This is a genomic window from Paenibacillus sp. P4_A9, from assembly GCF_056402415.1.
The window spans coordinates 1-57,671 of record NZ_JBFUHL010000015.1; the positions used below are offsets into that span (position 1 = coordinate 1).

Sequence of the window (57,671 nt, forward strand, 5' to 3'; positions counted from 1 at the left end):
GTTTTGAGCACCGTATTATCCCCGTCATAGAAAAAAGGAATTGCCGCTTGAATGAGATCGTTCCCGCCAGCTGTAATCGTGATGAGAGTTGCTTCTCGAATATCCTTCTGAAGTTGCAGATCAGACTCGATAATCTCCAGCAATTGCGCTGTCGTGGCACCATTGGTGCCAGCATGACGCAAGGAAACAGGTACATTCAGCTGACACTCCAACCTTTGTCGATACACCGAAACGAAGCCTTGACCTTCCTCTGCACCAAAACCAACGGTTAAAGAATCACCAAACGCCAAATATTGAATTCTTTTTTCCATCGCTATCCTCTCCCCTAAAGCGTGACGTATATTACTATATGCGCCTCCGCCCAGTTTGGGAAGGGATACCTATAGGGGTTCATTCGTCGTTTTTTTTGGCGCTTTCAAGCTGAGAGATATAATCTTCGATTTGCGCTTTCTCTGCATACGTGAATTGGAATTCACTGTCACAGCCTTCATCGTGCAGGACAATTTGTACAATATCGCCATCTGTATTGCAAATAACAAGAATAGAAGGAGAAGAAAGGCCTTCTGGAAGCTCTTCCCCTTCAGCCAATCCCATGCCTAAGAAAATATCCCGCCATTGACCGCGGCTTTCCGCTTCAAGAAAGGATAAGCTAAACCGGTGTTCCTCATGTTCTGCCCCATATTTCATCATCGTCGATCTCTCCTCTTTCTCATATACACGAATGATCATGCTTGAAGCGTTACGTCTTTGCATTTGGTAGTTCTCGCTTCTATATACTACAATGGAGTTAAGAACCATTCAACAAAGGAGCCAACATCAGATGAAATCAACCATATCTCAAACCATAGAAAATAATGCCGCAAGATTCAAAGACATCTCCCGCTTTATCGGGGCAAACCCAGAGCTCGGACATGAAGAATTCCTTGCTTTCGCACGTTTAACGGAAGAATTAGCCTATCATGGCTTCCAGATCGAACGCGGTGTTTTAGAGATCCCTACTGCTTTCATCGCGACTTATGACTCTGGTAAACCAGGTCCCGTTGTCGCGTTCATGGCTGAGTATGATGCGCTCCCTGAGCTCGGTCATGCCTGCGGTCATCATCTCATCTGCATGATGAGTATTGGGGCTGCAATCGGTCTCAAAGCGGTCCTAGCAGACACCGGCGGCAGCATTCGTGTCTATGGCACTCCAGCAGAAGAAACCAAAGGCGCCAAAGTTCCCATGGCTGCGGCCGGGCTTTTCCAAGACGTCGATATCGCGCTCATGGCACACCCTTATTATGCCTATGAAAAATCAGGCGAATCGCTGGCGATGGATGCCATCGAATATGAGTTCTTCGGCCGCTCCGCGCATGCCGCAGCTCAACCGTACGAAGGCATCAATGCGCTTGACGCGGTATTGCAGCTATTCAACAGCATCAATGCGCTTCGCCAGCAGCTCAAGACAGATGCCCGCATTCACGGAATCATCAGCGAAGGCGGTAAAGCGCCCAACATCATTCCGGATTACGCCGTCGCCAGATTTTACGTCCGCTCGGCAACGCGCAGCTACACGAATGAGCTTGTACAAAAGGTCCTTCACTGTGCAGAAGGTGCTGCGCTTCAAACCGGCTGCACACTGAAAACCTCGTTCTACGAATACTCTTATGATGAGCTCCGCACGAACGAAGCTTTATCTAGCGTGTTCACAGATCAATTGTTCGAGCTTGGAATCAATCCGAAGGAAATCGAAATCGGCAAAGATCACGGTTCCCTGGATCTCGGCAATGTCTCAACCCAATGCCCAACCATTCACCCATTCGTGAAGGTGGTAAATGAGCGGCACTTGCTCCATACGAAGGAATTCCGTGATCTCGCCATGACGGAGCCTGCGCTAGACAGTATGCTCTTCACGGCAAAGGCGCTAGCCTACACCGCTTATGAAGTGCTATCCAAACCTGCCTTATTAGCTGCCATAAAAGAAGAATTTGCTGCTGCAAAGTGACCGTTTTTCCGTTCTTCCAGCTGTGCAAGGATAGTATAGAACATCGCCATACCTATCACACCGCTGAGTGCGATCAATGAAGCCATAAGCCATGAAGACAGCATGCCGCCAAGGATTACCCCTAGACCACCTAGAAACGTAGCTCCTCTATATACCATTCCATATACGGCCATATAGGAGCTGCGTGCATGGTCAGGTGCCAGGTTGCCAAGGTAGGCTTGCTTAATCGGGACGTACATCAGCTCCCCAACAGTTGCAATCAGCATCGATAGTAAGAGTAAACCAGGTTGATTACTGTAAGCCAGATAACTATACCCCGCAATATAGCAAGCATACCCAATAAATAGCACTCTGCGATCAGAGAACCTACGCATGAGAACTCCCATAAATACCGAGAGAACAACCACGAGCACGGTATTCTCTGTACGCATAAACCCAAGCATTTTGAAGCCATCAATCCGCCAAGCATCGGTTATCCACGGAAGAAAAGGTGTATCCACCATCTCTTTCCCCAAACGAACAGCCACATAGTTGCCAAGATGAAACTCCACCGATACAAGCAGTAAGGATGCGATTGTAAAAATCAGAAACGTCTTATCACGCAGAACCATGTGGTAATTTGCCCAAATCGAAGGGCTATTCTTCTTCTTTTTATCGCCTTTCCCTATTATTTGAGGCTTATAATCATCTTGAATATAGACATACGTTATGATACCAGTGATCAAACCTATCACAGACAAGGCAATAAACAATTCGAACAAATACGATTTAAATAAGAACGCTCCCGCCATACCCGCGATAGCAAAGGATAAATTGTTCATCCAGTACATGATGGCATACATGAATTTGCGTTCTCCTGGAGCCGTAACATCCAATAGCATCGCCTCGTTGGCGGGTCCATGAATCCCCCAGAATATGCTGACAACAATCATTAGGATGAAGGTTATACCCGCTGACTCAAACCAAGGCGAATTTGCTGCTGCCATGAGCATGAAACTGAGCATCCATCCGATTTCTGCGGCGAGCATGAGCTTCTTCCTCCCATATCTATCGGAGTAATACCCGCCAATGATTCCGGCAACGACACCAGCCAAAATGCCTAGAATAACGACCAGTCCAGCCAATGTGTCCCCTAATTTCCCMGAGAAATAAATCGACATAAAAGGAAGCACCATATTATTGGCTGTGCCCGATAAGAAGGATAAGCCAATTCTTAATTTGACATTGCGATGAAAATCTCGAAATCTCATGTAGCAGCCTGCCTCCATCTCAAATCATTTTAATAGCTATCTATCATTGCTTACCTTATTTACCTATGTTCAATTAAAGAGTGCAAGAAACGCTTATGGTTTCTCATTACTACGTAAGAACAACGCGACACCGACCAACAGCAAGCAACCAGCCAACAGCTGCATCGTCGTAATCGTTTCACCTAGCAAGAAATAGGCTAAAATTGATGCTCCTAGCGGCTCTCCAAGCACGGTCATCGATACCGATGACGCCTTCATATATTTCAGAAGCCAGTTAAACACATAGTGTCCGAAAATCGTGGAAACAAAGGCTAAAAGGAAGAAAATACCCCATTCCTTCAATGGATAGCCTGTGAACGATTCACCTGAGAAAACATTCGTAACCGCGAGCGTTAGCCCCGCGAATAAGAAAACAAGAAAGCTGTACACATAGGCTGAGATACGCTCGCGTAAGCTTTTGCCAAGTAACATATGTAAGGCAACAGCGATCGTTCCGACGAGGGACAGCACATCCCCTTTAAGCGCATCTCCGGAAAATTGAAAATCGCCCCACCCGATGCAGATGGCCCCCACAATCGCGATACACATCGCAATCAGTGCGGTACGACTTGTCCGAACGCCATAGAGAAGAAAAGCGCCAACAAGTACAAAAATCGGCTCCAGCGTCAGAATTGCAGTCGAGCTTGCTACCGTTGTAAATCGCAGCGAATCCATCCAAAATAAAAAATGCAAACCAAGCGCAATACCCGATATTGCTGTACGAAGCCAATCTCTCAGCTTGATTATCGTAAACTCTTTGCGATAGTTCCACAGAAAGGGCAGCATTAATACATTGGTCATAAGCAGCCTATACATGGCGATCACAGAAGCCGATGCGTCGGACCATTTTACAAAAATAGAGGAAAAAGATATCGCAATAATGCCGATTAAGAGGAAGATCGGGATGGGAATTTTCGTTTTATTCATCGCATTCATTGTAAGTAACTCCTTAGGTGTAAGAATCCTTTTTGTTGTCGTGAGAAAACCCTCCGATTCATCTACACCAGTAGACAAAACGAAGGGCTGGATGCGTTGCCGATCTAGTCCAATACCGCGGACATATGTTTGTTCGTCACAGACCAGTGTGAAGTATTCCAGATGGATTCTTTATTTTTGAAATAAAGAATTTGCGGGGAAGCATGCTTGATAGCAAGGTCCTCTGCGATTTGATTCGAAACCGGACGTGACTCAATGACTTTCACCAAGAAATAATCAACATCCTCATTGTGTGTACCAGATAAATATTGTTCGTATTCATCAAGTGCGCTCGCACTTACTGGACAAGTTGTACTGTGCTTCAGAATGACAGCAGGCTTTTCGGTGGAACGATCAAGTACCTCCTGCCATTCAGTTAACGTCGTTAACTCTTTCCATTTAGACATGTTTTACATCTCCTTTTTCTACTCTCTCCTCAAAATTATAAGGTAACTACTTCGCTTATGCAACTTACACTGGCCTCCGAACTCCTGTGTTTACAACAAAAAAACCCTAAGTGCCTTAATGGCAACCTCGGGTTCTGTTCACTTATGATCTTACATGCAGGAACTGACGGAATAAGAAGACAGCCTTCAGCTTCAATAGATCATTTACTTTTTTGAAATCAACTTGCAAAAGATCACTAATTTTCTCCAACCGGTACGTTACCGTATTTCGATGGATGAACAATTGCTTAGCCGCCTCGCTGACTTGGCCATCGTTTCGAATAAATACCTCGAGTGTCCGAATCATCTCTTGCGAGTACTCCGGATCTTTCTCTAAGAGAGGACGTAATATTTTGGCACAATAATCTTCCATCATCGGAGATGATAAATGCTGAAAGAGATGAGCGAACTCGATCGTCTCATAATGAAGCACTCGGTCTGGCAAACAAAGCTTCTCCGCCATCCGACCCGTCTCGCCACATTCCAAGTAAGCTTCGCGAAGAGCCGTAGGCTTCACTTTCAGCGAAGACGTGTAGAACACGATGCCATCTCCATCAGATGCCTTTCCTGGCTCCCTTTCAAACTTGCTTAATAGCTGCGATAGCTCTTCTTCTGGAAAGCCATCCGCTTGTGTCGTGGAGTAGATCGAAAACAAGTGATCCTTCAGAATGAAATGATATCCACGCAAGTTGCTGGATTTCGAATGGGACTCCATGTATTGCTTTAATTCTTTGAGCTTCTCATTTGTATCCTCCGCAACCAAAGGCGCCTTCTTGCTCTTCCCAATGACACATTGGTAAGCACCCGTAAAGATGAATAAGCTTCTGGCTTCCGCCTGCTCCATAAACTCCTCTAGGGACGTTCCTTTATCCAGATAGCGGATCAGGTTATTCTGCAAATCCCGCTCTGCTGAAGCCTCAACATGCGATCGAAACGTATAACTCATATGAAAGGTTAGAATATCAGCTGCTTGCTGGAATAAACCTTCTTCTACAGTTGCTAATAACATGACATCCGGAATGATTAACAAATGACCTAGCGGCTCATCATCCTGCTGCTGCAAACCAATGCGATACGCCCGATCCTTCCCTGCGTAGACCCAGCCTGATTTACGCTTTTTCGGCCAATTCTGAGCTAACTGATCCGAACTCCACGTACTTGAATTAAATAAAATTTGACCTCTCGCTCCGACGACCGCCATGGGATACCCAAGAATCTCACTCACGAGTTGAAACATCGAAAGCATATTATTTTGCTTCAGGCCAAATTGCATCAGTTTCTTCTGCTTTTCGAGTACCGTTTGCAATAACTCTGTATTCCGGCGATATTCCGCGTTAAAAAGCGCATTCATTTGATCTGAAAATGTAAATTGAAAAGGCATTTCGATGATAGGAAAATGTAAGCGATCAGCTTCATCCATGACAATTTGCGGCAGCTCCGTCCAAAATCTCCCGAGCTTTATCCCTAGACCCGCGGCTCCACGTTCATTTAATTTGCGCAGGAGGTTCACGGTTTCTTGCGGGCTGTCTTTCATCGCGTATGCGGTAGTGAACAGCATTTCACCCGACTTTGTCCAATCTGCAATATCAGGTGCGTCCATGACATTAACAGATTTCACAATACGGGATTCCCCTTGTTTACCGGCGACTAGCTTCGCTTCCGTTAAAGGATAAATCGCCAACGCTTCACGAATGGTAAGATGCATCGTGCTTCCCCCCTATGCCTTTTAATCGATTATAGGATGACCTTATGTAATCAGTCAATGAATATACGTCATAAAACATAACATCAAATACGAATTTATGAAATCTTTATGAAAATTATCTTTTTCATGTTATGTTATATGACATAAAACATAAGAAAGAACCTTCACAACCACTTTCCTCGTGGTAATGAAGGCCTCTAACTTCGAAGGGCATTCGTCTAAATCACACGAAACGATCCTGTTCCTATTGTCCCCAAATTGCCTTCACGATCCTCGACGCGACCTTGCGCAGTAATCATTTTACGCGATTGATGGACGAGCTCCGCCGTTACCAACAGCCGCCCTGCATAGAGAGGAGACACAAAATGCACATTCAGATTGGTCGTAACGACCTTCTCCTCCGGTCTAGCTATCATCGCAATAATCCCCATAGCGGTATCCAATAATGAGGAAGTCACGCCACCATGAACCATACCAATCGGATTTAAGTGATGCGACTTAGCCTCCAAGGCAATCGTTATGACCCCGTCCTTTAAACTAACGAATTCACAACCCAGATAGCCCCAGAAGGTGGATTCCGCTGCTGCTGCGAGCTGCTGCAATCTCCTTATGATATGTTCATTTCCATCATCCATTGGACTCCCTCCTTCTCTGTAAGGGCTGCCCCTACGTATGATCGTAAAGCTCTTTAGTGCTTCACTTCTTCCTCTAGTAATTGACGCCTTAGCACTTTTCCAATCATCGTCTTTGGAAGAGATTTCCTGAATTCAACCTTACGCGGCACTTTATAGGCTGCCAGTCGCTCTCTGCACCAGACATCTAACTCTTTCTCAGTTAATGTCATTCCTTCTTTCAACACAATAAAAGCTTTCACCGTTTCCCCACGGTATTCATCAGGAACGCCTGCTACAGCCGCTTCAAGAATTGAAGGATGCTCGAAAAGGACTTCCTCAATATCGCGAGGATAAATATTAAAGCCGCCTGCAATGATTAAATCCTTTTTCCGGTCCACGATCGAGAAAAAGCCGTCCTCATCCATACGTCCCATATCTCCGGTATACAGCCAGCCGTCTTTGATCGTCATCGCTGTTTCTTGCTCACGCTTCCAATAGCCCTTCATGACTTGCGGCCCTTTAATGATAATTTCACCGATTTCACCGATTGGCATTTCTTCGCCGGTGTCAGAATCCACGACTTTCGTGTCCGTATCCGGAAACGGTACGCCGATCGACCCTATTTTACGAAAACCCCAAATGGGATTTGCATGCGTAACGGGCGAAGCTTCCGTCAACCCATAGCCTTCAATTAATTTACCTCCGGTCAATGATTCGAAGCGCTCTTGAACCTCCAAAGGCAATGGCGCTGAACCGCTTACACATACATTGATGGAGGAAATATCAACCTCTTTCACACGTTTATGATTGATTAACGCTACATACATGGTAGGTGCACCTGGAAAAATACTAGGCTTCAATTTATGAATTGTGTCCAAAATCATATCAATATCAAACTTTGGAATTAAGATGAGCATCCCCGCTCGATACATAGCTTGATTCAACAGAACAGTCAATCCAAAGACATGGAAGCAAGGGATTGCACCTAAGAATCGATCGCCGCCTGGCATCACTTGATAACACCAATTACTCGTCTGATACGTATTTGCGATTAAATTCGAATGTGTCAGTATCACACCTTTGGATAGCCCCGTTGTTCCTCCAGTATATTGAAGCAGAGCAATATCAACATCGGCATTGACGTTCACACAAATCGGCGCAGCGGATGCTGCTCGCAGTAATTTCTTGAAAGCATACACGCCATCACCATAGGTGACATCTAGCTTGGCGCCATCCTTTTTCATTTTAATCGGATATAACAAATTCTTCGGAAACGGCAAATAGTCCTTAATCGAAGTCACGATAACATGGCGTACAAATGTCCTTGCTTTCGCCTTCTGTACACGATCAAATAGCAGGTCCAACGTCACAATCACGGTTGCTTCCGAATCAGAGAGCTGATGGATCAGCTCTCTCTCCACATACAGCGGATTCGTCATAACGACAATTCCGCCCATCAACAATGTGCCAAAATAAGCAATGATGGCCGAAGGGCAATTCGGCAGCATGATCGATACCCGTTCCCCTGGACGTACCCCCAGATCTGTCAGCACATGTGCAAATTGATACGATGCATGAAGCAATTCACGATACGAAAGCTTTTTACCCAAGAAATACAAGGCAGACCGTTCGGGATATTGACTAGCTGAATCAACCAACAACCGTGCTAGATTATGTTTCGGGTACTCGTACGTCGGCGCCACTTCCGATGGATAATGACGCAGCCAAGGCTTTGCCTCCCCCATACAAAATCATCCCCTTCAGGTTACTTACATCGAGACTCATCCGATGAATTTCTCACCCTGAATTACACGTGCGGCGATGTCGCGCTTCAACCCCACCGTATTGACACTGCTGCGTCTAGACAGCTTTTTGAGTATAGATAGTTGAGTCCGAAGCACATCTCCTTCTTCCATCGTACTGAGCGCCTCTTTCGCATATGCCTCAATTTTATCAAAAGCTTCATGAACAAATACGGTTGTGAGCTGAATCGCATTTGTTGCCTTTGCTTCACCTAGCTTGTGAATGAGCTTTTGAGTCCGTAACAGCCCGCTTTCCGCTGCAAAAATTTGAATCATAATATCCGCTAGACAGCTCAAAACCTCCTGATTTTTCTCGAGCGCCATGCCATATTTCTGAACCGCAAGCCCGCCGACCATGAGGAATACCTTCTTCGCCATCGTCACCAGATGAGCTTCTTCCGCCAGCGTGCCTTCAAATGTTTGGCCTGGCATGTAGGCAAGTAATTCGCCTTGCAGCTCTTGCGCTTTTTGCAGCAAAGGCAGTTCGCCTTTCATCGCTTTCTTCACTAGCGTTCCTGGGATAAGTAAACGATTAATTTCATTCGTGCCTTCGAAAATACGATTAATCCGGGAGTCGCGATAAATACGTTCAACTTTATACTCTTGAATAAAGCCATAACCGCCATGAATTTGCAGTCCTTCGTCGGCAACGAAATCTAGAACCTCTGAGGCGAACACCTTATTAATCGAGCATTCCAGCGCATATTCGGAAATGCCTTTGGCCGAAATCTTGCCCGCATCTGGACTCGTGTGATCAATATCCTTGAGGATCGTATCAAATAAGCCCGTCGTCCGGTACACCATACTTTCAAGGATATATGTTTGAATGTTCATTTCCGCTAGCTTTTTACCAATTAGTGGGAATCGTGAAATCGGCGTCTGGAATTGCTGACGTGTATTCGCATATTTCACAGCAAGCTCAATCGTCTCTTTGGATGCGCCTAGACAACCAACAGCTAATTTATAACGGCCGATGTTCAAAATGTTAAAAGCGATGAGATGACCTTTCCCGATTTCGCCGAGCAGGTTTTCTACAGGAACTTTCACATCCTCGAAAAAGAGCGGTCGTGTTGAAGAGCCTTTAATCCCCATCTTCTTTTCTTCGGGCCCCATTGTAAATCCAGGATCACCCTTTTCCACGATAAACGCTGTGAAGTCCGTTCCATTAATCTTGGCGTAAACGATGAAAATATCAGCGAAACCGGCGTTTGTGATATAGAGCTTGGAGCCGTTTAAGAGGTAGTGCTTCCCGTCTTCCGAGAGTCTGGCCGTTGTTTTCGCACCAAGGGCATCCGAACCTGATGTTGGCTCTGTTAAGCAATAGGCAGCGATTTTCGCTCCAGTCGCTAAGTCAGGTAAATATTTCTTCTTCTGTTCCTGTGTACCGAAGAAAACGATGGGCAGTGTTCCAATCCCGACATGCGCGCCTATCGATAAAGCAAACGAGGATGCACGCGCTAAATTTTCACTTATGATTGTGGAGCTGACTTTATCCAAGCCGAGGCCGCCATATATCTCCGGTACATCAGCCCCAAGCAACCCGAGGTCGCCGGCACTACGCATAAGTTTTACGGTCAAATCATAATCCAACTTCTCCAAATGTTCGTCATTCGGCAAGACTTCCCCATTCACATAGTCACGCGTTGTTTCGGCAATCATGCGATGCTCCTCGGTGAAATCCTCAGGTGTTACGATCGCGTGAAAATCAATATCCGTTATCACAAAGCTTCCGCCAACGACTTTGTTCGTCATGAGTTAACTCTCCTTTACATGTGGATGCTGATATTGAAAACTTATGCCACAACTATGTTCGTTCCGATCAAGATCAAATTATTCCACGGCATGAACTTTGAAAACACCAGCCGCTCCCATGCCGCCGCCGATACACATCGAGACAACACCATACCCGCCGCCTCGGCGTTGCAACTCGTATATTAAGCTCGTCGAAAGCTTAGCACCTGTGCAGCCAAGTGGATGACCCAAGGCAATCGCTCCGCCGTTTACATTGACTTTCTCTTCATCAATCCCAAGCTCGCGTACAATATGAACGCATTGTGAAGCGAAAGCCTCATTAATCTCAAATAGATCAACTTGATCTTGGGAGATACCAGCCATCTTCAGCGCCTTCGGGATCGCTTTGACGGGTCCAACGCCCATGATTTCCGGCTCCACACCGGAAAGCGCGAATGACAGGAACGTCGCCATCGGCTTCAGCCCGAGCGCTTCCGCGCGCTCGCGACTCATCAGCACGGCCGCCGCTGCGCCGTCCGACGTCTGTGACGCGTTGCCCGCCGTCACAGAGCCCCCCAAGCTGAACGCAGGCTTCAGCTTGCTTAATGTCTCCACGGATGTATCGGGGCGAACGCCCTCATCCGTGGCAAACACATATGAGCGAACGTAGGCTTTGCCTCGTTCGTCCACGCCTTTCACGCTCGTGCTCACCGGCACGATCTCGTCCGTGAAGCGGCCGGCGGCGATGGCCGCCGCCGCCTTCTGATGGCTGCGCGTCGCGAAGCCATCCTGCGCTTCGCGCGAGATGCCGAAGCGCTGCGCGACGGCTTCGGCTGTATGCCCCATGCCCATGTACACCTCGGGCATGGTCTCGACCAGCCGCGGATGCGGCGAGAGCTTGAAGCCCGTCATCGGGACGTGGCTCATACTCTCAACGCCTCCGGCGATGACCACCTCGGCGTGGCCGAGCATGATGCGCTCCGCCGCATAAGCGATGGCTTGCAAGCCGGAGGAACAGAAGCGGTTGACCGTGATCGCCGGCACGGTCACGGGAAAGCCCGCATACAGCGACATCGTGCGGGCGAAGTTCAGCCCTTGCTCGCCTTCGGGCATCGCGCACCCGATAATGATATCCTCGACATCACCCTTGTCGAGTCCGGGTACTCGCCGTACAGCTTCTTCGAGTACGGCTTTGCCTAGATCTTCCGCGCGCGTTTGCGCGAAGCTGCCTTTCTTCGCGCGCCCTACGGCGGTGCGTGTTATGGATACAATGACGGCTTCCTTCATCGAACTCACCTCACTAGGAGTAATTGGATAAAAATTCCACTTTTACAGTTCCCCGACTAATTCCGCAAAGCCTTCCCCTTCGAAAGCATATACTGCATCCGCTGCTGCGTTTTGAGCTCACCACATAGACTCAAGAAGGCCTCACGCTCCAAATCCAGCATATATTGCTCCGTAACTAGCGTCCCCGCTGGTACATTACCTCCAGCTAGCACATGTGCGAGCTTATTCGCAATCAACTGGTCATGCGCACTGATATAGCCGCCTTGGCGCATCGTATAGGCCCCAACCTGCATGACCGCTTTCCCGTTCTCGCCCACAACGCGGATTTTCTCTATCGCTGGCGGCGTATAGCCAGCCGCATCCATTCGAAGCACCGCTTGCTTGGCTTCATAAATGCGATGATCTGGATTCACAACTACAGAATCCTGCGCTCGCATAAAGCCGAGACGTTTCGTATCATGACCACTTGTAGACACTTTTGCCATTGCAACCGTTTCGAACACCGCATTGATCCACGGCTGCAGATCAACCTCCGGGTCTCTGATTTGCTGACTCGCCAGCAAAGCCAGCTCTTTACAGCCGCCTCCGGCAGGAATGAGACCTACACCTGTCTCAACGAGTCCGTAGTACGTTTCCGCTGAGAAAATCGTCTGATCCGATGGCATACACGCCTCAACACCACCACCGAGCGTCATTTTGTGAGGGGCAGCAACGACGGGTTTATCCAGTCTTTTCAGCTTCAGCATCGCGCTCTGGAACAATCGAATGATGCCATCCACTTCATCCCACTCGCCATCCTGCGCTTCCATAAGCAACAGCATGAGATTAGCGCCAACACAGAAGTTTTTACCTTCATTGGCAACAACCAACCCGCGATAATTACTACGCACCTCATCAACACTTTGCTGAATCATCGTGAGAATATCCGCGCCAATCGCATTGTTCGGTGAATTAAACTCTAAGCAAGCCACGCCATCGCCAATATCAATTAAACTCGCACCGCTGTTCGAGCGGATGACTTTGTTTTGCTGTTTAAGCGCCGCTAGCGAAATGATCTCTGGTCGGGACTCCACCTCGCCTAGCTCACGATTCAATATGGCGAACGTTCGCCCATCCTTTCGCTCATAGAAGCTGTCATGACCAGCCGCAATCCACGCCTTTACCCAATCAGGAACCGCGCTGCCTTCAGCTTCCATTCGCTCTACTGAACGCTTCAAGCCAATCGCATCCCATGTCTCAAAAGGTCCCAACTCCCAGTTAAAGCCCCACTTGAGCGCATTATCGATATCCACAATGTTGCTTGAGATTTCATTCCATGTCTCAGCCGCATAGAGCAGAACAGGCTTCAAAATGTTCCACGCCAGCTCCGAATATCGATCCTTCGCACCCAGCAATGCTTTTATTTTTGCGACGGTCCCTTTTGCCTGTTTCGAAGCTTCCAAGGAGGCGGAAGTAATCTTACGACCAACAGCATATTCCATCGTCGTTAAATTCAAAGCCTGAATTTCCTTGCCTTCAGCTGTTTTCACTTTCTTATAAAAGCCTTGGCCTTGCTTCTCGCCGATCCAGCCTTTGGCCACCATCTCTTTCAAGAGTGCAGGTGTATCGAAGACATCCTTTTCAACCGGATCCGTCACGAGTTCAAACACATTGTTCGCCACATGCACGAACGTATCGAGCCCAACGAGATCCAGTGTGCGAAAGGTCGCGCTTTTCGGCCGCCCCATGGCAGGCCCCGTGACGGCATCTACCTCTTCAACCGTATACCCTTTGGCCAGCATTTCTCTTAAAGTAATCAGTAGCCCGTAAGTGCCAATCCGATTACTTATAAAATTAGGGGTATCCTTGGCTTGAACGACGCCTTTCCCTAGCTTTTTCTCACAAAAATCACTCATAAAAGCAATGATGGCTGGATCCGTCTGCTCATTCGGAATAATTTCCAATAATTTCATATAACGCGGTGGATTAAAGAAATGAGTGCCAAGGAAATTCTTCTTAAATTCAGCTCCGGCATTTGCAACCATGGCATTAATCGAAATCCCCGACGTATTCGAGGAAACGATGATCCCGGGCTTCCACACCTTTTCAATGCGTGCGATGAGCTCTTGCTTTGCCTGCAAATTCTCGATAATGACTTCGACAATCCAATCCACTTGGCTCAGCTTCGCCCAATCGTCCTCGATATTCCCTGGTGTGATTCGTGAGGCAAAAGCTTCGCTATACAGAGGTGCAGGGTTTGTTTTTGTAAGCTTATCCATGGCACTAACTGCATAACGATTACGTACTTTAGGGTGATCAAGCGTAAGTCCTGCTGCTTCCTCTTGCGGCAGTAGCTGCTCCGGCACACGATCAAGCAATAAAACAGGAATACCTACATTGGCTAAATGCGCAGCAATACCGGAACCCATTACACCCGAGCCGATTACCGCTGCCGTACGAATAGTTGGCATGAGATCATCTCCTAAAAGTTTTTCGATAGAAAAACTAACTTCGTAAGCATTACTTAAGTTTTCAACCAAACACCGATTGCGCAAGAATTTCCGCGATATCCCTCGCTTTTACCTGTTCCTCTACTTCTTTCAGCTTCGTACCATCCTCCACCATCGTCAAACAATATGGACACGCCGAGGAGATCACCGTTGGCTTGACACTCAGAAGCTGCTCCGTACGCGCCACATTCACACGAGTACCCGCCGTTTCCTCCATCCACATCATGCCTCCGCCGGCTCCACAGCACATGCTGTTTTCGCGAGATCTTGCTTGTTCCACAAGTTCCACACCAGGAATCGCTCGCAACACATTGCGGGGCTCCTCATACACCTCGTTATAACGGCCTAAGTAACAGGAATCGTGGTACGTAATGCGCTCATTAACCGCATATTGCGGAGTCAAGCGTCCTTCTTTGACCCACAGGTCCAACAGTTCCGTATGATGAAAAACCTCGGCGGTTAAACCGAATTCGGGATACTCATTTTTGAATGTGTGGTACGTATGCGGGCATGTCGTGACGATCTTCTTAACCTTGTACTTTTGAAAAGTAGCAATATTATCCGCACACAGCTGCTGGAACAGGAATTCATTCCCCATCCGACGCGGGGTATCACCGGAATTTCTTTCCTCATTTCCTAATATGGCAAAAGAAATACCAGCCTCCTTCATTAATTTCACGAATGCATGTGTAATTTTACGGCTGCGATTATCGTATGCGCCCATCGAACCCAAGAAGAACAAGTACTCGAAGGTTGGATTTTCTTTGACGGTTCGCACTTGAAGCGCATCATCAGGATCCACTTCCTTGACCCATTTCACCCGATCGTTACGAGAGATGCCCCAAGGGTTGCCTTGCCTCTCAATATTCTGAAGTGCACGCTGTCCGTCGTGCGGCATACTGCCTTGCGTTAGCACTAAGTGCCTGCGCATATCAATGATTTTATCCACATGCTCGTTCGCGACTGGACATTGATCCTCACAGTTACGACAAGTCGTGCAAGCCCAAAGCTCTTCTTCGGTGATCACGCCTCCGATGAGTTCAACCTCCAGCGGGTTACCCTGCGATTCTGGCGCGAACACCATGGCAGGCACCCAAGGAGATCTCGAAGTTATGGCTGCGCCTTTCTCCGTCAAATGATCGCGCAGCTTCGTAATGAGATGCATCGGTGACAGCAACTTACCTGTCGTATTGGCTGGACATACGCTCGTACAACGACCACATTCTACACAAGAATAGAAATCCAGCATCTGCTTTTGCGTAAAATCCTCAATCTTGCCTACACCGAATGACTCCGCTTCTTCATCCTCCAAATTCAGCGAAGCCAGCTTACCTGTCGACTCTGTGCGCCGAAGTAAGATATTGATCGGTGCAGTAATAATATGAAAATGCTTGGACTGCGGCACATAAATGAGGAATGAGAGCAGAATCAGCAGATGCATCCACCAGCCTGCATAGAATCCCACTGTTGCCGCTGAAGTTGACATCCCTTCGAACAACGCAGCCCATGCCGATGTCAGCGGGGCGAAGCCGGAAGCTGGAAGACCCTCTCGCACACGTTCAAATCCTCCGCTTATGACAACGGATAACATAAGGAACATGATAAAAAACACAACAATACTTGGCTTCCAGCCTCGTTTAAGACGTTTAAGCTTTTCGATATACCGGCGATAGGTCGCGTAGCCCATGGCAAACACGATCAACCCAACCGTCACTTCCTGCATCAGAGTAAAGTAGTCATAACCAGGAATCGGTAACCCTCGGTCAATTAATCCTTTTAAAATAAGGTCCAAGGCGCCTAGCTGTAGAATAATGAAGCCATAAAAAATCACGATATGCATAATGCCGCTCTTTTTATCCTTCAATAATTTCGTCTGGCCAAACACTTGAACCGCAAATCCCTTGAGCCTTAAGCTAGCTTCCTTCTTCAGATCCATCGATTTCCCAAGCTGGATATATAAATAACGGTGATACACAACCCTACCGAACCCGTAGAGCGCCAAACCCGTAACCGCCAGAAAAAGGAGAAACTGAATCAGCGTACCGGTCATGGAGGACCCTCCTTTGTATTTAATTATTGTTAACGCTTACATTCGTGAATCGCAAAAAAGCAAATTTCATTGATCCCTTTTTAATAAGAGTAGAAACATGCTTCATTGTGAAGAGTAAGCCGACAAACCTCCCTACTTGCTTGGTTAAGCGGAATAAGTCGTTGACAAGGCGTACTGCGTATTTTATGATGAAATTACAAAAATGAATGAGTATTCATTCACCGATATTTGTATTCTAACACCGAGGTGATCTCCTTGACAAGTGGCAAAAAACCAGACAAATATTATGCGATTCTCGAAGGCGCGATGAAGGTATTTGCGGAAAACGGGTTTCATAAATCCCAAGTTTCGCGTATTGCCAAAGAAGCCGGTGTTGCGGATGGCACCATTTATCTCTACTTCAAGAAGAAGGAGGATATCTTAACTAGTCTTTTTCAAGAGAAATTAGGCGAGCTCGTTGAGAAGTTCAATCGTGCAGTTGATGAAAGCGTCAGCCCGAAGGATGCGCTGCGCAAGATCTGCGAAATCCATTTTGGCGAGTTGGAAAATAACATTCATATGGCCTATCTCACACAAATTGAGCTTCGCCAGAGTGATTTAGAGCTTCGCAAGGAGATTGGCCTTGCTCTCAAGAGATATATTATCCTCATTGAAAATATATTAGAAAAAGGAAAGAATGACGGCAGCTTCCGTTCGGATCTGGATGTGAAGCTGGTAAGGCTTCTTATTTTCGGAGGCATGGATGAAGTCGTCACGTCTTGGCTGATTTCCGGCCAGAAATATTCGTTAACGGCTCAGGTTGTTCCTACACTTGATTTTTTCTTGAGAGGCATTGAATCCTGAGGATGGCTTTGGCTTCAGAGACCACCAGTTAAAGTTCTTATTTCATGTATATTCAGGAGGGAGCTTGGCTATGGACATTTTTGTATTATTGAAGCAAACGTTTGATACAGAGGAGAAAATTGTCTTGCAGGATGGCGTCGTTCAAGAGGATGGCGTTAAGTTCGTCATTAATCCGTACGACGAATATGCCGTCGAGCAAGCCATTCAGCTTCGCGATGAACATGGCGGTAAAGTAACCCTTCTTTCTATCGGGCCAGATCGAACCGCGGAAGCACTTCGAACCGCACTAGCGATGGGAGCTGATGAAGCTGTCCTCATCACCGATGATCGGATTTTAGGCGATGAGTTTGAAATTGCTGAAATTTTGGCCCTGTATTTACATGACCAATCTGTGGATCTCGTATTAGGTGGAAACTTCTCTGTCGATAACGGGGCAGGCCAGGTGGCTATTCGACTAGCTTCACTTCTGGGCTTGCCACATGTTGCATCAATTACCAAATTGGACATTTCCGGAGATAATGCCGTCGTTCACCGCGATGCCGAAGGCGATATCGAAGTGATCGAGGTCCCGCTCCCTGCTCTTTTTACAGCTCAACAAGGCTTAAATGAACCTAGATATCCATCACTTCCTGGCATTATGAAGGCGAAGAAGAAACCTTTCAAACACTTAACCCTTGATGACATTCCAGGTGCAGATGTCATTATTGCCAAAACGACACGTTTGGCTTTATCCCTCCCGCCCGAGCGTCAAGCTGGTCGTATCCTCAAAGGCGAGCTTGCTAGCCAAGTGGCAGAACTCGTTCAAGCACTGCGTAACGAATCCAAAGTAATCTAAAAATACCCCGAAACCATATTATTTTAGGGAGGTTACGTCGATGGCTAAACAATTTCTCGTAGTTGCAGAGGCTCGCAGCGGCAAGCTTCGTCAAGTATCCTTTGAGGCCTTACGTTCCGCGCAGCTTTCTGCTGGCGATGGTGATACACTTACTGCTGTCTTGATCGGCGGCGCTGGCACGAAAGAGTTGGCTGGCGAGCTTGCCGCTTATGGCGCAGAAACCATCTATGTTGTTGAGGATGCGCAGTTGGCGAGTTATAGCTCGGAGGCGTTTTTGAGTGCGTTACTTGCTGTCACTGCTGTTGCGGGGCCAAATGCTCTGTATTTCGGCCACACATCAATGGGCCGAGATCTTGCACCCTTGGCCGCGGCTTCCCTCTCTGCTGGCCAAATTTCCGACGTTACCGCCATCGAGCGCAGCGGCGATAACGTATTGTTCACGCGACCGCTTTATGCAGGTAAAGCCGTCGAGAAGAAAGCGTTTACCGACCCAGTCGCACCCTGGGTCGTCACGGTAAGACCGAACAACATCGCGGCCGCAGAGCCTGACGCTTCGCGTCAAGCACAGCTTATCGATGTTGCCTATCCCGCTCCCTCCCTGCGCAGCATCATTCGGGAGGTCGTGAAAAAAACGTCCGGCGCCATCGACTTGGCTGAAGCCAAGATCGTGGTCTCCGGCGGACGGGGCGTGCGGAGCGCCGATGGCTTCCAGCCGCTCGAAGAGCTGGCTGCCGTCTTAGGCGGCGCGGTTGGGGCTTCCCGCGGAGCTTGCGACGCGGGGTACTGCGAATACGCGATGCAGATCGGCCAGACCGGCAAGGTCGTGACGCCGGAAATTTACATCGCGTGCGGCATTAGCGGCGCCATTCAGCATCTGGCGGGGATGAGCTCTTCGCGCGTCATCATCGCCATCAACAAGGATGCGGAGGCGCCGATCTTTAAAGTCGCCGACTACGGTATCGTCGGCGATCTATTCGAGGTCGTGCCGCTGCTGACCGAGGAGTTTAAAAAGCTGCTGGCGTAAAGCTGCAGCCGAAACCAGCCCCCTTCGCGCTGTGCGGAGGGGGCTCGTTTTAATAAATTATTACTTCCTCATCTTTCGCCGAACTAGTAAAATCGTCGTCCCTATTACAACAATTCCAATTATCGCAACCCAGATATAGGGATGTAACCGATTCAGATCACCTTCGAGATGAACCTGTTTCGTTGGCATTTTGCCCTCACCTAATACAGCCAGATCCTCCTTCGCTCGATCTAAACCAACCGTCCGATCGCAAATGATCGTGACAAGTAACTCTTTGTCTCCATACATGGTAGAGGGATGAGCATATACCAAATATTCCTTACCTTCCTCAAAATTAAATCCACAATCCCCGCCACCGCTTCCCGTGTGAATAATGATTTGAGATTCAGATCCACCTTTCCATATGCGGCTTACTTCGAATAGCGCAGCCTTCGTCAATCTTCCGTTTAAGGATCTTTGCTCCTTCACTTCAAGGACGCGTCCAGCAAAAGCTGCTTCCGATTGGCTCAATTGCGCTTCAACACTTTGAGGCCGAGCACACGAACACGCATAGGCAGTCGAAGGAAGGAATATCGTCAAGAAACTTGAACCTAGTAAAAGCATCACAATTAAACTTATTATTCTCCTCACCGTAACTCCCCCTTCTAACTCCGAAAGCATGAATACCTTACACAAATCATAAACGTGTCAGCGTTCCCAAATGTTTCAAGTCCTTCCCTGGTTCAATTCAACGGGGTCACCACACGAACATTTAACACCATAAGGCTTGCAACCAGCAAGCAACAATACCATAATTAATATAGATATTTTGATTACGTTCTTTTTTGTTTTATTCATTCTACTTACACCCTTCTCCATATTAATCTATTGCTTCCATTCATTCATCGTGATCGCTTTCATTTCTTTCTCCAGCTCTGGACCTAGATAGGCTCCTTGACTGAACACCTCACTGCCAGCCATATACATTGTCCTTACCGATGTTCCATCCTGTAAAATGAATTCCATAAAATATTGAAAAGTGGTTTTAGGTACCCCTCGTTTATAAATTTCTTCGAGGCCAATTCGTTCACGTTTCAGGAACAAATTCGTAATTGTTTCTATTTTTGCCGGATCGATCGTACGAATGTCCTGATCATGTGTATCGCGGGAAATTATGATTTTAGCCACTTTGCCATTGATATCATACAGGTCTGCGATGGTTTTAGCATTGTGGTTTCTGGTAACTTCATAGACTTTCTCCCCTGCCATCACACGAAAATCCTCCGAATATCCCTGGATCTCATAAATTTCCGTTCCTTCTTGTAAAAATGCAGCATCACCACTCTTCGTCTGATAGTCGGTACACGTTACATCATCAGCTACTCGGTGTTGAACCTCACCCAGCTTCTTCCCCTTAAGCACCGGCTGATTGCTGATCTCCTGTTTGGCTCCATATGATATGTCATTGATCATGACAAAATCAACCCAATCGATATCCCCCCCACAATTTGAACTAACGACTGGTCGTATAAGTTTCTTCACTTTTTCAATCGGAGTACAGCTAGTTAGCATCATTATTAAGACCACAATTAGCATCTTTCTCAAAACAAATTCCTACTTTCAACTCATTCTCACATCAAAAATAAGACGATGTGCGCAACATAAAAGTTTCACAATGTACTAACATGTAAATCTTGAACTTCATCCCACCTTCCCCTATACTGTTTCTACCTATAACTCATTCTTTTCAATTAAGGAGCAACCCCTGATGCCATTATCACCTAGAGAAGTCGTCCAACAGTTCTTCCAGTTAGTTCGGTCTGGTCAGCAGCCCGATGCAGCCCATGACTACATGGCCGACCAAGTGCTAGCTCATCAAATGACGGCTGAAAATGAAACGACTGTTCATCGTACTCCAACGAATTACGCCGATCATGTGCGAGAGATGCTAGCCTCGTACGGCTCATTTCAATTAGAAGTTCAGGAGCTCCTCGCCCAAGAGGATCGTGTCTATGTGCGATGGAAGCAGACCGGCACGCATATCAGCGACATCGATGGCTACCCGCCAACGGGCAAAACTATCATTGAAATCGCTAGCGCCGTTTATCGCGTAGAGAATGAAAGAATCGTAGAATACTGGATCCAAATTGACCGCGAAGGCATTCGTGTTCAACTTATTAGAAACGCTTAGTTTCGAGAAAAAAGCTGCTCCGAACCAGCCTTTTACGGCCTAACGGAACAGCTTTTCACCACTACCTTCTTCTATCTCCCAATCCAACTATCCAACCTAGCAACAATATCCCCCATAACCTCATCGCGGTTAATTTCATTCAACATCTCATGTCTGCCGCCTGGATACAGCTTATAGCTGATATCCTGAATCCCAAGCCTCTCGTATTCACGAATTAGATTGCGCACACCTTTACCTTGTCCGCCAACTGGATCTTCCTCACCCGAAAAAATATAAATAGGAACATCCTTCCGGATGCGATTTAAATGCTGGGGTTGATGAATTTCTTTCAGACCCTTAAAGAAATCTCTAAAGTACCCTGAAGTAAATACGCCGCCACAATAAGGATCCTCTAAATAGGCATCTACTTCATGTTCATCTCGACTCAACCAATCAAATGCAGTGCGATTCGGCTTAAATCGAGCGTTAAAGTTCCCGAAAGACAGCGCGGTCAACATCAAGCTTCTAAAATGATCCCCTCGAAACGCGGCTTCCATTGTCGCAATCGCAATCCCGGCATTAAGCGCAGCGCCTTCTTTTCCATTCGAGCCAGACAATATAATCCCTTGCACATGCTCAGGATACCGTTCCATATGAGAACCCATATAATACTGTGTTAAAAATGACCCCATACTATGACCCAGCATGAATAACGGCAGATTATCTCGCTCTTTATCTCGTATATTGAACTGGATGTTATCAACACATCGCGTGCGAATTTGTATCGTAATTTGACCCATTGCAGCAGCCATGGCATGAAAACTGTCCTTGCCAAACTTGCCCACGGCGTCAATTGAACCTGCCGTTTGGCCATGTCCCAAATGATCATTTGCATAGACCGCGTACCCATTCTTCGTTAATACTTCAGCTAATCGTTCATATCTGGCAGCCGTTTCTGCCATACCATGGGCAATTTGCACAATGCCCTTCAATTCCATGACTTCAGAAGGAAGCCACTCGTACACATAGTGATTGATTCCCTGCGTATCTTCCCAAATAAAATGACCTTTACGCATAAGATTCCCCTTCCAAATTCCGCTTCTATTCCTCTATAGTATACGACTTCTGACGCATGAAAACAGCCCCCATTCCTAATGCATGGGAGGCTGCTGTATAAGTGCATGGATTAAGCTAAACTTTACTTTTTTGTTTGGTTGATTTTACGGCTTGCAACGTCGCTTGAGCTTGCGGGATGGCTGTCGTTTCAAATCTTTTTCTTTCTGTCTTATCAATCTGTGTAATCTTGCCGTCGTGGACAACAATTTGCACTGAACCGTACTCTAACCCATCTAAAATTTGCTTAATTCGCTCTACCCAAACTTCATCTAGTTCTAGTGGTTTCGCCATCGTCATGCCTCCAAGTCATTTTAAATTGTCCAATCATTCCACTCTTTGTTTCGTTTATACGAATAATTGAGCCAATCTCCTGTTTTCACCAGTAATTCTGTTGTTGAGGGCGTAGTCGAGTACGTATGATTGGCTTGATATAAGAGCTCTAGGTCACATTGACCTTCTTTACGCAGCCAGAACATCTTCTGATATAAAGGTGCATAATCCACAGGTATTATTTCATCAGCAGTGCCATGAACGACAAAAACATCACCAGTAAATTTACGTAATTGCTCAAACGGTTGATGCTGTGATAAAGATTCGAAGAATCGACTTGTTAGTTTATATCCATGATGATCGATCGTGCCACCTTGTGGCAGTTTCTCATATTCGTTTTTGCCGACGATTCGCATAATATCGTTGTGTGGATGCGCAACAGATGACCAAAGTACAAGTGTTTTCACGCGATGATCCTTAGCTGCAGTCAGGACTGCCGCGGCTCCACCTAAACTATGTCCAAGCAGAATCACTCGACTCAGATCCACACAATCAATGGAAACTCCATAATCAATAACGCGTCTGGTCTGCTCGATAAGTACATCTAACCCACCTGCGCCATAATCACMCGTACTTTCACCACAACCACCATAATCAAAACGAAGAACAAAATAACCTTGCGCGCTAAAAGAACGAGCTGCCTTCACAAAAAGCCGGTCAACACCGATTCGACTCCCAATAAATCCGTGACAAATGATGATTAAGGGCCAACGCTGACAATCGGCTTGAACCGCTGTGGGTTGCTGTGTAGGGTAATGTAATGTTGCGGCTAACTCGATATCGTCGCTTTGAATCGTGATGGCATGCTCCATGCTGGTAACTCCCTTTCATTACTCTTATTATTCTTATGCATTTACTCGGAATTAGAATGTAGACTCATTTTAGCATGGCAAAATAATGGTGTCAATGAACAATTCACATAATTATCCAAGTATTTTTCTCTATCACTATAAGCAAAATTAAGAACCTTGACATCACCCATTTTTCACCAAATTACTTATTGACAGAATAATCCTGCCGCTGTTATAGTCATTTTAATAAAACCAAGTAAGCTGGTATGTTTTATGAGAATAGGTGGTGTTCCATGCGTAACAAGGTTTTTAAAGCGACGGTTCGATCCGTGCTTATAGGCTACTTAATTGTGTTTCTTCTTATCCCCATCGCCTCCATCTATGTCAAAGGATTTTCGTTAGGCTGGGAGCCTTTCTGGAAAGAAGTCACAGGACCTTTAGCATGGAAGTCAATTGTATTAACAGTAAAGCTAAGCATTATCGCTACGGTAATTCAAGCAGTGTTAGGAACGATCATCGCTTACGTGCTTGTCCGATATCGATTCCGAGGACAGAGCATTCTGGGTAGCATGGTTGATCTCCCCTTCTCATTACCTACTTCCGTCGCAGGCTTAATGTTTCTCACCTTACTCGGACCACAAAGTCCATTAGGATCCTGGCTTGACTCCGTGGGGATTAAGCTCCTATATAATCAAACTGCCATTGTGATCGGCCTTGTCTTCGTCACCTTTCCATTCGTTGTTCGAACGGTTCAACCACTATTGGAGCAGATCGATCCAGCGGAAGAACAAGCGAGCTTCACACTTGGCGCCAATAGGTTCTATACTTTTTATCGCATCGTATTACCAGCACTTTTACCTGGTACGATTGCCGGCAGTATGCTCGCTTTCTCCCGATCACTTGCAGAATTCGGTGCCATCTCCCTTATCTCCGGTAATTTACCTGGAAAAACGATGGTCGCCTCCGTCTATATATATGGTGAAACACAGAACTACAATCCAGAAGGCGCAGCTGCCATCTCACTTGTCCTCTTGACACTCTCCGTCCTGATTTTATGGGGAATACATGTATGGACTCACGGGAAGGGGCGGCTAGCATGAGAAGATTACTGATCGGCATTTCTTTTTCGATTATATTCCTACTAATCGCATTGCCTTTCTTAGGGATTACCTTCGGCGCATTTGAAGATGGTCCTCGAGCCTTCCTTGATGCACTTGTTCGTCCCGAAGCTCTACACGCAATGAAAATATCTTTGATCATCGTCACCATCGTTACTGTTCTTAATGCCATTATCGGTATTTATATTTCCTTAGAAATTGTAAGAGGCTCTTGGATTGCTCGATGGCTGAAACCTATCATTAATGCCTTAATCGATCTGCCATTTGCAGTATCACCTGTCATTGTTGGTTTAATGGTTATCTTGATTTTCGGACCCAACACTGCCCTGGGCGCATTCTTAGAAGACCATAACATGAAAATTGTTTATGCGATTCCGGGGATGGTAATTGCAACCATGTTTATCACATTCCCTCTCATGGTACGTGAAGTAGTCCCCTTACTTGAAGAGATCGGAACACAGTCTGAAGAAGCTTCCGCAACCTTAGGCGCAGGACCATGGCGCACTTTCTTCCAGGTGACATGGCCGAGTATTCGTTGGGGCGTCGTGTACGGGTTGATTTTGACCATCGCTCGGTCGCTCGGTGAATTCGGATCCATCCTGGTTGTATCTGGCAATATCATCAATCAAACACAAACAGCTACGACACTCGTCTATCAAGACGCTGAACAGTTTCAGCTCGTAGCAGCTAATAGCGTGGCTTTCGTATTAGGTCTCATATCCATCACGATTTTGTTAGCGTTAGAATGGTTAAAACGAAGAACTGAAGCAACGAGAAACCATGGAGGAGGATCCCCGCATGCACATTGAAGTGAGTAATTTAAATAAACATTACGGAGAATTTCATGCGATTAGAGATGTCAATTTTAAAATCAAAGAAGGGCATCTTGTCGGATTGATTGGACCGAGCGGTGGTGGCAAAACCTCCATCCTGCGGATGTTATCTGGACTTGAAGCCCCGACTGGCGGCGATATTTATTTCGATGGCAAGCTTGCCACTCATCTCCCTGTTCAAGAAAGAGGCATAGGATTCGTATTCCAAAGCTATGCCCTCTTCAAGCATATGACGGTGTTTGACAACGTCGCTTATGGGTTGAAGGTACTCAACAAGTCGAAGGCCGAGATTAAGGATCGCGTTGCATATCTATTGAACTTAATGGGGCTCGCAGGCCATGAGCGGAAATATCCGCATCAATTATCAGGCGGACAACGCCAACGGGTTGCATTTGCCAGAGCATTAGCGCCTGAACCTCGACTGCTTCTACTCGATGAGCCTTTCGCGGCGATCGATGCCAAAATCCGTAAAGAGCTCCGCGTCTGGCTGCGCAACCTTATCAGTGAATTTAAAGTAACGACTCTTTTCGTTACGCATGATCAGGATGAGGCGATTGAGGTCGCGGATGAGATCATTTTGGTCCAAGGCGGGAAAATCGAACAGCAAGGAAGCCCTTGGGAGATTTATACGAAGCCTGCGTCCTCATTCGCAGCCTCTTTCATAGGTGAATCCAACGTGCTTCCCACTTATTCGCCGCTTGTCGGATTCCCTACGCTTGCAGATCTTCAACAAGATGGCAAATGGCTTCCCGATGTGAATGTGCTCATACGCCCAGAGAATATCGAAGTTCGACCGTCCAATGTGAGCCATTTGGCTACCGCTGGTGAAAAAGGCAAGGTTACGCATGTTCATTTCCGTGGGGATTCCTGGTATTTGGAAATGGATACCGGTCAATTCAAGCTTTTCGCCTATCAGCCTGTAAAAGATCGGATTTTTCAAGTTGGCGATGACGTTAACATCCTCATCCATCAGCTTTCGGTATTTACCCAATCAGGTACAACCTGGATTGATAATCAGGCCAAACAAGATCCACAGCCTGTTTTCATATAACCATTAAAAATAAGCTTTAGAAAAGAAGGGGAGTTGTCAACCATGAAAAATTTTAAAACGCTTGGCCTTGTAACTGCAGCATTATTCACAGCAAGTATTGCACTGACCGCTTGCGGATCCGGTACGACGAAAACGGCTAGCACAAGTGCACCTACTGCCGCAACGACAACTGCTGCTGCAAGTGCGACACCTAAAGCTGAAGGCGGTAAAGTAACGATCACCGTCGGTGCTTACTCCATTTTGAAAGATTCCTTTGAAGTGATTCTGCCTAAATTTAAAGAAGAATATAAAAAGAAAACCGGTACAACGGTTGAATTCCAAGAATCCTACGTAGCATCCGGTTCACAAGCTACAGCCATCATACAAGGGTTCGAAGCGGACATCGCTCCACTCTCTCTCGAAGGAGATATTCAAAAAATCGCAGAAAAAGGCTTAATCACACATGACTGGAAAAACAACAAATACAAAGGCTTCGTAACAACTTCAATTGCAGCTATTGGTGTACGTGAAGGGAATCCAAAAGGAATTAAAGACTGGTCTGATCTGACTAAGCCAGGTGTTGAAGTCCTGATCCCGAATCCGAGCACATCCGGCGGCGCTAAATGGGACATCAACGCTGTCTATGGTGCTGGTCTCAAAATTTCCGAAGCTGCTGGTAAACAAGATCCTGCGGTAGCCAAAGAACTCGTTGCCAAAATCTATAAAAATATCAAAGTCCTAGATAAAAGCGGCGCGGATTCCCTAGCCACTTTCGATAAAGGTGTAGGTGATGCGATCATAACCTACGAGAATGAGCTTGTTGCTCGAATTCAATCCGGCAAGAAATATGTAGAAGTGATTCCACAATACACAACTTCCATTGAGAATCCTGTTGCTATTATTGATAAATACGTAGATAAGCATGGTAATCGTGCAGCAGTTCAAGCGTTCTACGACTACCTCTTCGCTGCTGATGCTCAGAAAGTATTTGCTGACAAGGGCTTCCGCTCCGTGCTTCCAGAAGTTGCTAAGCAATATGAGAAAAACTACACGACACCAGCAGGACTCTTCAATATCGAATACCTGGGCGGCTGGGATAAAGTGAACAAAGAGCTTTACGGTAAAGGTGCAATTTGGGAAACGATCCTTGCCGAAGGCGGAGCTAAGTAAAAAGCACGAACGGAAAACCCTCAGAGCTTGAATACACTGGGGGTTTTTGTTACCTGCTCCGGATACTTTATCCGCTTCAATTCAGCCACGATGATGATGGTGATAATCACCAACATAAACCAGGAACTAATTTTACCCCAATGAACAATTCGCCAAGAAATTTCTTGATCTGGATAGCGCCATGCGCCAAGAAAGGTGGATATATTTTCAGCAAGCCAAATAAAAAAAGCAATTAACATAAAGCAAAGTATCGTGGGTAGATGATAGGTCTTGGTGGTGACCGTGAAATGAATCTTCGATTTGTAAAACAGAATCACTATGCCTGCAATGAGAATCCACCTGATGTCATACGCAAAATGATGTGTAAAGAAATTCGCATAGATGCTTATCGACATCAGGACCGCAATGGATGTTCTAGGCCAATGGAGGAGATGTAAATCTAATCTTTTCCATGACTGGCACACATAACTGGACACACTGGCATACATGAAACCGCTATATAAGGGGACGCCCGCTATTTTCGTCAAACCTTCCTCCGGATAGGACCACGAGCCCATGTGCACTTTAAACAACTCAAGTCCAAGTCCGATGATGTGAAACACCGTGATAACCTTGAGTTCATCTACGCTCTCTAGCTTTGACCACACCAATACCAATTGCGCAAGGATGCATACGAGTAAAATGAAATCATAACGATGCATGAATGGTATGGGTATTGCTTTGGACACTGCCAATGTCAAAAATATAACAACCGGGAATATACAGCAAAGCGCCTGCTTCCACCCGAAAATGAAAAAATCCTTCACATACTCTCTCTTCATTAGTTCTCCTGAGATCCGTTTGACGTCATATATTTCACTTCTGAATGATTTACGTTAACCAGCTCTTCATTCACGAGAGAATCGTCTTGTTTGTTGATCTTTTGCCGCCAAATTTCATTCCCTCTATACCATTTGTTCGCTTTTTGATAAAATGCATGATTCTTCTCTTTCACTCTATAGTCGAAAGGCAATTCCGTATCGCAATGAATCGAGCCTTCTAAGTACTCTTCCGTGACCTCCAGATGAAATTGGAACCGATGTGCGGTTGGATTGTAAAATTGCAAATCGACATAATTGTAAAACACACTCGTCCCCGTCCCGAATGGAATTACTCTTCGATCGTCTGGAAAAAGATCAAAGCTGTGATGGTGCCTTTCTCTAATTTCTAGCGGCGTATGTAAAGCCAACCAATACAGCATATTCGCTAGCTGACACAACCCGCCTCCCGTACCTACCCGAACTTCCCCATGGGATAGCATGAGGCCCTCGATATAACCCTTTTCTTTGCTTGTCACACCGATAAGCTTCCAAAAGGAAAAAGTTTCACCAGGATGAATCAGGATCCCATCTATATACTGTAGTGCGATTTTCAAATTCACAATCTTATTTTCTTGTAAAATAGGGTCTGTGTTTCCGAGCACACGCCGTAAAATCGATTTATGCTTCTTCGTCGTATATGTAAGCTTACGAGGGCTTCTTCCATACGCATATTTGATTCTTGGATTTAGATTGATGAGTCGCCTCTTTAACATAAGCTGCTTGACGCGGAGCCTATATAAGAAAGGAAACTGCTTGCCTATTCGTTGTTTTAAGTCTATGAGTTCCACTGATTTTTCATCCTTATCTTCGAAAATGAAATGGAGGCATTGAATTCCTCTCTCATTTGACTCCAAATGTAAGCAAAAAGTTGTGATATGGAAAAAACTAACTATAGTTATTCCTTTGTTTCCCAACTAAAAAAGCAGCTCCCCTAAGGGAACTGCTAGCCGTAAATGGCTTATTATATGCTTAGAGACGCGCTTGTTTGCGAAGCTTTCGCGCTGTAAAACGCGCTTCCGCGGACTCGAACAACCGCTTCTCTTCATCCGTCTCTGCGATAATGCCAGGAACGGGATAAGGCTGTCCATGCTCATCCAAAGCAACAAAAGTAAGGAACGAGGTCGCAGTGTGTTTCTTTTCGCCGGTAAGAAGGTTCTCCGACTCAATTTTCACATAAACCTCCATCGAACTGCGATGCGTCCACGTGACAAATGCTTCCAACTGAATCGCCTCGCCAAGCTTTACCGGAGCGAAGAAATCCAAGCTATCACTCGACGCTGTGACCACGTTCATACGACAATGTCGCATCGATGCGATGGTTGCAACCTTATCTATATACTGCATAACACGACCGCCAAACACAGTGTTATGGTAGTTCGTGTCCGCCGGTAAAATAATTTCTGTCAACACGGTTCGAGACAGTCTTGCTGCTTTGGGTTCCATAGTGATTGCCTCCGGTTAATGACCTCAGACATGGTACATCGTACTGCAGTCATACAGTTAGTTGTAATTCAAAGTGAGCTTACTAGCTGCTTCTTTTGCTAGGCTGCGTGCCTCTTCCACAGTATCTCCAGAACTAAGGGCTACCGCCATACGGCGACCAACTTTTGTTTCCGGCTTGCCAAAGACTCGAACCTGCGTATTAGGTACGGATAACGCCTCTTCAATGCCGCTAATCGTATACTCAACTTGTTCGCGATCGGCTTTTAGCGTGTAGCTTGCGCCAGGTGTTAACAAGCGAACTCCTGTAATCGGGAATCCAAGAATTGCTCTCGCGTGCAGTGCGAACTCACTAAGATCCTGAGTAGCCATCGTAACCATACCCGTATCATGCGGGCGCGGCGAGACTTCACTGAAGTAAACGCCATCTGCCGTCAGGAATAATTCAACGCCATACAGCCCATGGCCTCCGAGTGCGTCAGTAATGGTCTTAGCCATTTGCTGGGCATCGATAATTTGCTGTTCTGACATGGTATGAGGCTGCCAGGATTCGATGTAATCGCCGTCTTTTTGAATGTGACCGATCGGCTCACAGTAGGTTGTCCCTGAGACAGAACGAACCGTCAACAAGGTAATTTCGGATTCAAAATGGATAAATTCTTCGACGATGACACGCGCATTCTTCGCACGTCCGCCTTCCATTGCAATGTTCCACGAAGCTTCTACTCCCTCAGGTGTGCGGCAAACGCTTTGCCCTTTGCCTGAAGAGCTCATGATCGGTTTGATCACACAAGGTGTCCCGATCACCGCCACAGCTGCGTGCAATTCTTCGAGACTATTCGCAAATTCATACTTGGCTGTGCGCAATCCTAATGTTTCGGATGCAAGTCGACGAATACCTTCTCTGTCCATCGTTAAACGGGATGCTGTCGCCGTTGGGATGACTCGGTAACCTTCTTTTTCAAGGTCGACAAGAACAGAAGTCGCGATCGCTTCAATTTCGGGCACGATGAGATCAGGACGTTCTTTTTCGATAATCGCACGAAGCTGCTCGCCATCCAGCATAGAAATAACGTGACTGCGATGCGCAACCTGCATTGCTGGAGCATTCTCATAACGATCTACGGCAATAGTCTCAATGCCAAGACGTTGTGCTTCAATGATGACTTCTTTGCCAAGCTCACCTGAGCCTAGCAGCATGATTTTTTTGGATTTGTTTGATAACGGTGCTCCGTACATGAGATTATATGCCTCCTAAATGAATGATGAGTTCTAGCTATGTATGTTCGATACGTATGTAAGACAACCGATTTTTGTCGGAGTTTGGCGAAATTTACCGAGAATGACCCTGATCTATTGTACTGGATTTTGATGTTAAAAGATAGATGAGATCTTCAATTCAAGCTATTGGAGATCTCCAGTTATTTTCTGGATATAGGGGTAAAAACCGAAAAACCCTATAAAATAACTGGAGTTTATGTAGTAATCGATTTCAGTAAAAGCTTTCGTAAAATCGGCACGAGTTGTTCATGCAGCTCCTCGACGTTTGGTACAACGATACTGCTTCGGCCATACATATTACGCATCGCGTTCCGCTGTGTTTCGTGAACGGTTCCGTTAGCGAGAAACACGCTGATGACCTCGACGCCCATGCGTCTAGCTTGCAGAACGGCTTCGTGTGTATCAAGGATGCCGACATCATTGTAGTTGGCTGCCGAAGGCTCCCCATCGGAGAACACGAGGAGGATGCGCTGCCGTTCTGTGCGCCGCAGCAGCCGCTTCGTCATCTCGCGAATTGCGAAGCCATCGCGATTGTCCTGCTGCGGCTCCAGCTGCATCAGAGCCGCACCGCTAGAGGCCGCGAGGCAGGAGCCGAAGTCCACCGCAACCTGGAACAGGTTCGGTGCCTCCTGCTCCGTGACGCGGTCCGCGTCCTCCCAGAATCCCACGATTTCATGGGGGATTCGCAGATCTCTTAGGGTCTCGTGGAATAGCACGAGACCGAGCTTGGTTTCGTCCATTTTGTCATACATGGACGCCGAGCAGTCGACGAGCAGCGCGAACGCTGCGTCGAGCTGGGGTACCGGCGCGCGCTTCTTGTAGAAGAGGCGCGGCAGCTCTTGCGTGAAGGCTCGCGTAAGCCGCTTATCGAGCCGCCCAAACAAGCGATCGCCGCGCGGGGCGATCCGCTTCTGCTCCAGCGTGCGCCGTATCGCACGCTGCAAGGGCTTCGCGAGCGGCGCTGCGCGCTCGCTCAGGCGCCTGAACCCGTCCTCCTGCGCAGCAGTAGGACGTTCAGGCAAGAGCCAGGTCGCCGTCGCATACGCGGCGACCTCGCCCTCCCCGTGCCCCGCAGCCGCGGGCACGGAAGCCCCTTGGCGCCGCTCAGCGGCGGCGCCGGTGCGCTGGGCGCGCTGCGAGCGCCCCTGGGTGATGGCGAGCGCCTGGTCGGCGGCATCGCCCTCACGGGGCGCAGAGCCCTGCGCGGCGGTGCGTGCGCCGCGCTCCAGCTCGAACCGAAGCAGCCCTGGGCTGCGGTCGCTGCTCTCACGATGCCAAGTCGGCATCCGCTCTTGGCCTGGCAATTGACGCTCCCCCTCTTGCTCGGGGAGCACATCATCATTGGCGAGCCGCTTCGCGCGCTTCAGCTCGCCTTTATAATCCGCAGGCAAAGGAACCGCGATGCCGCTTCCCTGCTGCGTCCAGAAATAAGCAGCCACAGCATCACGTTCCAGCCAACCTGCTAACGCCTCGTTCATCCGTTCACACAAAGCCGCAACCTTAGCTGTGTGCGCCGCTTCTTCCACCTGCTCAAGCACCTCATAGAGCCCCACCAGACAACTTGATAAGTCACTCCCTAGAGCAGAAGAAAATGGCTCATTCTGCCACGACTTTCCAGTAAACCATCCATACACCAGCAAAAGCACAGCATCCGCCAACTCGCCCTTACTGAGATGATTTCGGAGCTTATGCTGGAAATATCCACCTAAGATGCGATGGCGATGTGCAAAAACAGCTCCCGTTCCTGGACGTTGCATTCGGCAAACCCGTTCTAAGCGCATATCTTCACATAGCGCAAATAAGCTATTGGCCAGTTTCGGGAATCTCGCATTCGAACAATAATGAAGGTAGGAGCCGATTGCCTCCCTCCCTGTAAACCAAGCACTGCCAAGACAACGAAGATACACATCGCTTTTCATTCCAGCTGTTTTGTCACGCAGCGGATAATCCCACCAGAATTGACTCACAGTCATGTGCGAGGCTGACTCATCATAATGCGCGTGAAATGCAGCTTCGACTTCAAGCTTTCCACGTTTCGTAAATAAACGAGCCAAATCAACCAGCTGCATATGCAGCATGGCATCGATTTTATCATCCAAACGGCTAAGGCTTCCTACGAACATTGCGTTACAATAACGTTTCAGCCGTATTCATTACAGCTGCACGTTCCCTTTCATCTTCTAACTTATCCGCAATCGCGCGCGTAACCGCCCGCATGGGTGGCATATACACCGATAAATCACAAGCGTCTAACAGCGCTCTGATGGAGCCCGCTTCATCAGGCAGTTGTCCCATTTCGATCAGAGAAAGCAAGTCAGCCGAGAGCTGCACGAAGGTGCGCAAGAGCTTCTCATCACGTAATACAGAGTGGCTTTTTAATAACTGAAACAATAATTCACCTTGCAAATAAGGTACATCAATCGTGACAAAACGATTTTTCAATGCTTCATTTAACGGTACCGTGCCAATATAGCCCTCGTTAATCGCTGCAACCACTCTAAAACTCGGATGCGCCGTAACGACTTCACCCGTAAAAGGATTAGTAATTGATCTTCGGTGATCCAGAACGCCATTTATTAAAGGCAGCGTTTCGGGCTTGGCCATATTAATCTCATCAATATAGAGCAAATGCCCTTTGGTCATGGCTTTCATAATCGGGCCAGGGATAAAAACAATCTGACTTCTTCCCTGCTCATCATGCGTTAATGTTTTAAAGCCTAGCAACGCCTCTGCATCCAAATCCGTGGAACAATTGACGCTGTGCAACGGTTGATTGAAGACGGCTGAAACATGCTCAGCAAGTTTCGTTTTGCCAGAGCCTGTTGGCCCCTTCAGGAGCACATTTTTGCCTAAAAAGAGTGAAAGAATCGCATCCGTAAGAAGCTCCTCTGTTGGTGCTTCATACGCAGCGACGCCAATTAACTTACGGTCTTCAGCTGTATGTACGATTCGATTATACGCATCCAAACTTGCGCGGACTTCTGGTGGTAAGGCATCTATTTTCAATAAATCTGTCATCATCGCGTAATTAATCCTTCCTGATTGCATTATCCTCTAACTATTATCAGGAAAGCACGAATTGTCAAGCCTCTCAAGTCAGCCAAGGCTCCTCGATGACAGAATGTGCGTAGAAAGCTATGGCTCCTCCGCAGGAAGGGCAGCTTGGTTTTGACGGGAATTCGTTGTATAGCTGCGCTAGGCTGTAGGCCGTTTCGTAATTAATGGCGACCATCACATCTTCTTTATAGACATACTCACATATTCTCGAGCAGCAGTAGGCACGAACCTTATATTTATTGCTCATTTGCTGCTATTAAACGTATATTGCACCATGGTATTGAACTCGTGGAGGTACGTATCCATGCGTTTATTTTTGCGTTGCTGCATGTCATAATACATCATCCGGTTTACAAAAAGCGCGTTTGACGAGATGAAAATGTGTGAATCCGGATAAATACGAGTAAGCACATGCCGAATTACGTTGATGCTGTCCGTAGACAAAGGCTTAGCGGATACCCAATCCATTTGAGCACCCATGCCTGAGCCGAACAAACCCGCTTCTGTCGCTGGATCGTTATATTTGCTTAATTGTCTATCGCGCTCATTCGTCCTCTTATCATGGAGTTCACCCATATCAACAGCTACGTAGATATTCGTATCTGTCATTGCGACTGCAGTCCCACCCAGATGGGCTTCTTGCATCACCTGATCTGCCACTTCACGGTTCATCGATAAATACGTATTCCTATGTAGCAGGTCGTCCTCTAATTGCGATTGCCCTCGCGTTGTTTGTTCGATCTGGTTACCGCTTGCGGCGCCTTGCGTACTATTACTCAGCTTAGCACCACTCGAATCTGATAAACCAACACTTTGAATGGAAACCGATGCCTTCTCTAGTTTGTTTGAATGTGTTGCTGAACACCCTGTCAAGCCGACGAATGCAGCCGTCATGATGACTGACATTTTCACAGCTTTCATCGTCATTCCCCCTATTTCTCTTTATATCTGCGTTTGTCTCACTTACTTACTTGTTTGAACCCCATCCTTTTCCTTCGTATACGCAATTAGTGCAACTTCGTAACCCAACTCCTCTTTCATATGGGATTCGAGATTGCGAAGATCCTGCATTAATTCCTCATGAATACCTAAATTTGCAAATTGATACGATTCCATGTCCATGAAATAAATGCCCCCTTTCTAATTCACATTTGACACTAGTGTTAATATGGTCCAATTCCCTTATTTTTACTAAACAAAAAGCCGAAATTCTTACAGCTGAGTTCTCTCCATCTCCATATAAAATGCAATAGTGCAGGATTTTTCTACGTTTTCCTTAATGGACTGGATTTTGATGCAAAAGTACAGCAATTTCCCTCACATTTTCACATTTATCCAAAGTTCGTATCTAAAAGATGTATATTTGCAGTATTTCCCCTTATTTACGCGAAAAAACCCACAAAAGCTGCACTTCGCAGTTTTGTGGGGTAGCTATCGTTTGCTATCGCTGTGTTTCTATTCGTCTTTTTTTCGTGTCTCATCCATTTCTTCTAAAAGCTTACGAACAGCTTCCGGATCCACGTTTCCTTGATCATGAAAAGCCCGAAGCTTCTGAAGCAAATCAGCCGCAATGGCCTCATCCTCGGTTTGCTGTGCTTCATGCGAAGGATCAAACCAGATATAGAAGCCTTCTGGACCATTTCGTAAAAAGGAGGACTTCCAATGCTCCGGATAGGCATATCCTTGCTCTCCAAAGATCATGCCCAGCACATCATCATTCTCAATTGGCATTAAGTAGTGAAACGATTCTGGTTCTCCTGTATTCGAGAAATCTCGATGCATATAGGCATAATGCAGGTAATGCTCGCCGGTCTCGGAATCCTTCGATACTTCGTACAGATCTAACTCTGTTTGCAACAATTCCTTCACGGAAATAATTCGCGTTGCAATCGTTTCTGCTGAAATTTTCTGTTGCTGTGTTAAAGATGCTTCCAAATGACTCTCCTCCTATCTCAAAAGCGATCTAGCATGCTGCATGGACTAAGAATCCGATCTCCTTGTGGATTCCGACAAAGAATCACGCAGGGAGCGTTTCGGCAATTTCCACTTGTAGTTCACTGAGAACATGCGCAATATGATGATAAGTGCAAAAAGAATAGCTAACTGCCACGTCCCTTGTGACCACCCAAGTCCGACTAACGCACCTGCCAGCATCCCCCATACAGCATATATTTCATCCTTGAGCACCAGCGGCTTCCGACCTGCTAGCACATCGCGAACCATACCTCCGCCAATGCCTGTTAGAACCGCCGCTACAATGATTGCGCTTAAAGGGTGCCCCATATTCGTCGCATAGAGCGCCCCTTGAATGGCGAACGCCGCGAGGCCAATCGCATCGAAGAATGCTTCCCATGTTTTCCATAGCCGTATGTATTTCACTGGCATGAAAAAGACAACCGTCATCGCGAACAGAGCGATTTGGAAATACATGCCTTGTTCCCACAGAAGCACGATAGGTTTCCCTATTAGCATATTGCGGATAATTCCACCACCAAAAGCCGTAACGAGCCCAAGTACATAGACCCCTAAGATATCATATTCCTCTTCCATCGCCACGATCGCACCGCTCACTGCAAAGGCAATCGTTCCGATGATACTAAATAACTCCCAGTTCACTTCTTACAGCCCCTGTCTAATCGATGTCCCAGTTCAATTTCACTTCATCGCCTGTTTGCGACGAACGGTAAATCGCATCTAGGATCAAATTATTCGTGTAGCCCGACATAACAGAAGTTATCGGCCGAGAACCGTTCACGATACTGGATAGGAAATGCTGCACCATACGTGCACGCGGATCATCATTGGCTGCAGGCGCGGATAGCTCCGTTTCAACAATACGATCAAATTTCTCTGCGAAAAGCTTTCCTTTCGCGCCTTTCACGTAGGCGCCGCCCTCCGTTCCAAGCAGCTGAACAACTGGCAGATTATCGGTTTCCAGTAAGCCAGCCCAGCTTACATCCAAGGAAAGGGTTGCTCCATTTTCAAATTTGATCAAGGCCGTTGCCAAATCCTCGACATCAAATTTCCCTTGCCAATTCGGAGCACCCCATGTGCCAATGCCTTGCTTACGCGGTCCAAACTCCGCATAAGTTGAGCCATATACAGAAACTGGTTTAGGATTCCCCATCAAATACAGGGTTAAATCTAACATATGTACGCCAAGATCAATAAGAGGACCTCCGCCTGATTTTTCCATTTGCGTAAACCATGTACCCCAACCTGGAATACCTTTACGTCTTAAATAGCTCGCTTTCGCATGATAAATGTGTCCAAGTGCACCTTTCTCCACCTGCTCCTTCACCGCAATTGACGCTGCTTCCCAGCGCATTTGGTGCGGGATCATGAGAATTTTCCCGGCTTTGCGCTCTGCTTCAACAATTTGACGAGCTGAAGCTAGGTCAATCGCCATCGGCTTTTCAAGTAAGACATGCTTACCTGCTTCTAATGCTTGTACGGCAATAGGCGCATGCCACTCATTCGATACCGCAATGACGACCGCATCAATGGAAGGATCCGCTAACAATTTATCTGAATTTGCATATACCTGCTCAATGTTATGTTCTTTCGCTCTCGTTTCAGCAAGCGGTAAATAAACGTCCGTCACGCCTGCAAGCTGCGCCCCTGGTATGATCTTGAACGTCTCCATATGTACATTTCCGATATTTCCGGCGCCAATAATGCCAATACGAGTTGGTTTTGTTACAGTCATTTCTGTGACCCTCCAGAGCCTGTTAGAATACAATCCTATCTATTATAAATGGGGTTAACTTTCCCCGCAACCACGAATCTGCCCCGCTAAAAATTATCTTATCGGAACTAGCCCTGTAGAGCTATTATTCACATATAATAAAATGCTAAAACTTTTCTAATAGTTGCGCTTGAACATATTTAACATTTGAAATGTATCCTAAATGTAAGAAGCAAGAAAACAAGTATCCGTATAAAGGAGGGCTTGAACATGCAAGCAAACACGATCCGCTACAAGAATAAATCGATCCCTGTGATGAATTTCACTCATAAACGTTCCCAGATGGATTTACTTTCGACTAAATTGAAGGAATACGAGCTGCACTTTGAATTTCGCAGAAAATTAAAAATGATCTCGATGATCGAGATCATTGGTGATGTCGCTATTTTCAAATACAATGATGGCACCAAGTTGTACCTAGAAGTTTCCTAATTGGACGGTGGAAAATATTCTTTATTCAGCTGATCAAGCTCCTGCAGAGAGCGTCGGGCCCATGCTTCCATGTCCGACAGTTTATCGATCTGAGCCAATAGCGCTCTCTTCAGAGATACTTGATAATCTGGCACCTCACCCGCATAAGGACGAATCGTTGCAAGCGGCATTAACGCAATCTCTTGATGAGATAATGCCCGTCTTTGATGAAAAAAAGCTACGCTTGGATCCATCGGATTATGTAAGTCTCCTTGTGTTGGGTGATCCTTCACGGCAAGAATACGAACAGCCGCCTTCATGCTGGAGGTCAATTCAACTACCTCCCCGAAATAAACACCTGTTTTATACTCAGCAATAACGCGGTCTCCGATTTGAAAACTCATCGATACTCAGCTCCTAATCTTGTTCTATTAATGGCAATAGCCTTCGATATAACTCATCCACGGATTGCATCCGATACATCATTTGTTTCTCTTTCCCTGGTTCCATAATGACAATACACGGGACACTAGCGATTTGCCATTCTTGGCTTATTTGCGGCAGAAAATTAATATTGCATTTCACAAGCGGCAGACTTGGCTTCATCGTTAGAATAATGTCTAGCATACGCTCCGTTACCTTGCATGTGCCGCATAATGGCGTGTACATAAAGACGGCGAAGGATCCTTCGTTATAACCTACTTTATCTTGCAGTTCTTGTTGAGATAATTCTTGCATCACAATGTCCCTCGCTCATCTAGCAACGCCAAGCTATCAAAAGCGTAGTCGATCAGATCAGTAAAGTCATCAAGGTGGCTCTCATCAATTTTCCGGCCAAAGGATAACGTAATGAGATTGCGGTACTCCTCTGGTTGTTCCCCATACAGATACGAAATTTGCTGGGTAATTCGCGGACGTTGCTCCCAAATAGCATTCAATTGCGCTTCGATCATCGGGCAATCTAATTCTGGATCGTTCACATGCGTGTGAAGCTTAATCAATAACGTACAACCAGGCTTAGCCGTTGGATTTTCAAGAATTTCTGCAGCCAAATCACTCAAATGAACATGCAAGTAGATTTCTGCTTTATTAGGAAGCCCTACTTGCCTTGCAAATTCTATAGCAAATGTGCGAGACATCGAGGACAAGTCAATTAAATCTTCTCTTCGTGTTATGATGATTTTACCTTCCAAGTCTAAATCGTAGACGGCTCCTTCGAGCACGACTTTGATATTGTCATAGATCGTCGGATCAAACATCCCCACACACCTTCTTTCATCTTTTCTTTGATTCGATTATACTATGATTATACCACGTAAAGAAGGTGTTCTTATGTCAGACAAGCCTCAAGATGGACAGGCCGACCAGGTCGAGCCGCAAAGTGTCAAAAAAGTCAGCTTAGCCGATGCGATTAAAGCAAAGCTAGCTCAGAAGCAAGCAGATCAAGCAGCAGCGCGTGCTAATCCGAAAGCAGCTGGGAATGGTAACCAAACCGCGAAAAGCCAAATGACCAAAAAAGTAAATAATCAACGCCGTCGCACTGGCGGCAGCTAGACAACACTTTGTGTAGCTAAAAGCGCCCTGAGAGAAACACTTCAGGGCGCTTTTAACTTTTTTATTTATGCGTATTGAATCTCACGTTGTTTTTTTACATCATCGCTTTCCAGGTACTCATCGTACGTGAACATCTTATCGATAAGGCCTTTAGGCGTAAGCTCCATAATGCGAGTTGCAATCGTTTGGATGAACTGATGGTCATGAGATACGAATAGGATCGTACAGTCGGTATCAACAAGCCCATTGTTCAGTGCCGTAATAGACTCCAAATCCAAATGGTTGGTAGGCTCATCAAGGATCAATACGTTGGCTCCGCTTAGCATCATTTTGGAGAACATACAACGCACTTTCTCTCCTCCGGAAAGCACATTCGCTTTTTTCAACGCCTCTTCACCAGAGAACAACATGCGCCCTAGGAATCCGCGAAGGAATGACTCATCTTGATCCTTGGAGTACTGACGAAGCCAGTCTACCAAAGTCAAATCAGAGTTGAAATAATCTTGGCTGTCTTTCGGGAAGTACGCTTGAGAAGTAGTAATCCCCCATGAGAATGTACCGCTATCTGCTTCCATTTCGCCCATCAAAATTTTGAACAGCGTCGTTTTCGCAATTCCGTCTATTCCAACGAAAGCTACTTTATCCCCTTTATTGATCGTAAAGGTTACGTTATTTAATACTTGAACACCATCAATCGTTTTGGAAATGCCTTCAACTGCAAGCAACTGCTTACCTGCTTCACGCTCACCTTTGAAGTGAATGAACGGATATTTACGGCTGGAAGGACGAATATCTTCAAGCGTAAGCTTCTCCAATTGCTTTTTACGGGAAGTCGCTTGCTTGGATTTGGAGGCATTCGCACTAAAGCGCGCAATAAAAGCTTCCAACTCTTTACGTTTTTCTTCCGTTTTCTTATTCGCATCACGTGTCAAACGAAGTGCCAATTGGCTGGACTCATACCACCAATCGTAGTTACCAACGTACATTTGGATTTTACCAAAGTCGATATCTGCAATGTGGGTACATACTTGGTTCAGGAAGTGACGGTCATGTGATACCACGATAACAGTGCCTTCGAAACGGGACAAGAAATGCTCCAGCCAACGAATGGACTCTAAGTTCAAATGGTTGGTAGGCTCATCGAGTAGTAGAATGTTCGGGTTACCGAATAAAGCTTGTGCCAAGAGCACACGAACTTTCTCGTTTCCATCAAGATCCTTCATTTTCGTATCGTGAACGGATGTTGGGATTCCTAGACCGATCAATAGCTCTGCTGCGTCGGATTCTGCTTGCCAACCGTCTAGATCTTGGAATTCGCCTTCAAGCTCAGCCGCTCTCATGCCGTCTTCCTCGGAGAAATCCGCTTTCGCATACAAAGCATCTTTCTCTTCCATGATTTTGTAGAGGCGTGCGTGACCCATAACGACCGTTTTCAAAACTTCGATTTCATCAAACTCGTAATGGTTCTGTTTCAGAACAGCCATACGCTCACCTGGTGTGATGTTGACTTCGCCTGTGTTAGGCTCGATCTCGCCGGAAAGAATTTTGATGAATGTTGATTTACCTGCACCGTTGGCTCCGATCAAACCGTAGCAATTTCCTGGTGTGAATTTAATATTGGCGTCTTCGAATAGGGCTCTCTTGCCGTAACGAAGCGTCACGTTATTTACACTAATCATGGGGTCTATATACCTACCTTTATTATATTTTCTTCTAAATAATGTTCAAAAAGTCGGGTTTTCAGCACCGAGAAGGTTGCGAGAACCTGAAGAAGGAGGAGCGGAGTGTAGGCAAAACTACATGAGCACCGGACTTCAAAGGTGAACGCAAGATTCGATGTCGAATAGACTTCTTGGCTTGCTTCGTGATCAAAAGACGACTTTTTGAACTACTACTATTATCATAACTTATTTCGTTCTATTTCTTCTACTAACTCTGATAAATAAGTCCATCTTTCCATCGCTGCTTCGAGCTCAGCGGCGGTTTGTTGCTCTTGCTCATACAGATCGCGAGCGAGATCAAAGTTACTTCCAGAGGCTTCGATTTGCTTTTTCAAGCTATCCGCTTTGTCCTCTAACATAGCTATTGTGTTCTCGATTTCGTCCCATTCCTTCTGTTCTTTGAACGTCAGCTTCTTGGGGCGATTCGTAGCTGGAGCTGAGCTTGAAGGTGACGTACTGGCAGTAGTGCTATTGCTAGCTGTCTTCGAGCTCGCTTGGCGAACGATTTCTTTCCGAGCTTGCTCCGCCTCTTCTTGTTCACGCTTATCTTCCAAGTAATCGGAATATGTGCCGATGAACGGCTCGATCCCGCCATTCCCGTCAAAAGCGAATAAATGAGAAACTGTTCGATCCAAGAAGTAGCGATCATGGGAAACTGTGATGACAGCCCCTGAGAATTGATCCAGATAATCTTCCAGTATCGTCAAAGTTTGGATGTCCAAGTCATTGGTCGGCTCATCGAGGAGCAAAACATTCGGTTCCCCCATTAGGGTGCGTAACAAATAAAGTCTGCGACGCTCTCCACCTGAAAGCTTACCAATTGGCGACCATTGCAGGTTAGGAGAAAATAAGAAGCGTTCTAGCATTTGTGCGGCCGAAATGGTCTCACCATCCGACGTGCGAATCTGCTCCGCGGCTTCCTTGATGTATTCAATCACGCGCATCTTCTCATCCATGGCGACGTTTTCTTGCGTATAGTAGGCCAGTTTCACCGTTGTGCCGGTCTCAATCGTACCGCTGTCGGGCTGGATACGCCCGGCGAGCATGTTAAGCAGCGTCGATTTGCCGCTGCCGTTCGGACCGATGATGCCGAGACGATCCTTCGGCATCACAATGTAGCTGAAGCCGCTGAGAAGCGGCTTTCCGCCAGGGAAGGCCTTGGTGATGGTGTCGAGCTCCATCACCTTTTTGCCAAGGCGGCTTCCTGCCAGCGCCATGTCGAGCTTGTCACCGGGACCATCCACCTTGGTGTCCCGTAGATCCTCGGCGCGGTTGATACGCGCCTTCTGTTTCGTCGTGCGCGCCTTCGCGCCGCGACGGAGCCAAGCCAGCTCGCGGCGTAGGAGATTCTGCCGCTTATCTTCACTAGCGGCTTCGGAATCCATCCGCTCCGCTTTCTTCTCGAGGAACCACTCGTAGTTCCCCTCGTAGCTGTAGATCTTGCCCCGGTCCAGCTCCAGAATGCGGGTGGTGACCCGCTCTAGGAAGTACCGGTCATGGGTAACGAGCAGCAAAGCTCCGCGCCATTTGCTGAGGAATTCCTCGAGCCAGATGGCCGTCTCGTTATCAATATGGTTCGTCGGCTCATCGAGGATGAGCAGATCGGCGGGTTGAATCAGAACGCGCGCCATGGCGACGCGTTTGCGCTGACCGCCGGACAGCAGGCCGACGGGCTTGTCGAACTCGCTGATGCCAAGCTTCATCAGCACGGTTTTGGCCAAGGTGCTGGCTTCCCAGGCACCTTGCTCATCCATGCGCGCCTGAGCAGCGAATAGGCGCGCTTGTTTCTTCTCGCTGGAGGCATCAAGCTCCAGCTCCGCGAGGGCCAGCTCATAGTCGCGCAGCGTCTTCATGAGCGGCGAATCGCCGTGGAATACTTGCTCAAGCACCGTGGAGTTTGGATCAAACTCTGGGTTTTGCGGCAAGTATTCCACCCGGAAATGGTTCGCGTGCACGAGCTTGCCGCGATCTGGTGTTTCCAGACCCGCTAGCATCTTCAGCAGTGTGGACTTGCCTGTGCCGTTCACGCCGATGAGGCCAATACGCTGCTTCTCGTTCAGGGTGAACGAGATATCATCGAAAAGCACCTTGTCGCCGTAGGTTTTGGTTATATCGACCGCACTTAGAATGTTCATCCTTGCACCGGCTCCATGATGTATGCGGCAAGAAGGGCTGCTGTATTCACTACAGCATCCATATGCGTACGCTCCATGCTATGTGACGCATGAACACCAGGCCCAATGAGCGCTGCTCTTATATCGCGGCCGCCTCTAAGCGCCGCCGATGCATCCGAGCCATAGCGCGGATAAATATCCACAGCATAGCCGATTTCAAGCTTCTCGGCATGCGCAATCATTTGCGACGTCATCGCATAGTCATAAGGACCTGACGAATCCTTCGCACAAATGGAAACATCACGCTCACTGCCACTTAAATCATCCCCGAGTGCACCCATATCCACAGCGATAAAGTCGGTTATATCCTCTGGAATAAATGCAGAGCCATGCCCAACCTCTTCGTAGTTGGAGAAGAACAATTTGATCGTATAGTGAGGCTGAATGCCTTGCTCCTTAATCAGCTTTAGTAGGCCGAACAAGGATGCTACGCTAGCTTTATCATCCAAATGGCGTGATTTCACATAGCCATTGTCCTTCACTTGTACACGCGGATCAAAAGAGATGAAATCACCAACACGGATACCGAGCGCTTGCACATCTTTTTTGGAGCTAACAAGCTCATCGATACGAACTTCCATATTCGCTTCATCGCGCTTATACTCTCTCGCGTCTTCATACACATGCACGGATGGTCTTGAGGTAAGAATCGTGCCGTCATACACTTGTTCATCACGTGTATGAATTTGCACGTACTCATTCTCGATAGCACCCATCATAAACCCGCCAAGTGAAGTGATTTTCAACGTGCCATTGTCTTTAATAGAACGCACCATCGCGCCGAGCGTATCCACATGTGCCGAGATGCCAATTACACGATCGGAATGGGTACCAGGAATGGTTACGATGCCGCAGCCTTTATTCGTATAAGAAAGCCCGAAGCCTAATTTACTCACTTCAAGCTCTACTTTTTGCATAATATGATGCGTGTATCCTGTCGGACTAGGAGTCCGCAAGAGCATTTCAAGTACTTCAGTCATATAAGCTCTATTTAGTTTGGACTTCAATTGGATTCCTCTCCCATGTCTATGTAAATATAGTTTTGCGCTAAACACACAAAAAACAGTGCAGCCTAAGAATTTTGCATGGACCTGACGACGTCAAGAACCAGCCTCTTCTAAGGATACTACACTGTTCTCCTATGTTTTTCAAACGTAGGTTAGCTTACAAAATCAACACAGATGGACGTTCCATCAAGAACTGTTTTCATATGAGCTTTGACTTCTTCGTGCAAAGGGTGAGTATCATAAACCTTCAAATCGTCCAGAGAATCAAATTTCGTTATGAGTGCGATATCGTAAGAACGCTCTAAATGTAGAATGTCAGTCCCAACCTCAATGTGCCGTAAAACCGGGATTTTACCTTCCATGTTCGTAAGAACCGCTTTGGTTACTTCCACCGCTTCAGGACTGCGATCTTTGAGCTTAAAAAACACAACGTGCGTTAACATCGTTATTCCTCCATTTGACTATTAGATTAATTCGTTACTTTGGCAGACCATTCTTCAACATCCCACACTCGTGTTACCCAACCTTCATAGAATTCAGGTTCATGGCAAACCAGAAGAACTGTTCCTTTGTACTCTTTTAATGCGCGTTGAAGCTCTTCTTTGGCTACGACGTCCAAATGGTTCGTAGGCTCATCGAATAACAACCAATTGCTTTCTTGCATGAGCAGCTTGCACAGACGAACCTTCGCTTGCTCGCCACCGCTCAGCATGCTCATCGCACGAGTGATGTGCTCATTCTTGAGCCCGACTCGCGCAAGTGCGCCTCTGACTTCGTTCTGTGTCATGGAAGAGAAGGAATTCCATACATCATCAATCGGCGTCATACTTGGCGCTTTGACTTCTTGTTCAAAGTAAGCAGGGCTTAAATAATCGCCGCGATACGTTTTTCCGCTGAAAGGCTCGATTTTGCCCAAAATCGTCTTCAATAAGGTCGATTTACCTACCCCATTACATCCGACAATGGCAATTTTCTCACCGCGCTCAATCGTCACATTCATCCGTGGAAGCAAGGCACGATCATAGCCGATCTCCAAATCTTGCGCTTCAAATACAACTCTACCACTTGAGCGGGATTCTTTGAATACGAACGTAGGCTTCATAGCTGTTTCTGGACGCTCGATGCGGTCAATTCGATCCAACTGCTTCTCCCGGCTCTTCGCACGGGTTGAAGTTGATGCCCGCGCTTTGTTGCGCGCGATGAAATCCTCCTGCTTCTTAATGTAATCCTGCTGCTTCTCATAAGCGTCAATGTGCTGCGCTTTATTCATTTCAGCCATATCAAGGAACTTCTCATAGTTCGCTGTGTAGCGTGTCAACTTGGAAAATTCCAAATGATAGACAACATTAACAACATCATTCATGAATTCTGTATCATGTGAAATTAGCATGAAAGCATAAGGATAATTCTTCAAATACATTTTCAACCACTCAATGTGTTCCACATCCAAGTAGTTGGTAGGCTCATCGAGTAGAAGGACGGTTGGTTTTTCTAACAAAAGCTTCGCTAAGAGAACCTTCGTCCGTTGTCCACCGCTAAGTGAAGTTACATCACGATCTAATCCAATCGCATTCAGACCTAATCCGTTACCCATTTCCTCGACTTTCACATCAAGGAGATAGAAATCGCCGATCTCCAAACGCTCTTGAATTTCGCCCATTTCCTCTAGCAGAGCTTCAAGTTCCTCAGGCGTGGCATCACCCATTTTATCAGTAATGGCCATCATTCGTTTTTCTTCTTCATACAAAGGCAGGAACGCATCACGCAAAATATCGCGGATCGTTTTACCTGCGGCCAGCACGGAATGCTGATCCAAGTAACCATAGTGGACTCTCGGCGTCCATTCTACTTTTCCTGTATCCTTCAGAAGCTTACCAGTTAATATATTCATCAACGTGGATTTCCCCACGCCATTCGCTCCAACGATACCAACGCGTTCACCAGCAAGTAAGCGGAACGACACATTTTTAAACAATGTACGATCGCCAAAGCTGTGGCTCAAATCTTCAATGGTTAACAGACTCATTTGTAAAACCAAACCCCTGTCTAGTTCTAAGATAATCACGTATTTTACTCGCGACTTCTTATTATACCACTGCTCAAGGCAGACAGGAAGTAGAACTATTTGTTATAAGAGCCGAAAAGTCATTTCTTGTCGAATAATTCGCACAATGTCCCCATCTTTTAGCGGATAGGCTTGATAGGTGACCAAAGGATGATCGTTCAAATAGGTACCGTTGGTAGAGCCGGCGTCTCTAAGCTGATAGCCATTGTTCGTTTGTACGATTTCCGCATGGATTCTAGAAACACCAGCAATTTCCATCACGTAGTCAACCTTACTGCTTGAATCCCCCCTGCCGATCGTAAAAACTTCACTGCTGACGGGAACGGAATGTTTACTTCCTTCTATTTGAAATTCCAATCGAGGTCCCAGCGGCATCTGCTTTGGAGATTTCCCAAGAAACACCGTGGCATTTGATTTTGAAGGGCTGAGAAGGGTTGTATGCATCGGTAAATTCTGATAGTAGTCCGTCATATCCATGGGAGCCGCCGCGATAGTTGAGGCATCACTCGAGTTAGCGGAATCGGGATTTGGGATGGTGGCGTGTGGGAACACGGGGCGGCCCTTGCAAAGCAGAACAAAGACTACATCTCCTAGCAACAGCGTGATTCCAGCTATAAGCTGCAGTGTGCTAGTTGAAGGGTACGTCAAGTATTGCTGCCAGAGAAAGGCAGATAGAATGAGTATGAGCGCGGTTGTCATCCATCGTGCTCGCTGATTAAGAGGAATGAAAGATAGAGGTTTATGATCAAGTTTAGCCAAGTTGGGAATGATAAGTTGTATGGGGGTATCTTCTTTCCGCTTCCAATGTGCTTTAGGTAATTCGAGTTCTGGTAATGCGGCTTCAACGGGTTCTGTTTGTGTAACAGTTGAAGTTGTTGAAGTTGTTGGAGTTGTTGGAGTTGTTGGATTTCGCATTTGAACCGGCTCGTCCATTAGCTTCAAAAACGCTTCCTTATAGCCAAGTAAACTCTTTTTAACCAAATGCGTGGAAATCCAAGCTTGCAGTTGATCCTGCTCCTCTTCCCCAACATGTGTGATAAGCTTTCTGAGAAGCGAATCTATTGAAAGACAGACATCATCTTCGTCATGCTGCATGTCTAACGGAACATATGTTAGGTAAACATCCGACCAATCCTGTCCGACGAATATAAAATTATCCTTCAGCACGAAATTCATCTCGTATAGCATGTAATTCTTACTCTCATCGAGTGTACATACAATCGCATACATTAATTTGGAGAGGTGATGGCTCGAGAATGCACCCACCTTAAGAACATGCGTCAGCATGCGTTTGGAAGACAATCTATACTGTAGTCGAAGGTTAGCATCCACCTCGTGAATGTCGAGCGGCAACAGCCTTGGGACTTGATTAGCTTCTAACATACGTACCTGTAAAGTGGAAAGCTCACTTCCTGCTATTCCACCTTCCTTGAACAACTCCATATGATGTCCATGTCGATACACAAACTCATACCGAAGTCCGAATACATCTTGCTTCATTCAACCACCTCCTATCAAAGTAAAGCATAGTAATATGAGACAATAACACCAGGTAATACAGCGTACATAAAGGGAAATTTAATGTTTTTCTGATACTTGATCTCACGTAATGTTTCGAGCCTGTTGAGCGCAATAATCGAGATAAGCCACGCAGTAAGCTTATGACCAGTCGCTCTCATTTGTTTTTTTATAAGTAATAGAACAAGTCCGATGATTCCTGCACATAAAATCGAGTAAATTAGTGTTTGTAAGACAAACATACAACCCATCATAGCCCCAATAGCAGCAAAGAGCTTGACATCCCCTGCGCCCAAAGCTCCTAAAAGATACAAAACGAGTACTATGAGAAAGCCCGTACATGCCCCAATGATAGAAAAAAGCAAACCGTTCCAGCCCTGCGTCCCTACGTGGAACACTATACCGACAATAGTTCCACACACGGTCAACGTATTAGGCAGCTTTGAATGCCGAACATCAGTAACAAAAGCAATTGCGATAAATATAATAAAAAGTCCATCAATCACGATAATGATAGTACTCCTCCCTACTGTTCAATCCCCTACCCAAGCCCGTTCATAGGCCCTTTTTTTCAAAACAATCGTTTGACTCATAAAAGGAATAGGAAGCTTATAGGTCAATTGAGCTTCGAGACCAAAGAAAGCCTCACTGCCTTGTTCCATACTCGGTAACGTCACGGAGATGACTTTAAAGTTCTTCTTTTCGACGATAGACGCATCGCAAAACGCAAACACAATGGGTGTAAAGGCCGCGAGTATTCGCGGTTTCACATGATCTTCATAGAGTCCGTTCAGTTCATCTTGAGCCATGCCTTCGCCAAACTCCCGCTTCTCTTTTTCCCAGCGGACGAGCTCCAAAACAGAATCTGGTATGTAGGCAGCGTACTGATCGGCATAATCCTCTGCACTCGTCACGTGGTTCCGTGCCGATTGGACTTGACCTACGACAGCATTAAGCATGTCCGCTGCACGGCTTTGATCATATTTCACTTGGGCTTCTTGGACCAGAATCCGAACAGGGTACAGTTGACCTGCGATGGACTTCGTCGCCTCGGACACACCTGTCTGCATAGACATTTCGACAACAGCAATTTGAATGAAAAGCACAAGACCTACTACGAAAGCCAAAAACAAAGGCAGTATAAGTGAAGCCTCCAGAACTATGCCGCCCTCTTGCTCTTTGTGCAGTTTCAGAAGCAACTCTCTCACCCCTTTCTCAATACGATACGACAGCAGTCCGATTGATTTGACATTGGGTTCCGACGATTTTACATCCCAAAAGTCCAGTCCCATCCAACAGTTTCATCACTTGTGGAATAAACCAAAGTCTTATTTCACTAGAGGCATTCGCTTGCATATAGGTTGTTTCTTGGATGAGATCTTTACCAGTCTCTAATTCGAGAAGCGCCTGCATTCTAGACATCAGCTTGGCATTGTTGCTATGCAGCATGAGAAATAACCGTAAATAGTCTTTGTAAGTTAATTTGAGCGCCGTTGTTGAAAGCTTAGAGGATAATTCAACAGCTTCACCTTTCACCAACGTGTTCATGTCGACTAGCGCCTTTACTGCACCTTGGGCCACTGCAGCCAATAACACGAGTAAAGGGGACCCGATGCCCAGAAGCTCCTTCTTCGGATCTAATAAGGCTTCGACTGTACGAATCGCCAATCGTAATGAAAACATTTCTGCATACGCCGATGATATGTTAGCGGAACATGAAGAAAATCCGTACAAGAGATATTCAACCTCTTGCCTTGCTAGCGGGTGTGTCCCAGGGTCAACGAATTCATTGGACAATTTTGGTTGCTCACTAGGATCTTTCTCTAGCCCATATGTTCGATAGTTAAACTTTGTAAGCGCATATTCATTCACATAGAGCTCATCTCGCAGATCTTCTGCTGCCTGGTTGATTGCTCCCAGCATATCCATCGCCCTTAAACTAGCTGGCTCAGCTTTATCAAGGTCATAAGCAACCTCATTTCCAATCGCTGTTTCTTGCGCATTCACTTCTCGATATTTCTGAAAGTAGCCTAATTCACCCTGGAGCTTGCTATATTGCGCAGCATCACCAGATTGTGAATTCGTCAGACTACAACCGCCAATAGCTTGCCTCGCTTGATCCAAAACAGCTTGGATTTTATTCTTTTGAGTCTGCTTATTCATCGTGCTCGCTTCATTCTTAGCCATTCTAGATTGCTCTATTGGGCTTTGTTTACTGTGAAATTCATTTGCAGATGCCCAATAAGCATCGTTGGCTTGATTGAACTCGCTTGTATGTACTGACGTATACAAGAAGACTCGCTCAACAGATGACTGAAAAGCTGAAAATAACGCTGCAATCTGTGCGACTGACGTTTGATACTGATAAAAATAATCATCCCCAATGAGGGAAACATGTTGAAATACATCATTAGCTCCTTGAGCATCTCTAGTAGATGTAGATGTGCTCGAAATTCCGGTTAACTTAGCGCGTAACTCATCATTTTTTTGCTTGGCTAGCCGTAAGGTAGGCTCGATCACCTGCTGGAGCTGCTTAATATCATTTTCATTGGCGGCTACTTCTAGCTTCGTACGGATAACTAGTGCCGTGTACTTCAAAATTTGTTGAACTAAAGCTTCAAGCTCAGTAAGCTTCTGTGAAAGCGTATTAGCCTGCTCCTCAAGCGTATGTTTAGCTTCAACAATTGTTCGGATACTGGCTGCCGCCTCAGGACCTGCTTTTACCATTGAAGCCAAAGAAAGATCCATATTCCTCATCGTATTCATAAGAGAATCCAGTTCCACATTTACCTGACTGATTTCGCCACGAACTTCGTCAACTGTATGAATGCCGATTTGCCCAGCTAACTCGTCTAATTCCGCAATTCTTGTTACATAATAGCTGTGAAAAGACGTTGTTTTCGCATATAACGCTTCCGTACTCTGCCATGCTTCATCTAGCTCGGATTCCCTCTGCTCGATAAGCTTCTCTAATTCAGCCGCATCTTTGGCAAATTGCGATCCCATCTGAAAAGGCTCCCGGACGCCACTTTTCTGAAATTTATCAGCGATTTCTAGGGTGTATTCAATAGGTGCTTTTATTTTCATATCTTGGATGAGCTGATCTTTAAATATGACATGGCTAGCAAGCGAATAAACTGGTGTAACACGTACAGTGYCTTCAACAGCCTTGGTATTTATAAAGTGAAACGCATTCGAAGAGATGCCTCCCGATAGGTTTTTGACAAAGACATCACTAAACAATTTTTCTAATGCATCCTGAGAGAGACCCATGCCATAAAGTCCTCTCTTCTGCAACTCGCTATCAAATGAGGACATCACTGAGCGTGTCGCCGCATGTATAGCGGACTCTGTTTCTTTCTCCGCTACTTTGATTCGGGCAAAATCAATAAGTACTGCTTGAAATATGAAAATCGGAACGATAATGAGTATCAAATAGACGGATACCGCGCCGTTCTCTGCATATAGAAATCTCCTCAAAGGCTCCCCTCTTTCTAATTGTGAATAACAACCACGATCCCTTTACGTTCGAGTTCTTTGCGAAAAGCGGCCGTAGGCATCCCTTTGCCACTGGCATCCTTCTTAAAAAAGTGCCAGACGACGCCTTTCACTGTATGATCATGTTGGAGAAGCTCGACGTCCTTCGGCAGCTGTTCCGTCCGAAGCTGAGCTTCGGACATACTGTAAAAGGCTTGGTGACCAATGCCTCGAGTATCTAATGCATCGACTTTCCTACTTTTTCCAGACGCCGTAGTCAGCACAACCTCTGTGCCACCCACCAATGATCTCAAGTACGTGGATGCCTGACGTTCTGATTGAATAGTGACACCCGGACCAGACAAATCGGTCTTTACGGGATCTACAAGTGCTGCCTTCGCTTTCTCAGGTGAAATCCGTGCAACTAGTGTCTGCAAATAGGTACGTGTCAGATCTGTCGTTCGGATCAGCTCTATAGAATCAACAACATGAGCAACAGACTTACCTTCTGTTGGAGCCGTCTGCATCCATTTCCGCAGTATTGAGGGCATTAGAAAGGACTTGTTTACAACTACTTCAATTTGATGATCAAGTAAATAATTCGTATACGTTGCCGTGCCTGTAACACCTGCTGGGAGTAAGCTATTGGCTTTTGCCAGCTTTTTCTCCTCAAGAACATCGGTGTGATTCGCGGGGATTGTGATGCTAGTACCGCCATTCCCTTGCAGCAAGCCAAATAAATCGCTCACATTGTCCTGCGTCAGACGCCAGTACAAACCATCCGTTTCCTGCGGATTATAGCTTCCTGTCGTCACATCTTTATGGCTGTTATTCCAAGTAAAAGCTAGCTTTTCTGCTGCTGATCGAGCTAATTGCCCCATATAAACATGCTGATAAGCATACATCCCTACAAACAAAAGCGTCACCGTACATATGAGAATGACAGGAAAAACGAGTGACGCTTCTAAAGTGAATGTTCCTTGTTCATTTCCAGTGAAGCGATGGAACCGACTATGGCGCACAGCTCGTAGTTGGGCTAGGCGCACAAGGTGCAACTGCACTGTTATCCTTTAAGTCGGAGTTCGCATCACCGATCAATTTTTGAAACCACGACACGATCCACTTTCTGAAAATAATCGCAATTGCAACAAGCACAGCAACAATCAATAAAATCTCTAGCGTTCCGAGTCCATCTTCCTCTTTCCAAACACGTTTAAAGCATTCCATCATCGCTTTCATTTCAACATCCCTTTCTATTGGTTCATCATGAGTAACGCGGGTGCGGCGACAATCACCATCACCACAACAAAAATTAAAACCATCGGGAAAACTAACTTGGAAGATGCTTCCTCCCCTAAAGTTCGCGAGACACTCTTCCTGCGTTGCCACAGCTCCAGCGAAAGTGCGTGCAGGGCAACGACAAAGTCATTACCRCCTCTTTTATAGTTCAGACTAAGCGTTGACGTAAATAATGACACTTCATGTAACGCGCATCGCTTACTGAAATCTTCTAATACCTTCGTGAAGGAGATATTCATCTCCAGCTCATGCACAGCTACAAGTAATTCTTTGAAAAGCGGAGAATCCGTCATATGCGGCTTGGCTTGAACACAACGTATCCACGCACGGTTAACAGTTTCACCCGCATTAACTAAGAGCACGATTGTGCTCAGAAACTCAGGTAGCTCTTGGATCATTGATTGCTGCTTTTTGCGTATTTTGGTATCTAAATCACGAACCATCATCATCGGTGTACCCATTGCAGCAACCACACCAAAAGCTAACATCGAGCTATCTTCACCAGCAAAAATGGCAAGTAAAGTAACGATGAAAAGGCACAGCGTACTGGCAGAAATCAACTCAGCTACGAACCACTTGCTGCCTTGTGAGGACAAGCTCCTACCGTACAAGGTCATACATTTATGATGGATTTTAGACGTGAAATCAGGGAACCGCTCCAACAATTGAAGCTTATCGATCACAAAATAACTGTATGGTAAGAGCAATTTTAACCGAAACGGGTAGCTGATTATTGAAAGCTGTGCCCCGTATTTCTTACGTCCAATCACTTGTAAAGCCATTAAGAAAACAATTTGTGCTAAACCTAATAGCCAGATCCACATGCTACACCTTGATATTCATTATTTTTTGAGTGATTACGTAACAGGCACCAAGTAACAATAAGCAAATGGTCATGATGAGGACCCCGCTTCCTCTGTAAAGTGGAACCATATAATCGGGTGAGGAAAAGGCCAAAACAGCAACAATGAGGATYGGGGCAACAACGAGTACTCTTGATTCAAAACGCTTTTGAGCTATCATGACCGAAATTTCCTGGGTTATTTCTAGTTTATCTGCAATAACCGTTGCTGTTCGCTTCATCACTTCAACTAAATTACCTCCCGTTCTCTTACAGGTCAGAAATACGTCAGTAAAGCTCTGAATATCTTCTAAATGGCTTCGATCTGCAAAATGTTTAAGCGCTGTCTCAATCGGTTCGCCATTTTCAACCTTCCGGCAAATCCTGCCGAATTCAACGACGATCAAACAGACCGGATCGGGATACAGCAGCTTCAAATCATCCCAAGCCTCTCGAAATGCCGATTCAATGGATTTCCCCACTGTCATGGAAGAAGAAAGACAGCTGAGCGCCTGCTTAAACTGCACATGAAGCATATTTTTGCGTTTTTGGATTAATTGCTGACGACGAATGCGAGGAAACAGAAAGCCCGTAGTAGCTAAAGCGGTTGCGAGGATGATCTGTTGATAGAAAATATAACCGATCATGAATGCCGGTATTGCTAGCATCAGAATAGCAGTTATTCTCTCTTTGGAGGACAATCGATATTGGTTGTAATCGATGTAAGGAATTATTGGAAGGATGGCCTCTGACTTGGGTTTAGGGGGGCTTTCATTTGATTTGCGAGGTRATTTGCGGCGTTCAAGATACAGCAGGATCATCCAACTTCCTCCACCGATCAGAAAAATCAACAACCACACGTTCATACGGCCTCACACACAACTGCAACACGTGTAAACCAATTAGGTAGCTTTTTCCCCGCCATTTGAAGCTTGTGCATATTCGCAAGAGCTTGTCCCGTATACTTTAATGCTCCTAGGATCTTACCATCTGGCGTCTCCCCGCTCTCCTCGAAGAGAAATAGCGGCTGCAAGTGCACTTCGCCATCCTTCAAGCCAACGACTTGATGAATCTCTGTCACCTTCCGAGAACGATCTCGCATCCGGGAAATATGCACGATCACATCTAGGGCCGAGGCAATCTGTTTACGAATCACTTCAACAGGAAGCGGTGCTGCACTCAGTACCATCGTCTCTAGTCTGCTTAGCATATCTAGCGAGGTGTTCGCATGACCTGTGCTTAAAGAACCATCATGACCGGTATTCATCGCTGCCAGCATATCCAACGCCTCGGCACCACGTACCTCGCCGACAATAATGCGATTAGGGCGCATCCGCAGGGATGATCGAATCAATTCTCGCATCGTAATAGCCCCCTTCCCTTCGGTATTCGCATTTCTCGTTTCCATCCGAACCAGATTAGGTACAGATTGGATCTGAAGCTCAGCTGAATCTTCGATTGTAATCACGCGTTCATGATCAGGAATCCAAGCACTCAACGCATTGAGAAACGTCGTCTTCCCTGACCCTGTTCCGCCACCTACAAACATATTAAATCCCGCTTCAACCATCATCCGCAGCATTTCTGCGGCTTCCTCCGAAATGCTGCCCATACGAATCAAATCTGACATATCCATTGGCTTGGCAGGAAATTTACGGATGGTTAAGGTAGGACCGCTGAGTGAGGCAGGTGGAAGCACAATATTTACGCGAGAGCCATCATTCAATCGTGCATCCACTATGGGAGTGGCTTGGTTGACGATACGATTGACTTTGGAAACGATCATTTGAATAAGATCTTCAAGCTTCTCTGAACTTTCAAGCTCGTAAGGGTATCGTTCAACAGCACCCATTCGTTCAAAGAAAATGCAGGTATGCCCATTCACCATGATCTCTGTTACTGTAGGGTCATCAATTAGCGGTTGAAGAATATCTAATCCTCGAAAGCTGTCAAATATGCGATTGACTCCGGCCTGCATTTCGCTCGAAGTCCACCCCTGTTTACTTGCAGCACGAAAGATTGCTTCTTCGATATGCCCCCACAACTGATCGTCACTCACCTCATGTGAGAGGTCAAGATTCTCTTTAATCTCCCGCTTTAATTCGTTAAACAGCTCTTGATTCAAAGTAAGAAGCAGCTCCTTCTTTTGCAGTTACAGCATGTTCATTGAGGACTGCTTTCAGCATGCTGTACACCTGTTCCGAAAAAATATCCGATTGCCACACTTGCTCTGCCGAACTCATCACCTTCCATTCTGGAATATAGGGAAGATTGAAGATTATATTTTTACCTAGAAAATCGAAAGTATTTGTTTGACTGCCCCTAAAGCTCGTCATAACAAAATGAATATGCGGATACGCGCTCATTTGCTTAAATAGTGATTTCGTTTTGAAAGCATCATTCCAATCATCTCGAACAAGCCAAATAATCGTGTCGCTAAGTTCTAAGCTTTTGACGATTCTCGGATGAACTGATGCTTCAAGATCAACGATGATTGTATCGTAGAGAGATAAGTCTACGATCGACGCTATGAGCTGCTTGACTTGGTCACCGCTCATCTCTTGCATCTCCCTCATTTGCTCATGAGGTGTCAAATAATCGAACCGATGGTTAACATCATGCGATTTTAATAAAGCGAGCTTCGGCCCTATCGAGTCAGGCGATACTTTCAAATAATACAGGAGCTGCGATAATCTCCCCGATTCTCCTTGCAGCCACTGCGAAGCTGCACTCACCGACTCCAAGCTTAGATACAAGACACGCTCCCCCCGAAATGCTAGCTGCTTCGCCATATGAACAGATGTGGTCGATTTACCACTATTTCCACTACTGCTGTAGACGGATATCACGCGTGTTCGAGTGGCATGAAGCGGATGATGTTCACTTGGAATACCCTCCGTAAATAGAGCTTGAATGCGTGTAAGCAACTGAAACAATGGTTGATAACGGAATAAGAACGGAAGTAATGTATCTGGAGCATTAGAATTCATGATGTTTTCACTTAGAATCATCTTGCACAACGAAGTTCGATGATGCTGCAATACCGGATAGTACGCTTCAGATAGCAACAAGACACCTTCGATGCTCGTATTCTCTAACACCTGTACTAGAATCTCTACTTGTGAAAAGAGCTTAACTTGTACGCGTTCAGCAAACTCCGTCGCCCGAATGAATAGGACTAATCGCTCGGCATAAGACATGTCATCATCTAAGACATACAGTTGAAGTTTACTCAATTCAGTTTCCCCTCCTTCATTCTTGGAACTAACCAGCGAACCTCGTATAAACACCACTGCCAATAAGTACACAACTCATAACGGCGATTACAATCGCCACGCGAGTCGTTGTTTCATCTCTCATATTTCCCCTCCTGCCTTTTCTCGGAATAGCAAAAAAGCACGCACTGACAATAGAGAATATTTCTCTACAATCAGCGGTGCTTCCGCTTGTCCGAATTATAATTACCCAAATTGTACCACATTTCCCTAATAAATCAATCCCCTTATTCCCACGGGTACTTCATTGTGAAGAAGCTAGCCAGCTTCTTACTCTCCACACGGCGAATACGTCTCATCTCGGCGCGATGCGGTGCGGATTCGTGAAGCTT

Annotated in this window: 59 protein-coding genes (1 of these 59 running past the window's edge); 11 read left to right on the forward strand and 48 right to left on the reverse strand. The window is 46.2% G+C overall.

Going from position 1 to position 57,671, the window contains the following annotated elements:
• Together AC1DVJ_RS12845 and AC1DVJ_RS12850 are read right to left on the reverse strand one after the other, a co-directional pair.
• Positions 1-311, reverse strand: a 311-nt coding sequence (locus AC1DVJ_RS12845; protein ID WP_477591254.1) for a GDSL-type esterase/lipase family protein, incomplete at its 3' end; no start/stop codon positions are given.
• 79 nt (positions 312-390) lie between these two features.
• The gene (locus tag AC1DVJ_RS12850; protein WP_477591255.1) at positions 391-729 is read right to left on the reverse strand and encodes a hypothetical protein; all 339 of its coding nucleotides are present in this window, start codon (positions 727-729) and stop codon (positions 391-393) included.
• Positions 730-820: 91 nt separating this feature from the next.
• Between AC1DVJ_RS12850 and AC1DVJ_RS12855 the strand changes: the two genes are divergently transcribed.
• Positions 821-1,984 (forward strand): M20 family metallopeptidase, encoded by a 1,164-nt coding sequence (locus AC1DVJ_RS12855; RefSeq protein WP_477591257.1) that lies wholly within the window; start codon positions 821-823, stop codon positions 1,982-1,984.
• Here AC1DVJ_RS12855 and AC1DVJ_RS12860 read toward each other — a convergent pair.
• The 10 genes from AC1DVJ_RS12860 to AC1DVJ_RS12905 all read right to left on the reverse strand — a co-directional run bounded on the left by AC1DVJ_RS12860 (position 1,918) and on the right by AC1DVJ_RS12905 (position 16,372).
• Positions 1,918-3,234 (reverse strand): MFS transporter, encoded by a 1,317-nt coding sequence (locus tag AC1DVJ_RS12860; RefSeq protein WP_477591259.1) that lies wholly within the window; start codon positions 3,232-3,234, stop codon positions 1,918-1,920. The two genes, AC1DVJ_RS12855 and AC1DVJ_RS12860, sit on opposite strands and share 67 nt — an antisense overlap.
• Before the next feature lie 93 nt (positions 3,235-3,327).
• Positions 3,328-4,209: a DMT family transporter gene (locus tag AC1DVJ_RS12865; protein WP_477591261.1), complete on the reverse strand. Its 882-nt coding sequence runs from the start codon at positions 4,207-4,209 to the stop codon at positions 3,328-3,330.
• A gap of 104 nt (positions 4,210-4,313) precedes the next feature.
• Positions 4,314-4,655, reverse strand: coding sequence for a bacillithiol system redox-active protein YtxJ (ytxJ, locus tag AC1DVJ_RS12870; protein ID WP_477591262.1), 342 nt, complete (start codon positions 4,653-4,655; stop codon positions 4,314-4,316).
• Positions 4,656-4,797: 142 nt separating this feature from the next.
• Entirely contained in the window at positions 4,798-6,399 is a 1,602-nt protein-coding gene (locus AC1DVJ_RS12875; protein WP_477591264.1) for a PucR family transcriptional regulator, read from the reverse strand.
• A gap of 218 nt (positions 6,400-6,617) precedes the next feature.
• Entirely contained in the window at positions 6,618-7,034 is a 417-nt protein-coding gene (locus tag AC1DVJ_RS12880) for a PaaI family thioesterase (RefSeq protein ID WP_477591266.1), read from the reverse strand.
• A 53-nt stretch (positions 7,035-7,087) separates the two neighbouring features.
• Complete coding sequence (locus tag AC1DVJ_RS12885; protein WP_477591268.1) at positions 7,088-8,758, reverse strand: long-chain-fatty-acid--CoA ligase; 1,671 nt, start codon at positions 8,756-8,758, stop codon at positions 7,088-7,090.
• A 36-nt stretch (positions 8,759-8,794) separates the two neighbouring features.
• Positions 8,795-10,567, reverse strand: a complete 1,773-nt coding sequence (locus AC1DVJ_RS12890; protein ID WP_477591270.1) for an acyl-CoA dehydrogenase family protein — start codon at positions 10,565-10,567, stop codon at positions 8,795-8,797.
• Positions 10,568-10,645: 78 nt separating this feature from the next.
• The gene (locus tag AC1DVJ_RS12895; protein WP_477591271.1) at positions 10,646-11,833 is read right to left on the reverse strand and encodes an acetyl-CoA C-acyltransferase; all 1,188 of its coding nucleotides are present in this window, start codon (positions 11,831-11,833) and stop codon (positions 10,646-10,648) included.
• A gap of 56 nt (positions 11,834-11,889) precedes the next feature.
• A complete protein-coding gene (locus AC1DVJ_RS12900; RefSeq protein WP_477591273.1) occupies positions 11,890-14,283 on the reverse strand; it encodes a 3-hydroxyacyl-CoA dehydrogenase/enoyl-CoA hydratase family protein in 2,394 nt (797 codons plus the stop codon).
• Between the two features lie 61 nt (positions 14,284-14,344).
• Positions 14,345-16,372 carry a (Fe-S)-binding protein gene (locus tag AC1DVJ_RS12905; RefSeq protein ID WP_477591275.1) on the reverse strand — a complete coding sequence of 676 codons (2,028 nt, stop codon included), beginning with the start codon at positions 16,370-16,372 and terminating at the stop codon, positions 14,345-14,347.
• 255 nt (positions 16,373-16,627) lie between these two features.
• On the opposite strand from AC1DVJ_RS12905, the gene AC1DVJ_RS12910 reads away from it, so the two are divergent.
• The 3 genes from AC1DVJ_RS12910 to AC1DVJ_RS12920 all read left to right on the forward strand — a co-directional run bounded on the left by AC1DVJ_RS12910 (position 16,628) and on the right by AC1DVJ_RS12920 (position 19,074).
• Positions 16,628-17,215 (forward strand): TetR/AcrR family transcriptional regulator, encoded by a 588-nt coding sequence (locus AC1DVJ_RS12910; RefSeq protein ID WP_477591276.1) that lies wholly within the window; start codon positions 16,628-16,630, stop codon positions 17,213-17,215.
• Between the two features lie 70 nt (positions 17,216-17,285).
• Entirely contained in the window at positions 17,286-18,050 is a 765-nt protein-coding gene (locus AC1DVJ_RS12915; RefSeq protein ID WP_477591278.1) for an electron transfer flavoprotein subunit beta/FixA family protein, read from the forward strand.
• Between the two features lie 40 nt (positions 18,051-18,090).
• Positions 18,091-19,074: an electron transfer flavoprotein subunit alpha/FixB family protein gene (locus AC1DVJ_RS12920; protein WP_477591279.1), complete on the forward strand. Its 984-nt coding sequence runs from the start codon at positions 18,091-18,093 to the stop codon at positions 19,072-19,074.
• Positions 19,075-19,134: 60 nt separating this feature from the next.
• Here the strand turns inward: AC1DVJ_RS12920 and AC1DVJ_RS12925 are convergent, their stop codons facing one another.
• Both AC1DVJ_RS12925 and AC1DVJ_RS12930 read right to left on the reverse strand, forming a co-directional pair.
• Positions 19,135-19,704 carry a hypothetical protein gene (locus AC1DVJ_RS12925; RefSeq protein WP_477591281.1) on the reverse strand — a complete coding sequence of 190 codons (570 nt, stop codon included), beginning with the start codon at positions 19,702-19,704 and terminating at the stop codon, positions 19,135-19,137.
• 234 nt (positions 19,705-19,938) lie between these two features.
• The gene (locus tag AC1DVJ_RS12930; protein WP_477591283.1) at positions 19,939-20,526 is read right to left on the reverse strand and encodes a hypothetical protein; all 588 of its coding nucleotides are present in this window, start codon (positions 20,524-20,526) and stop codon (positions 19,939-19,941) included.
• Between the two features lie 295 nt (positions 20,527-20,821).
• Between AC1DVJ_RS12930 and AC1DVJ_RS12935 the strand changes: the two genes are divergently transcribed.
• Positions 20,822-21,244: an ester cyclase gene (locus tag AC1DVJ_RS12935; protein WP_477591285.1), complete on the forward strand. Its 423-nt coding sequence runs from the start codon at positions 20,822-20,824 to the stop codon at positions 21,242-21,244.
• A 71-nt stretch (positions 21,245-21,315) separates the two neighbouring features.
• Here the strand turns inward: AC1DVJ_RS12935 and AC1DVJ_RS12940 are convergent, their stop codons facing one another.
• The 3 genes from AC1DVJ_RS12940 to AC1DVJ_RS12950 all read right to left on the reverse strand — a co-directional run bounded on the left by AC1DVJ_RS12940 (position 21,316) and on the right by AC1DVJ_RS12950 (position 23,481).
• Positions 21,316-22,299, reverse strand: a complete 984-nt coding sequence (locus tag AC1DVJ_RS12940; protein WP_477591287.1) for an alpha/beta fold hydrolase — start codon at positions 22,297-22,299, stop codon at positions 21,316-21,318.
• Between the two features lie 115 nt (positions 22,300-22,414).
• Positions 22,415-22,630, reverse strand: coding sequence for a YezD family protein (locus AC1DVJ_RS12945; protein ID WP_477591288.1), 216 nt, complete (start codon positions 22,628-22,630; stop codon positions 22,415-22,417).
• A 20-nt stretch (positions 22,631-22,650) separates the two neighbouring features.
• Positions 22,651-23,481, reverse strand: a complete 831-nt coding sequence (locus tag AC1DVJ_RS12950; RefSeq protein ID WP_477591289.1) for an alpha/beta hydrolase family protein — start codon at positions 23,479-23,481, stop codon at positions 22,651-22,653.
• A 272-nt stretch (positions 23,482-23,753) separates the two neighbouring features.
• On the opposite strand from AC1DVJ_RS12950, the gene cysT reads away from it, so the two are divergent.
• Genes cysT through AC1DVJ_RS12970 form a run of 4 tightly spaced genes read left to right on the forward strand, consistent with a single transcriptional unit; the run spans position 23,754 to position 27,611 of the window.
• Complete coding sequence (gene cysT, locus AC1DVJ_RS12955) at positions 23,754-24,560, forward strand: sulfate ABC transporter permease subunit CysT (RefSeq protein WP_477591290.1); 807 nt, start codon at positions 23,754-23,756, stop codon at positions 24,558-24,560.
• Entirely contained in the window at positions 24,557-25,387 is an 831-nt protein-coding gene (locus AC1DVJ_RS12960; RefSeq protein ID WP_477591292.1) for a sulfate ABC transporter permease, read from the forward strand. Before cysT ends, AC1DVJ_RS12960 begins: the two co-directional genes overlap by 4 nt.
• The gene (locus AC1DVJ_RS12965) at positions 25,377-26,462 is read left to right on the forward strand and encodes an ABC transporter ATP-binding protein (protein WP_477591293.1); all 1,086 of its coding nucleotides are present in this window, start codon (positions 25,377-25,379) and stop codon (positions 26,460-26,462) included. Before AC1DVJ_RS12960 ends, AC1DVJ_RS12965 begins: the two co-directional genes overlap by 11 nt.
• Positions 26,463-26,504: 42 nt before the next feature.
• Positions 26,505-27,611, forward strand: coding sequence for a sulfate ABC transporter substrate-binding protein (locus AC1DVJ_RS12970; RefSeq protein ID WP_477591295.1), 1,107 nt, complete (start codon positions 26,505-26,507; stop codon positions 27,609-27,611).
• 20 nt (positions 27,612-27,631) lie between these two features.
• Here AC1DVJ_RS12970 and AC1DVJ_RS12975 read toward each other — a convergent pair whose 3' ends face one another.
• The 12 genes from AC1DVJ_RS12975 to AC1DVJ_RS13030 form a co-directional block, all read right to left on the reverse strand.
• Positions 27,632-28,432: a DUF817 domain-containing protein gene (locus tag AC1DVJ_RS12975; RefSeq protein WP_477591297.1), complete on the reverse strand. Its 801-nt coding sequence runs from the start codon at positions 28,430-28,432 to the stop codon at positions 27,632-27,634.
• On the reverse strand, positions 28,432-29,259 hold the full coding sequence (locus tag AC1DVJ_RS12980; RefSeq protein ID WP_477591299.1) for a VanW family protein: 828 nt from the start codon (positions 29,257-29,259) through the stop codon (positions 28,432-28,434). Before AC1DVJ_RS12980 ends, AC1DVJ_RS12975 begins: the two co-directional genes overlap by 1 nt.
• A 181-nt stretch (positions 29,260-29,440) precedes the next feature.
• The gene (locus tag AC1DVJ_RS12985) at positions 29,441-29,914 is read right to left on the reverse strand and encodes an acyl-CoA thioesterase (RefSeq protein ID WP_477591301.1); all 474 of its coding nucleotides are present in this window, start codon (positions 29,912-29,914) and stop codon (positions 29,441-29,443) included.
• 57 nt (positions 29,915-29,971) lie between these two features.
• A complete protein-coding gene (purT, locus tag AC1DVJ_RS12990) occupies positions 29,972-31,150 on the reverse strand; it encodes a formate-dependent phosphoribosylglycinamide formyltransferase (protein WP_477591303.1) in 1,179 nt (392 codons plus the stop codon).
• Positions 31,151-31,386: 236 nt separating this feature from the next.
• Positions 31,387-33,291, reverse strand: a complete 1,905-nt coding sequence (locus tag AC1DVJ_RS12995; protein WP_477591305.1) for a cobaltochelatase CobT-related protein — start codon at positions 33,289-33,291, stop codon at positions 31,387-31,389.
• A 28-nt stretch (positions 33,292-33,319) separates the two neighbouring features.
• Positions 33,320-34,210 (reverse strand): ATP-binding protein, encoded by an 891-nt coding sequence (locus tag AC1DVJ_RS13000; protein WP_477591413.1) that lies wholly within the window; start codon positions 34,208-34,210, stop codon positions 33,320-33,322.
• A gap of 73 nt (positions 34,211-34,283) precedes the next feature.
• Positions 34,284-34,496, reverse strand: a complete 213-nt coding sequence (locus AC1DVJ_RS13005; protein ID WP_477591306.1) for a hypothetical protein — start codon at positions 34,494-34,496, stop codon at positions 34,284-34,286.
• Positions 34,493-35,170: a hypothetical protein gene (locus tag AC1DVJ_RS13010; RefSeq protein ID WP_477591308.1), complete on the reverse strand. Its 678-nt coding sequence runs from the start codon at positions 35,168-35,170 to the stop codon at positions 34,493-34,495. Before AC1DVJ_RS13010 ends, AC1DVJ_RS13005 begins: the two co-directional genes overlap by 4 nt.
• Before the next feature lie 42 nt (positions 35,171-35,212).
• Positions 35,213-35,371 (reverse strand): hypothetical protein, encoded by a 159-nt coding sequence (locus tag AC1DVJ_RS13015; RefSeq protein WP_477591310.1) that lies wholly within the window; start codon positions 35,369-35,371, stop codon positions 35,213-35,215.
• Between the two features lie 333 nt (positions 35,372-35,704).
• A complete protein-coding gene (locus AC1DVJ_RS13020; RefSeq protein ID WP_477591312.1) occupies positions 35,705-36,184 on the reverse strand; it encodes a hypothetical protein in 480 nt (159 codons plus the stop codon).
• Between the two features lie 45 nt (positions 36,185-36,229).
• Entirely contained in the window at positions 36,230-36,865 is a 636-nt protein-coding gene (locus AC1DVJ_RS13025) for a trimeric intracellular cation channel family protein (protein WP_477591314.1), read from the reverse strand.
• Positions 36,866-36,881: 16 nt separating this feature from the next.
• A complete protein-coding gene (locus tag AC1DVJ_RS13030) occupies positions 36,882-37,958 on the reverse strand; it encodes a Gfo/Idh/MocA family protein (protein WP_477591316.1) in 1,077 nt (358 codons plus the stop codon).
• A 249-nt stretch (positions 37,959-38,207) separates the two neighbouring features.
• Here AC1DVJ_RS13030 and AC1DVJ_RS13035 point away from each other — a divergent pair, with 249 nt between their 5' ends.
• Positions 38,208-38,429: a hypothetical protein gene (locus tag AC1DVJ_RS13035; protein ID WP_477591318.1), complete on the forward strand. Its 222-nt coding sequence runs from the start codon at positions 38,208-38,210 to the stop codon at positions 38,427-38,429.
• Here the strand turns inward: AC1DVJ_RS13035 and kapB are convergent.
• From kapB to AC1DVJ_RS13050, 3 genes are read right to left on the reverse strand one after another with little or no spacing between them, the layout of a single operon-like run.
• Positions 38,426-38,812, reverse strand: a complete 387-nt coding sequence (kapB, locus tag AC1DVJ_RS13040) for a kinase-associated lipoprotein KapB (protein WP_477591319.1) — start codon at positions 38,810-38,812, stop codon at positions 38,426-38,428. The genes AC1DVJ_RS13035 and kapB overlap by 4 nt on opposite strands.
• A gap of 13 nt (positions 38,813-38,825) precedes the next feature.
• Positions 38,826-39,146 (reverse strand): thioredoxin family protein, encoded by a 321-nt coding sequence (locus AC1DVJ_RS13045; RefSeq protein ID WP_477591321.1) that lies wholly within the window; start codon positions 39,144-39,146, stop codon positions 38,826-38,828.
• Positions 39,146-39,667, reverse strand: a complete 522-nt coding sequence (locus AC1DVJ_RS13050; protein ID WP_477591322.1) for a hypothetical protein — start codon at positions 39,665-39,667, stop codon at positions 39,146-39,148. The genes AC1DVJ_RS13045 and AC1DVJ_RS13050 overlap by 1 nt, the downstream gene beginning before the upstream one ends.
• Positions 39,668-39,740: 73 nt before the next feature.
• Between AC1DVJ_RS13050 and AC1DVJ_RS13055 the strand changes: the two genes are divergently transcribed.
• Entirely contained in the window at positions 39,741-39,962 is a 222-nt protein-coding gene (locus tag AC1DVJ_RS13055) for a hypothetical protein (RefSeq protein WP_477591324.1), read from the forward strand.
• Positions 39,963-40,027: 65 nt separating this feature from the next.
• Here the strand turns inward: AC1DVJ_RS13055 and AC1DVJ_RS13060 are convergent, their stop codons facing one another.
• From AC1DVJ_RS13060 to AC1DVJ_RS13135, 16 genes are all read right to left on the reverse strand, one after another.
• Positions 40,028-41,641: an ABC-F family ATP-binding cassette domain-containing protein gene (locus tag AC1DVJ_RS13060; protein WP_477591326.1), complete on the reverse strand. Its 1,614-nt coding sequence runs from the start codon at positions 41,639-41,641 to the stop codon at positions 40,028-40,030.
• 221 nt (positions 41,642-41,862) lie between these two features.
• Positions 41,863-43,818 (reverse strand): ABC-F family ATP-binding cassette domain-containing protein, encoded by a 1,956-nt coding sequence (locus tag AC1DVJ_RS13065; RefSeq protein ID WP_477591328.1) that lies wholly within the window; start codon positions 43,816-43,818, stop codon positions 41,863-41,865.
• Complete coding sequence (locus tag AC1DVJ_RS13070; RefSeq protein WP_477591329.1) at positions 43,815-44,864, reverse strand: M42 family metallopeptidase; 1,050 nt, start codon at positions 44,862-44,864, stop codon at positions 43,815-43,817. Before AC1DVJ_RS13070 ends, AC1DVJ_RS13065 begins: the two co-directional genes overlap by 4 nt.
• 152 nt (positions 44,865-45,016) lie before the next feature.
• Complete coding sequence (locus tag AC1DVJ_RS13075; protein WP_310223897.1) at positions 45,017-45,307, reverse strand: Dabb family protein; 291 nt, start codon at positions 45,305-45,307, stop codon at positions 45,017-45,019.
• Positions 45,308-45,333: 26 nt separating this feature from the next.
• Entirely contained in the window at positions 45,334-46,890 is a 1,557-nt protein-coding gene (gene abc-f / locus AC1DVJ_RS13080) for a ribosomal protection-like ABC-F family protein (protein WP_477591331.1), read from the reverse strand.
• Positions 46,891-46,992: 102 nt separating this feature from the next.
• Positions 46,993-48,429 carry a DUF6382 domain-containing protein gene (locus AC1DVJ_RS13085; protein ID WP_477591333.1) on the reverse strand — a complete coding sequence of 479 codons (1,437 nt, stop codon included), beginning with the start codon at positions 48,427-48,429 and terminating at the stop codon, positions 46,993-46,995.
• Between the two features lie 14 nt (positions 48,430-48,443).
• Positions 48,444-48,953, reverse strand: coding sequence for an A24 family peptidase (locus AC1DVJ_RS13090; protein ID WP_477591335.1), 510 nt, complete (start codon positions 48,951-48,953; stop codon positions 48,444-48,446).
• 27 nt (positions 48,954-48,980) lie between these two features.
• Complete coding sequence (locus AC1DVJ_RS13095) at positions 48,981-49,646, reverse strand: TadE/TadG family type IV pilus assembly protein (RefSeq protein ID WP_477591337.1); 666 nt, start codon at positions 49,644-49,646, stop codon at positions 48,981-48,983.
• Between the two features lie 16 nt (positions 49,647-49,662).
• The gene (locus tag AC1DVJ_RS13100) at positions 49,663-51,927 is read right to left on the reverse strand and encodes a hypothetical protein (RefSeq protein WP_477591339.1); all 2,265 of its coding nucleotides are present in this window, start codon (positions 51,925-51,927) and stop codon (positions 49,663-49,665) included.
• Between the two features lie 14 nt (positions 51,928-51,941).
• The gene (locus AC1DVJ_RS13105; protein WP_477591340.1) at positions 51,942-52,946 is read right to left on the reverse strand and encodes a TadE/TadG family type IV pilus assembly protein; all 1,005 of its coding nucleotides are present in this window, start codon (positions 52,944-52,946) and stop codon (positions 51,942-51,944) included.
• Positions 52,936-53,163, reverse strand: a complete 228-nt coding sequence (locus tag AC1DVJ_RS13110; RefSeq protein ID WP_477591341.1) for a Flp1 family type IVb pilin — start codon at positions 53,161-53,163, stop codon at positions 52,936-52,938. Before AC1DVJ_RS13110 ends, AC1DVJ_RS13105 begins: the two co-directional genes overlap by 11 nt.
• A 14-nt stretch (positions 53,164-53,177) precedes the next feature.
• A complete protein-coding gene (locus AC1DVJ_RS13115; RefSeq protein WP_477591343.1) occupies positions 53,178-54,047 on the reverse strand; it encodes a type II secretion system F family protein in 870 nt (289 codons plus the stop codon).
• A gap of 1 nt (position 54,048) precedes the next feature.
• Entirely contained in the window at positions 54,049-54,930 is an 882-nt protein-coding gene (locus tag AC1DVJ_RS13120) for a type II secretion system F family protein (protein WP_477591345.1), read from the reverse strand.
• Positions 54,927-56,189 (reverse strand): CpaF family protein, encoded by a 1,263-nt coding sequence (locus tag AC1DVJ_RS13125; protein WP_477591346.1) that lies wholly within the window; start codon positions 56,187-56,189, stop codon positions 54,927-54,929. Before AC1DVJ_RS13125 ends, AC1DVJ_RS13120 begins: the two co-directional genes overlap by 4 nt.
• Positions 56,170-57,300, reverse strand: coding sequence for an AAA family ATPase (locus AC1DVJ_RS13130; RefSeq protein WP_477591348.1), 1,131 nt, complete (start codon positions 57,298-57,300; stop codon positions 56,170-56,172). The genes AC1DVJ_RS13125 and AC1DVJ_RS13130 overlap by 20 nt, the downstream gene beginning before the upstream one ends.
• 266 nt (positions 57,301-57,566) lie before the next feature.
• Positions 57,567-57,671: the 3' end of an acyl-CoA thioesterase gene (locus AC1DVJ_RS13135; RefSeq protein ID WP_477591350.1), read on the reverse strand. The gene runs 408 nt beyond the window's last position; only the last 105 of its 513 coding nucleotides appear in the window; its start codon lies beyond the right edge, outside the window; it ends in the stop codon at positions 57,567-57,569.

Bases quoted from the DNA above. Each gene is read 5' to 3' on its own strand.
- AC1DVJ_RS12850 (WP_477591255.1), bottom strand. From the start codon at position 729: ATGATCATTCGTGTATATGAGAAAGAGGAGAGATCGACGATGATGAAA.
- AC1DVJ_RS12855 (WP_477591257.1), top strand. From the start codon at position 821: ATGAAATCAACCATATCTCAAACCATAGAAAATAATGCCGCAAGATTC.
- AC1DVJ_RS12865 (WP_477591261.1), bottom strand. From the start codon at position 4,209: ATGAATGCGATGAATAAAACGAAAATTCCCATCCCGATCTTCCTCTTA.
- ytxJ (WP_477591262.1), bottom strand. From the start codon at position 4,655: ATGTCTAAATGGAAAGAGTTAACGACGTTAACTGAATGGCAGGAGGTA.
- AC1DVJ_RS12875 (WP_477591264.1), bottom strand. From the start codon at position 6,399: ATGCATCTTACCATTCGTGAAGCGTTGGCGATTTATCCTTTAACGGAA.
- AC1DVJ_RS12880 (WP_477591266.1), bottom strand. From the start codon at position 7,034: ATGGATGATGGAAATGAACATATCATAAGGAGATTGCAGCAGCTCGCA.
- AC1DVJ_RS12885 (WP_477591268.1), bottom strand. From the start codon at position 8,758: ATGGGGGAGGCAAAGCCTTGGCTGCGTCATTATCCATCGGAAGTGGCG.
- AC1DVJ_RS12890 (WP_477591270.1), bottom strand. From the start codon at position 10,567: ATGACGAACAAAGTCGTTGGCGGAAGCTTTGTGATAACGGATATTGAT.
- AC1DVJ_RS12895 (WP_477591271.1), bottom strand. From the start codon at position 11,833: ATGAAGGAAGCCGTCATTGTATCCATAACACGCACCGCCGTAGGGCGC.
- AC1DVJ_RS12900 (WP_477591273.1), bottom strand. From the start codon at position 14,283: ATGCCAACTATTCGTACGGCAGCGGTAATCGGCTCGGGTGTAATGGGT.
- AC1DVJ_RS12905 (WP_477591275.1), bottom strand. From the start codon at position 16,372: ATGACCGGTACGCTGATTCAGTTTCTCCTTTTTCTGGCGGTTACGGGT.
- AC1DVJ_RS12915 (WP_477591278.1), top strand. From the start codon at position 17,286: ATGGACATTTTTGTATTATTGAAGCAAACGTTTGATACAGAGGAGAAA.
- AC1DVJ_RS12920 (WP_477591279.1), top strand. From the start codon at position 18,091: ATGGCTAAACAATTTCTCGTAGTTGCAGAGGCTCGCAGCGGCAAGCTT.
- AC1DVJ_RS12930 (WP_477591283.1), bottom strand. From the start codon at position 20,526: ATGATCAATGACATATCATATGGAGCCAAACAGGAGATCAGCAATCAG.
- AC1DVJ_RS12935 (WP_477591285.1), top strand. From the start codon at position 20,822: ATGCCATTATCACCTAGAGAAGTCGTCCAACAGTTCTTCCAGTTAGTT.
- AC1DVJ_RS12940 (WP_477591287.1), bottom strand. From the start codon at position 22,299: ATGCGTAAAGGTCATTTTATTTGGGAAGATACGCAGGGAATCAATCAC.
- AC1DVJ_RS12945 (WP_477591288.1), bottom strand. From the start codon at position 22,630: ATGGCGAAACCACTAGAACTAGATGAAGTTTGGGTAGAGCGAATTAAG.
- cysT (WP_477591290.1), top strand. From the start codon at position 23,754: ATGCGTAACAAGGTTTTTAAAGCGACGGTTCGATCCGTGCTTATAGGC.
- AC1DVJ_RS12960 (WP_477591292.1), top strand. From the start codon at position 24,557: ATGAGAAGATTACTGATCGGCATTTCTTTTTCGATTATATTCCTACTA.
- AC1DVJ_RS12965 (WP_477591293.1), top strand. From the start codon at position 25,377: ATGCACATTGAAGTGAGTAATTTAAATAAACATTACGGAGAATTTCAT.
- AC1DVJ_RS12970 (WP_477591295.1), top strand. From the start codon at position 26,505: ATGAAAAATTTTAAAACGCTTGGCCTTGTAACTGCAGCATTATTCACA.
- AC1DVJ_RS12975 (WP_477591297.1), bottom strand. From the start codon at position 28,432: ATGAAGAGAGAGTATGTGAAGGATTTTTTCATTTTCGGGTGGAAGCAG.
- AC1DVJ_RS12985 (WP_477591301.1), bottom strand. From the start codon at position 29,914: ATGGAACCCAAAGCAGCAAGACTGTCTCGAACCGTGTTGACAGAAATT.
- purT (WP_477591303.1), bottom strand. From the start codon at position 31,150: ATGTACGGAGCACCGTTATCAAACAAATCCAAAAAAATCATGCTGCTA.
- AC1DVJ_RS13000 (WP_477591413.1), bottom strand. From the start codon at position 34,210: ATGACAGATTTATTGAAAATAGATGCCTTACCACCAGAAGTCCGCGCA.
- AC1DVJ_RS13005 (WP_477591306.1), bottom strand. From the start codon at position 34,496: ATGAGCAATAAATATAAGGTTCGTGCCTACTGCTGCTCGAGAATATGT.
- AC1DVJ_RS13010 (WP_477591308.1), bottom strand. From the start codon at position 35,170: ATGAAAGCTGTGAAAATGTCAGTCATCATGACGGCTGCATTCGTCGGC.
- AC1DVJ_RS13015 (WP_477591310.1), bottom strand. From the start codon at position 35,371: ATGGACATGGAATCGTATCAATTTGCAAATTTAGGTATTCATGAGGAA.
- AC1DVJ_RS13030 (WP_477591316.1), bottom strand. From the start codon at position 37,958: ATGACTGTAACAAAACCAACTCGTATTGGCATTATTGGCGCCGGAAAT.
- AC1DVJ_RS13035 (WP_477591318.1), top strand. From the start codon at position 38,208: ATGCAAGCAAACACGATCCGCTACAAGAATAAATCGATCCCTGTGATG.
- kapB (WP_477591319.1), bottom strand. From the start codon at position 38,812: ATGAGTTTTCAAATCGGAGACCGCGTTATTGCTGAGTATAAAACAGGT.
- AC1DVJ_RS13045 (WP_477591321.1), bottom strand. From the start codon at position 39,146: ATGCAAGAATTATCTCAACAAGAACTGCAAGATAAAGTAGGTTATAAC.
- AC1DVJ_RS13050 (WP_477591322.1), bottom strand. From the start codon at position 39,667: ATGTTTGATCCGACGATCTATGACAATATCAAAGTCGTGCTCGAAGGA.
- AC1DVJ_RS13055 (WP_477591324.1), top strand. From the start codon at position 39,741: ATGTCAGACAAGCCTCAAGATGGACAGGCCGACCAGGTCGAGCCGCAA.
- AC1DVJ_RS13060 (WP_477591326.1), bottom strand. From the start codon at position 41,641: ATGATTAGTGTAAATAACGTGACGCTTCGTTACGGCAAGAGAGCCCTA.
- AC1DVJ_RS13065 (WP_477591328.1), bottom strand. From the start codon at position 43,818: ATGAACATTCTAAGTGCGGTCGATATAACCAAAACCTACGGCGACAAG.
- AC1DVJ_RS13075 (WP_310223897.1), bottom strand. From the start codon at position 45,307: ATGTTAACGCACGTTGTGTTTTTTAAGCTCAAAGATCGCAGTCCTGAA.
- abc-f (WP_477591331.1), bottom strand. From the start codon at position 46,890: ATGAGTCTGTTAACCATTGAAGATTTGAGCCACAGCTTTGGCGATCGT.
- AC1DVJ_RS13085 (WP_477591333.1), bottom strand. From the start codon at position 48,429: ATGAAGCAAGATGTATTCGGACTTCGGTATGAGTTTGTGTATCGACAT.
- AC1DVJ_RS13110 (WP_477591341.1), bottom strand. From the start codon at position 53,163: ATGAAAGCGATGATGGAATGCTTTAAACGTGTTTGGAAAGAGGAAGAT.